Annotated in this window: 53 protein-coding genes and 1 pseudogene (1 of these 54 running past the window's edge); 29 read left to right on the forward strand and 25 right to left on the reverse strand. The window is 66.6% G+C overall.

What is annotated here, in order from left to right; translation table 11 throughout:
• Nucleotides 1-216: pseudogene (locus LT948_RS11750) on the reverse strand (glutamine synthetase); the annotation flags it as partial.
• Nucleotides 217-494: 278 nt separating this feature from the next.
• Between LT948_RS11750 and LT948_RS11755 the strand changes: the two are divergent.
• From LT948_RS11755 to LT948_RS11790, 8 genes are all read left to right on the forward strand, one after another.
• Nucleotides 495-1247, forward strand: a complete 753-nt coding sequence (locus LT948_RS11755; protein ID WP_003112938.1) for a gamma-glutamyl-gamma-aminobutyrate hydrolase family protein — start codon at nucleotides 495-497, stop codon at nucleotides 1245-1247.
• 40 nt (nucleotides 1248-1287) lie between these two features.
• Nucleotides 1288-2646: a glutamine synthetase family protein gene (locus tag LT948_RS11760; protein ID WP_003084290.1), complete on the forward strand. Its 1359-nt coding sequence runs from the start codon at nucleotides 1288-1290 to the stop codon at nucleotides 2644-2646.
• Nucleotides 2647-2711: 65 nt separating this feature from the next.
• The gene (gene spuC, locus LT948_RS11765) at nucleotides 2712-4082 is read left to right on the forward strand and encodes a putrescine--pyruvate aminotransferase (RefSeq protein ID WP_003084297.1); all 1371 of its coding nucleotides are present in this window, start codon (nucleotides 2712-2714) and stop codon (nucleotides 4080-4082) included.
• A 115-nt stretch (nucleotides 4083-4197) separates the two neighbouring features.
• Complete coding sequence (spuD, locus tag LT948_RS11770) at nucleotides 4198-5301, forward strand: putrescine-binding protein SpuD (RefSeq protein WP_003084299.1); 1104 nt, start codon at nucleotides 4198-4200, stop codon at nucleotides 5299-5301.
• A gap of 418 nt (nucleotides 5302-5719) precedes the next feature.
• On the forward strand, nucleotides 5720-6817 hold the full coding sequence (gene spuE, locus LT948_RS11775) for a spermidine-binding protein SpuE (protein ID WP_003084301.1): 1098 nt from the start codon (nucleotides 5720-5722) through the stop codon (nucleotides 6815-6817).
• 54 nt (nucleotides 6818-6871) lie between these two features.
• Nucleotides 6872-8026, forward strand: coding sequence for a polyamine ABC transporter ATP-binding protein (gene potA, locus LT948_RS11780; RefSeq protein WP_003084303.1), 1155 nt, complete (start codon nucleotides 6872-6874; stop codon nucleotides 8024-8026).
• Nucleotides 8027-8052: 26 nt separating this feature from the next.
• On the forward strand, nucleotides 8053-8934 hold the full coding sequence (locus tag LT948_RS11785) for an ABC transporter permease subunit (RefSeq protein ID WP_003121722.1): 882 nt from the start codon (nucleotides 8053-8055) through the stop codon (nucleotides 8932-8934).
• An 82-nt stretch (nucleotides 8935-9016) separates the two neighbouring features.
• Nucleotides 9017-9886 carry an ABC transporter permease subunit gene (locus tag LT948_RS11790; protein WP_003084307.1) on the forward strand — a complete coding sequence of 290 codons (870 nt, stop codon included), beginning with the start codon at nucleotides 9017-9019 and terminating at the stop codon, nucleotides 9884-9886.
• A 197-nt stretch (nucleotides 9887-10083) separates the two neighbouring features.
• On the opposite strand, the gene hacB is transcribed toward LT948_RS11790, so the two are convergent.
• Complete coding sequence (hacB, locus tag LT948_RS11795; RefSeq protein WP_033995110.1) at nucleotides 10084-12471, reverse strand: N-acylhomoserine lactone acylase HacB; 2388 nt, start codon at nucleotides 12469-12471, stop codon at nucleotides 10084-10086.
• A gap of 110 nt (nucleotides 12472-12581) precedes the next feature.
• Here hacB and LT948_RS11800 point away from each other — a divergent pair, with 110 nt between their 5' ends.
• On the forward strand, nucleotides 12582-13634 hold the full coding sequence (locus tag LT948_RS11800) for an AraC family transcriptional regulator (protein ID WP_003110711.1): 1053 nt from the start codon (nucleotides 12582-12584) through the stop codon (nucleotides 13632-13634).
• Here the strand turns inward: LT948_RS11800 and LT948_RS11805 are convergent.
• A complete protein-coding gene (locus tag LT948_RS11805; protein WP_003110710.1) occupies nucleotides 13613-14116 on the reverse strand; it encodes a transcriptional regulator in 504 nt (167 codons plus the stop codon). The genes LT948_RS11800 and LT948_RS11805 overlap by 22 nt on opposite strands.
• Before the next feature lie 104 nt (nucleotides 14117-14220).
• A complete protein-coding gene (locus LT948_RS11810; RefSeq protein ID WP_023108702.1) occupies nucleotides 14221-14832 on the reverse strand; it encodes a DUF6436 domain-containing protein in 612 nt (203 codons plus the stop codon).
• Between the two features lie 76 nt (nucleotides 14833-14908).
• Here LT948_RS11810 and LT948_RS11815 point away from each other — a divergent pair, with 76 nt between their 5' ends.
• Nucleotides 14909-15850, forward strand: a complete 942-nt coding sequence (locus LT948_RS11815; RefSeq protein ID WP_003110708.1) for an alpha/beta hydrolase — start codon at nucleotides 14909-14911, stop codon at nucleotides 15848-15850.
• A gap of 19 nt (nucleotides 15851-15869) precedes the next feature.
• Here LT948_RS11815 and LT948_RS11820 read toward each other — a convergent pair whose 3' ends face one another.
• The gene (locus tag LT948_RS11820) at nucleotides 15870-16622 is read right to left on the reverse strand and encodes a hypothetical protein (RefSeq protein WP_073657423.1); all 753 of its coding nucleotides are present in this window, start codon (nucleotides 16620-16622) and stop codon (nucleotides 15870-15872) included.
• A 48-nt stretch (nucleotides 16623-16670) separates the two neighbouring features.
• Here LT948_RS11820 and LT948_RS11825 point away from each other — a divergent pair, with 48 nt between their 5' ends.
• Nucleotides 16671-17369, forward strand: a complete 699-nt coding sequence (locus tag LT948_RS11825; RefSeq protein WP_023443543.1) for a 2OG-Fe(II) oxygenase — start codon at nucleotides 16671-16673, stop codon at nucleotides 17367-17369.
• Nucleotides 17370-17390: 21 nt separating this feature from the next.
• Here the strand turns inward: LT948_RS11825 and LT948_RS11830 are convergent, their stop codons facing one another.
• A complete protein-coding gene (locus LT948_RS11830; RefSeq protein WP_009315025.1) occupies nucleotides 17391-17945 on the reverse strand; it encodes a DUF6160 family protein in 555 nt (184 codons plus the stop codon).
• 265 nt (nucleotides 17946-18210) lie between these two features.
• Between LT948_RS11830 and LT948_RS11835 the strand changes: the two genes are divergently transcribed.
• Complete coding sequence (locus LT948_RS11835) at nucleotides 18211-18705, forward strand: DUF523 domain-containing protein (protein WP_003084333.1); 495 nt, start codon at nucleotides 18211-18213, stop codon at nucleotides 18703-18705.
• A gap of 4 nt (nucleotides 18706-18709) precedes the next feature.
• On the opposite strand, the gene LT948_RS11840 is transcribed toward LT948_RS11835, so the two are convergent.
• Complete coding sequence (locus LT948_RS11840) at nucleotides 18710-19402, reverse strand: amino acid ABC transporter permease (protein ID WP_003084339.1); 693 nt, start codon at nucleotides 19400-19402, stop codon at nucleotides 18710-18712.
• 71 nt (nucleotides 19403-19473) lie between these two features.
• Nucleotides 19474-20244, reverse strand: a complete 771-nt coding sequence (locus tag LT948_RS11845; protein WP_033995108.1) for a cystine ABC transporter substrate-binding protein — start codon at nucleotides 20242-20244, stop codon at nucleotides 19474-19476.
• Between the two features lie 292 nt (nucleotides 20245-20536).
• On the opposite strand from LT948_RS11845, the gene LT948_RS11850 reads away from it, so the two are divergent.
• The gene (locus tag LT948_RS11850) at nucleotides 20537-20974 is read left to right on the forward strand and encodes a DUF4399 domain-containing protein (protein WP_003084345.1); all 438 of its coding nucleotides are present in this window, start codon (nucleotides 20537-20539) and stop codon (nucleotides 20972-20974) included.
• Nucleotides 20975-21031: 57 nt separating this feature from the next.
• Here LT948_RS11850 and serA read toward each other — a convergent pair whose 3' ends face one another.
• The gene (gene serA / locus LT948_RS11855) at nucleotides 21032-22261 is read right to left on the reverse strand and encodes a phosphoglycerate dehydrogenase (RefSeq protein WP_003084348.1); all 1230 of its coding nucleotides are present in this window, start codon (nucleotides 22259-22261) and stop codon (nucleotides 21032-21034) included.
• 203 nt (nucleotides 22262-22464) lie between these two features.
• Between serA and LT948_RS11860 the strand changes: the two genes are divergently transcribed.
• From LT948_RS11860 to LT948_RS11875, 4 genes are all read left to right on the forward strand, one after another.
• Nucleotides 22465-23859 carry an FAD-binding oxidoreductase gene (locus LT948_RS11860; RefSeq protein ID WP_033995105.1) on the forward strand — a complete coding sequence of 465 codons (1395 nt, stop codon included), beginning with the start codon at nucleotides 22465-22467 and terminating at the stop codon, nucleotides 23857-23859.
• A gap of 91 nt (nucleotides 23860-23950) precedes the next feature.
• Nucleotides 23951-24616, forward strand: coding sequence for a fumarylacetoacetate hydrolase family protein (locus tag LT948_RS11865; RefSeq protein WP_003110705.1), 666 nt, complete (start codon nucleotides 23951-23953; stop codon nucleotides 24614-24616).
• Between the two features lie 98 nt (nucleotides 24617-24714).
• Nucleotides 24715-25704, forward strand: a complete 990-nt coding sequence (locus LT948_RS11870) for an SdiA-regulated domain-containing protein (RefSeq protein WP_003121726.1) — start codon at nucleotides 24715-24717, stop codon at nucleotides 25702-25704.
• 83 nt (nucleotides 25705-25787) lie between these two features.
• Entirely contained in the window at nucleotides 25788-26138 is a 351-nt protein-coding gene (locus LT948_RS11875; RefSeq protein ID WP_003084357.1) for a NirD/YgiW/YdeI family stress tolerance protein, read from the forward strand.
• Nucleotides 26139-26218: 80 nt separating this feature from the next.
• Here LT948_RS11875 and aphB read toward each other — a convergent pair whose 3' ends face one another.
• The 6 genes from aphB to LT948_RS11905 form a co-directional block, all read right to left on the reverse strand.
• Complete coding sequence (aphB, locus tag LT948_RS11880) at nucleotides 26219-27253, reverse strand: acetylpolyamine amidohydrolase AphB (RefSeq protein WP_023092293.1); 1035 nt, start codon at nucleotides 27251-27253, stop codon at nucleotides 26219-26221.
• Between the two features lie 15 nt (nucleotides 27254-27268).
• Nucleotides 27269-28663, reverse strand: coding sequence for an APC family permease (locus tag LT948_RS11885; protein WP_023092294.1), 1395 nt, complete (start codon nucleotides 28661-28663; stop codon nucleotides 27269-27271).
• 420 nt (nucleotides 28664-29083) lie between these two features.
• Entirely contained in the window at nucleotides 29084-30127 is a 1044-nt protein-coding gene (locus tag LT948_RS11890) for an ABC transporter substrate-binding protein (RefSeq protein WP_003084365.1), read from the reverse strand.
• Between the two features lie 47 nt (nucleotides 30128-30174).
• The gene (locus LT948_RS11895; protein WP_003084366.1) at nucleotides 30175-30963 is read right to left on the reverse strand and encodes an ABC transporter permease; all 789 of its coding nucleotides are present in this window, start codon (nucleotides 30961-30963) and stop codon (nucleotides 30175-30177) included.
• Complete coding sequence (locus tag LT948_RS11900; protein WP_003110577.1) at nucleotides 30960-31889, reverse strand: ABC transporter permease; 930 nt, start codon at nucleotides 31887-31889, stop codon at nucleotides 30960-30962. Before LT948_RS11900 ends, LT948_RS11895 begins: the two co-directional genes overlap by 4 nt.
• Nucleotides 31886-32935, reverse strand: coding sequence for an ABC transporter ATP-binding protein (locus LT948_RS11905; RefSeq protein ID WP_218816339.1), 1050 nt, complete (start codon nucleotides 32933-32935; stop codon nucleotides 31886-31888). The genes LT948_RS11900 and LT948_RS11905 overlap by 4 nt, the downstream gene beginning before the upstream one ends.
• Nucleotides 32936-33262: 327 nt before the next feature.
• Between LT948_RS11905 and LT948_RS11910 the strand changes: the two genes are divergently transcribed.
• Entirely contained in the window at nucleotides 33263-34228 is a 966-nt protein-coding gene (locus LT948_RS11910) for an SdiA-regulated domain-containing protein (protein ID WP_004364984.1), read from the forward strand.
• A 38-nt stretch (nucleotides 34229-34266) separates the two neighbouring features.
• Here the strand turns inward: LT948_RS11910 and LT948_RS11915 are convergent, their stop codons facing one another.
• From LT948_RS11915 to rpiA, 3 genes are all read right to left on the reverse strand, one after another.
• Nucleotides 34267-36210 (reverse strand): autotransporter outer membrane beta-barrel domain-containing protein, encoded by a 1944-nt coding sequence (locus tag LT948_RS11915; protein WP_004364986.1) that lies wholly within the window; start codon nucleotides 36208-36210, stop codon nucleotides 34267-34269.
• A 300-nt stretch (nucleotides 36211-36510) separates the two neighbouring features.
• The gene (locus LT948_RS11920) at nucleotides 36511-36843 is read right to left on the reverse strand and encodes a YegP family protein (RefSeq protein WP_003110581.1); all 333 of its coding nucleotides are present in this window, start codon (nucleotides 36841-36843) and stop codon (nucleotides 36511-36513) included.
• 122 nt (nucleotides 36844-36965) lie between these two features.
• Nucleotides 36966-37637 (reverse strand): ribose-5-phosphate isomerase RpiA, encoded by a 672-nt coding sequence (rpiA, locus tag LT948_RS11925; RefSeq protein WP_003084386.1) that lies wholly within the window; start codon nucleotides 37635-37637, stop codon nucleotides 36966-36968.
• 234 nt (nucleotides 37638-37871) lie between these two features.
• On the opposite strand from rpiA, the gene ilvA reads away from it, so the two are divergent.
• From ilvA to LT948_RS11945, 4 genes are all read left to right on the forward strand, one after another.
• Nucleotides 37872-39410, forward strand: a complete 1539-nt coding sequence (ilvA, locus tag LT948_RS11930) for a threonine ammonia-lyase, biosynthetic (protein ID WP_017001827.1) — start codon at nucleotides 37872-37874, stop codon at nucleotides 39408-39410.
• A 119-nt stretch (nucleotides 39411-39529) separates the two neighbouring features.
• Entirely contained in the window at nucleotides 39530-39997 is a 468-nt protein-coding gene (locus LT948_RS11935; protein WP_003084389.1) for a DUF2269 domain-containing protein, read from the forward strand.
• Nucleotides 39998-40047: 50 nt separating this feature from the next.
• Nucleotides 40048-41319, forward strand: coding sequence for an SDR family oxidoreductase (locus LT948_RS11940; protein ID WP_023092296.1), 1272 nt, complete (start codon nucleotides 40048-40050; stop codon nucleotides 41317-41319).
• Nucleotides 41316-41783 carry a DUF2269 family protein gene (locus LT948_RS11945; protein ID WP_003084393.1) on the forward strand — a complete coding sequence of 156 codons (468 nt, stop codon included), beginning with the start codon at nucleotides 41316-41318 and terminating at the stop codon, nucleotides 41781-41783. Before LT948_RS11940 ends, LT948_RS11945 begins: the two co-directional genes overlap by 4 nt.
• Here the strand turns inward: LT948_RS11945 and LT948_RS11950 are convergent.
• Both LT948_RS11950 and LT948_RS11955 read right to left on the reverse strand, forming a co-directional pair.
• Complete coding sequence (locus LT948_RS11950; protein WP_073657425.1) at nucleotides 41756-42997, reverse strand: MFS transporter; 1242 nt, start codon at nucleotides 42995-42997, stop codon at nucleotides 41756-41758. The two genes, LT948_RS11945 and LT948_RS11950, sit on opposite strands and share 28 nt — an antisense overlap.
• Before the next feature lie 49 nt (nucleotides 42998-43046).
• A complete protein-coding gene (locus tag LT948_RS11955; RefSeq protein WP_003084397.1) occupies nucleotides 43047-43700 on the reverse strand; it encodes an HAD family hydrolase in 654 nt (217 codons plus the stop codon).
• 203 nt (nucleotides 43701-43903) lie between these two features.
• Between LT948_RS11955 and LT948_RS11960 the strand changes: the two genes are divergently transcribed.
• From LT948_RS11960 to LT948_RS11970, 3 genes are all read left to right on the forward strand, one after another.
• Nucleotides 43904-44383 carry an RNA pyrophosphohydrolase gene (locus tag LT948_RS11960; protein ID WP_003084400.1) on the forward strand — a complete coding sequence of 160 codons (480 nt, stop codon included), beginning with the start codon at nucleotides 43904-43906 and terminating at the stop codon, nucleotides 44381-44383.
• Between the two features lie 22 nt (nucleotides 44384-44405).
• Nucleotides 44406-46685 (forward strand): phosphoenolpyruvate--protein phosphotransferase, encoded by a 2280-nt coding sequence (gene ptsP / locus LT948_RS11965; protein ID WP_003084404.1) that lies wholly within the window; start codon nucleotides 44406-44408, stop codon nucleotides 46683-46685.
• Nucleotides 46686-46803: 118 nt separating this feature from the next.
• A complete protein-coding gene (locus LT948_RS11970) occupies nucleotides 46804-47841 on the forward strand; it encodes a sensor domain-containing diguanylate cyclase (protein WP_003084406.1) in 1038 nt (345 codons plus the stop codon).
• A gap of 3 nt (nucleotides 47842-47844) precedes the next feature.
• Here LT948_RS11970 and LT948_RS11975 read toward each other — a convergent pair whose 3' ends face one another.
• Entirely contained in the window at nucleotides 47845-48600 is a 756-nt protein-coding gene (locus LT948_RS11975) for an NRDE family protein (protein WP_003084407.1), read from the reverse strand.
• Between the two features lie 121 nt (nucleotides 48601-48721).
• Here LT948_RS11975 and LT948_RS11980 point away from each other — a divergent pair, with 121 nt between their 5' ends.
• The 3 genes from LT948_RS11980 to LT948_RS11990 all read left to right on the forward strand — a co-directional run bounded on the left by LT948_RS11980 (nucleotide 48722) and on the right by LT948_RS11990 (nucleotide 51335).
• A complete protein-coding gene (locus LT948_RS11980) occupies nucleotides 48722-49525 on the forward strand; it encodes a sulfite exporter TauE/SafE family protein (RefSeq protein ID WP_003110587.1) in 804 nt (267 codons plus the stop codon).
• Between the two features lie 9 nt (nucleotides 49526-49534).
• Complete coding sequence (lgt, locus tag LT948_RS11985) at nucleotides 49535-50335, forward strand: prolipoprotein diacylglyceryl transferase (protein ID WP_003084409.1); 801 nt, start codon at nucleotides 49535-49537, stop codon at nucleotides 50333-50335.
• Between the two features lie 205 nt (nucleotides 50336-50540).
• Nucleotides 50541-51335: a thymidylate synthase gene (locus LT948_RS11990; RefSeq protein ID WP_003110588.1), complete on the forward strand. Its 795-nt coding sequence runs from the start codon at nucleotides 50541-50543 to the stop codon at nucleotides 51333-51335.
• Between the two features lie 26 nt (nucleotides 51336-51361).
• Here LT948_RS11990 and LT948_RS11995 read toward each other — a convergent pair whose 3' ends face one another.
• Genes LT948_RS11995 through LT948_RS12005 form a run of 3 tightly spaced genes read right to left on the reverse strand, consistent with a single transcriptional unit; the run spans nucleotide 51362 to nucleotide 54951 of the window.
• Nucleotides 51362-52159 carry an FkbM family methyltransferase gene (locus LT948_RS11995; protein WP_003112965.1) on the reverse strand — a complete coding sequence of 266 codons (798 nt, stop codon included), beginning with the start codon at nucleotides 52157-52159 and terminating at the stop codon, nucleotides 51362-51364.
• Between the two features lie 34 nt (nucleotides 52160-52193).
• Nucleotides 52194-53573: a GTPase/DUF3482 domain-containing protein gene (locus LT948_RS12000; protein ID WP_073657366.1), complete on the reverse strand. Its 1380-nt coding sequence runs from the start codon at nucleotides 53571-53573 to the stop codon at nucleotides 52194-52196.
• Nucleotides 53566-54951, reverse strand: a complete 1386-nt coding sequence (locus LT948_RS12005; RefSeq protein ID WP_031693600.1) for a DUF2868 domain-containing protein — start codon at nucleotides 54949-54951, stop codon at nucleotides 53566-53568. Before LT948_RS12005 ends, LT948_RS12000 begins: the two co-directional genes overlap by 8 nt.
• A gap of 191 nt (nucleotides 54952-55142) precedes the next feature.
• Here LT948_RS12005 and LT948_RS12010 point away from each other — a divergent pair, with 191 nt between their 5' ends.
• Entirely contained in the window at nucleotides 55143-55505 is a 363-nt protein-coding gene (locus LT948_RS12010; RefSeq protein WP_003084423.1) for a hypothetical protein, read from the forward strand.
• A gap of 36 nt (nucleotides 55506-55541) precedes the next feature.
• Here the strand turns inward: LT948_RS12010 and LT948_RS12015 are convergent, their stop codons facing one another.
• Nucleotides 55542-55565 carry the 3' end of a glycerophosphodiester phosphodiesterase gene (locus LT948_RS12015; RefSeq protein ID WP_003117884.1) on the reverse strand. The gene runs 1128 nt beyond the window's last position, so only the last 24 of its 1152 coding nucleotides appear in the window; its start codon lies off the right edge, out of view; its stop codon occupies nucleotides 55542-55544.

Consider the following 55565-nt stretch of genomic DNA (forward strand, 5'->3'; position numbering starts at 1 on the left):
CTCTACGGTGGAGCCGGTGATATCGAGGGCGAACAGGGAAGCGGGGAGATTGATACCTTTTTCGAAGACTTTGTTCAGACTGTTGCGTTCGATCCGCTTGCCGCGAACCACGCCATTCATGTCTGCAATAAGGAGGTCGACGAACTGGACCTCGGGATGTTCCTTGAGGAACTCGCTCGGTTCAGTGAGCTGAACGGCACGCTGGGGTACCGACATGATGCAACACCTTTTTTGTTAAAAATTTCAATCATGCGGGGGGTAGGCTATGAGTCAATCCGAAAGCCTGTGGGATGTCAATAGCCGCCAAAAACGCCCTCTTGTGGGGCGTTGAGGCCGTTTTCAGGGCATTTTCGCCGGACGAAAAGCCGAAAAAAACCTCGCGTCGAAGGGTGTTCAGGAGTGCGTGTTCAATTTTTTACAGGCCTATTGTGTAAAAAAATGAACAACGCTAAGCTCGGTCAAACCCCATAACATCTACAAACAACGGGTGTCTCATGTCTCGCCTGCCGTTAATCGGCGTCACCGCCTGCACCAAGCAGATCGGTCTTCATCCCTACCACATTGCCGGCGACAAATATCTGCGTGCCGTCGTCAACGGCGCTGGCGGTCTCCCGCTGATCATTCCTGCGCTGGGCGAGTCGATCGACCAGGCAGCCCTGCTGGACAGCGTCGACGGCTTGCTCTTCACTGGCTCGCCGTCGAACGTCGAGCCCCGTCATTATAGTGGACCGGCGAGCGAGCCCGGCACCCTCCACGACTCCGACCGCGACGCCACCACGCTGCCGCTGGTCCGCGCCGCCATCGACGCCGGCATTCCGGTCCTCGGCATCTGCCGCGGTTTCCAGGAAATGAACGTGGCTTTCGGCGGCAGCCTGCACCAGAAGGTGCACGAGGTCGGAACCTTCATGGACCACCGCGAGCCGGCCGACCAGCCGCTCGAGGTTCAGTACGCGCCGCGCCATGCCATGCATGTGCAGCCGGGCGGAGTGCTCGCCGGTATCGGCTTGCCGAGCGAGTTCCAGGTCAATTCCATCCATGGCCAGGGCGTTGATCGTCTGGCGCCGGGCCTTCGAGTAGAAGCACTGGCGCCTGACGGGTTGGTCGAAGCCATCTCCGTAGAAGGTGCAAAAGCCTTCGCTCTTGGTGTGCAATGGCACCCGGAGTGGCAGGTTCTGACGAACCCCAACTATCTCGCTATCTTCCAGGCTTTCGGTAAGGCCTGCAGCAAGAGGGCGGGGCAACGTTGAGTCCGGCTGTTGGGGCCGGACTCTCAACCCTGAGGTCTTTATGACTACCAAGTTAGACCAGCTGACCAGCTGGCTGAAGGAACGCAAGATCACCGAAGTGGAATGCCTGATTTCCGATCTGACAGGCATCGCCCGCGGCAAGATCTCGCCGACCAACAAATTCATCGCGGAAAAGGGCATGCGCCTGCCGGAGAGCGTTCTGCTGCAGACCGTCACCGGCGACTACGTGGAAGACGACATTTACTACGACCTGCTCGACCCGGCCGACATCGATATGGTCTGCCGCCCGGACGAGAATGCCGTGTTCCTCGTCCCCTGGGCCATCGAGCCCACCGCGATGGTGATCCACGACACCTTCGACAAGCTCGGCAATCCCATCGAGCTGTCGCCGCGCAACATCCTCAAGCGCGTGTTGAAGATGTATGCCGACAAGGGCTGGCGGCCGATCGTGGCGCCAGAGATGGAGTTCTACCTGACCAAGCGCAGCGACGACCCCGACTATCCGTTGCAGGCCCCGGTGGGCCGCTCCGGACGCCAGGAAACCGGGCGTCAGTCGTTCTCCATCGACGCCGCCAACGAGTTCGACCCGCTGTTCGAGGACATGTACGACTGGTGCGAGGCCCAGGGCCTTGACCTGGATACGCTGATCCACGAGGAAGGCACCGCGCAGATGGAGATCAACTTCCGTCATGGCGACGCCCTCGACCTGGCCGACCAGATCCTGGTGTTCAAGCGCACCATGCGCGAGGCCGCGCTCAAGCACAACGTCGCCGCGACCTTCATGGCCAAGCCGATGACCGGCGAGCCGGGCAGCGCGATGCACCTGCACCAGAGCATCGTCGACGTGAAGACCGGCAAGAACATCTTCTCCAATGCCGACGGCACCATGAGCGAGCTGTTCCTGCACCATATCGGCGGCCTGCAGAAGTTCATCCCGGAAGTGCTGCCGCTGTTCGCGCCCAACGTGAACTCGTTCCGCCGCTTCCTGCCCGATACCTCGGCGCCGGTGAACGTCGAGTGGGGCGAAGAGAACCGTACCGTCGGCCTGCGCGTGCCGGACTCCAGCCCGGAGAACCGCCGGGTCGAGAACCGTCTCGCCGGCGCCGACGCCAACCCTTACCTGGCGCTGGCTGCCAGCCTGCTGTGCGGCTACATCGGCATGGTCGAAGGCATCAAGCCGAGCGCCCAGGTCAAAGGTCGCGGCTATGAACGCCGCAACCTGCGCCTGCCGCTGACGATCGAAGCGGCGCTGGAGCGCATGGAGAACTGCAAGCCCCTCGAGCAGTATCTCGGCAGCAAGTTCATCAGCGGCTACGTCGCGGTGAAGCGTGCGGAGCACGAGAATTTCAAGCGGGTAATCAGCTCCTGGGAGCGGGAATTCCTCCTGCTTTCCGTTTGATCCTGACCGGGGGCGGCCGGCGTGGTCCGCCGCTCCCGGACAGTCTTGAATAGAAGAGGTGTGACATGAACAGCCAAATCACCAACGCCAAGACCCGTGAGTGGCAGGCGTTGAGCCGCGACCACCATCTGCCGCCGTTCACCGACTACAAGCAGTTGAACGAGAAGGGCGCGCGGATCATCACCAAGGCCGAAGGCGTCTATATCTGGGACAGCGAGGGCAACAAGATCCTCGATGCGATGGCCGGCCTCTGGTGCGTCAACGTCGGCTACGGCCGCGAGGAGCTGGTCCAGGCCGCCACCCGGCAGATGCGCGAGTTGCCGTTCTACAACCTGTTCTTCCAGACCGCCCACCCGCCGGTGGTCGAGCTGGCCAAGGCGATCGCCGACGTCGCTCCGGAAGGCATGAACCACGTGTTCTTCACCGGCTCCGGCTCCGAGGCCAACGACACCGTGCTGCGTATGGTCCGCCATTACTGGGCGACCAAGGGCCAGCCGCAGAAGAAAGTGGTGATCGGCCGCTGGAACGGCTACCACGGCTCCACCGTCGCCGGCGTCAGTCTGGGCGGCATGAAGGCGTTGCATGAGCAGGGCGATTTCCCCATCCCGGGCATCGTCCACATCGCCCAGCCCTACTGGTACGGCGAGGGCGGCGACATGTCGCCGGACGAGTTCGGCGTCTGGGCCGCCGAGCAGTTGGAGAAGAAGATTCTCGAAGTGGGCGAGGAAAACGTCGCCGCCTTCATCGCCGAGCCGATCCAGGGCGCCGGCGGCGTGATCGTCCCGCCGGACACCTACTGGCCGAAGATCCGCGAGATCCTCGCCAAGTACGACATCCTGTTCATCGCCGACGAAGTGATCTGCGGCTTCGGCCGTACCGGCGAGTGGTTCGGTAGCCAGTACTACGGCAACGCCCCGGACCTGATGCCGATCGCCAAGGGCCTCACCTCCGGCTACATCCCCATGGGCGGGGTGGTGGTGCGCGACGAGATCGTCGAAGTGCTCAACCAGGGCGGCGAGTTCTACCACGGCTTCACCTATTCCGGTCACCCGGTGGCGGCCGCCGTGGCCCTGGAGAACATCCGCATCCTGCGCGAAGAGAAGATCATCGAGAAGGTGAAGGCGGAAACGGCACCGTATTTGCAGAAACGCTGGCAGGAGCTGGCCGACCACCCGTTGGTGGGCGAAGCGCGCGGGGTCGGCATGGTCGCCGCCCTGGAGCTGGTCAAGAACAAGAAGACCCGCGAGCGTTTCACCGACAAGGGCGTCGGGATGCTGTGCCGGGAACATTGTTTCCGCAACGGTTTGATCATGCGCGCGGTGGGCGACACTATGATTATCTCGCCGCCGCTGGTGATCGATCCGTCGCAGATCGATGAGTTGATCACCCTGGCGCGCAAGTGCCTCGATCAGACCGCCGCCGCCGTCCTGGCTTGAGTCCCTGAGCGGACTTTTGCCAGACTGCGCCAGTGCGTTGGCCAGGCTCACCGGGTGGTGACGCGATCGGTTGCGCCACCGCCCGGATACTTCAACAAAAATGGAGCTACCCCGCATGATGAAACGTTTCGGTAAGACCCTGCTCGCCCTGACCTTGGCGGGCTCTGTGGCCGGTATGGCGCAGGCTGCGGACAACAAGGTACTGCACGTCTACAACTGGTCCGACTACATCGCGCCGGACACCCTGGAGAAGTTCACCAAGGAAACCGGGATCAAGGTCGTCTACGACGTCTACGACAGCAACGAAGTGCTGGAAGCCAAGTTGCTGGCGGGCAAGTCCGGGTACGACGTGGTGGTGCCGTCCAACTCCTTCCTCGCCAAGCAGATCAAGGCCGGGGTCTACCAGAAGCTCGACAAGTCCAAGCTGCCGAACTGGAAGAACCTGAACAAGGACCTGATGCACACCCTGGAAGTCAGCGACCCGGGCAACGAGCATGCGATTCCCTACATGTGGGGCACCATCGGCATCGGCTACAACCCGGACAAGGTCAAGGCGGCCTTCGGCGACAATGCGCCGGTGGATTCCTGGGACCTGGTATTCAAGCCGGAGAACATCCAGAAGCTGAAGCAGTGCGGCGTCAGCTTCCTCGACTCGCCGACCGAGATTCTCCCGGCGGCCCTGCACTATCTCGGCTACAAGCCGGACACCGACAATCCCAAGGAACTCAAGGCGGCCGAAGAGCTGTTCCTGAAGATCCGTCCCTACGTCACCTACTTCCACTCGTCGAAGTACATTTCCGACCTGGCCAACGGCAACATCTGCGTCGCCATCGGCTACTCCGGCGACATCTACCAGGCCAAGTCCCGCGCCGAAGAGGCGAAGAACAAGGTCACCGTCAAGTACAACATTCCCAAGGAAGGCGCCGGCAGCTTCTTCGACATGGTCGCCATTCCCAAGGACGCCGAGAACACCGAGGGCGCCCTGGCCTTCGTCAACTTCCTGATGAAGCCGGAAATCATGGCCGAGATCACCGACGTGGTTCAGTTCCCCAACGGCAACGCGGCGGCTACCCCGCTGGTGTCCGAGGCGATCCGCAACGACCCGGGCATCTACCCGAGCGAAGAGGTCATGAAGAAGCTGTATACCTTCCCCGACCTGCCGGCCAAGACCCAGCGGGCGATGACCCGCAGCTGGACCAAGATCAAGTCCGGCAAGTGATCCGCGAGGAGCCCGGCGGCGCCTGAAGCCGCCGGCGCTCCGGCACGAGAGAACCGGAACGCGGCCGGGTTTCCTCCGGCCACGCTCCCCTGCGAAGAGGTTCGACTCTTTTGCCCGTTCGTCCAGACGCTTCCTCCTGGGGGCCCGACGACCGGACGCAGTATCGACGACGAAGACGCTGCCATGGGCGCTGCGCCAATCTGCCGCGCCGGGGCCGGTCGTGTCGCTCGCACCGGGGCCGAGGGCCCGGAAAACCTGAAACCAACACGCCGGTAGGGAACCCAGCTCACTCATGTTTCCCGGCGGAATCGTCGGGTTGTCATGAAACCCGAGTGATCTGGGCTTACATCGGCACTTGAAGAACACGGGTCGAACAGGCAGGGTGCTGCCGTGAAAAGGCCCGGAACAGGAGTCGGACATGCAACATTCCATTGGCAAGACACTGCTGGTAGCCGCTCTGGCTACGGCGATCGCGGGCCCCGTGCAGGCGGAGAAGAAGAGCCTGCACATCTATAACTGGACCGATTACATCGCTCCCACCACCCTCAAGGACTTCACCAAGGAGAGCGGGATCGACGTCAGCTACGACGTCTTCGACTCCAACGAGACCCTCGAGGGCAAGCTGGTCTCCGGCCACTCCGGTTACGACATCGTGGTGCCGTCGAACAACTTCCTCGGCAAGCAGATCCAGGCCGGTGCCTTCCAGAAGCTGGACAAGAGCAAGCTGCCGAACTGGAAGAACCTCGATCCGGCGCTGCTCAAGCAGCTGGAGGTCAGCGACCCGGGCAACCAGTACGCGGTTCCCTACCTGTGGGGCACCAACGGCATCGGTTACAACGTGGCCAAGGTCAAGGAAGTCCTCGGTGACCAGCCGATCGACTCCTGGGCCATCCTCTTCGAGCCGGAGAACATGAAGAAGCTCGCCAAGTGCGGCGTAGCCTTCATGGACAGCGGCGACGAGATGCTGCCCGCCGCCCTCAACTACCTGGGGCTGGACCCCAACACCCACGACCCGAAGGACTACAAGAAGGCCGAGGAAGTCCTGACCAAGGTTCGCCCCTACGTCAGCTACTTCCACTCCTCCAAGTACATCTCCGACCTGGCCAACGGCAACATCTGCGTCGCCTTCGGCTATTCCGGGGACGTCTTCCAGGCCGCTGCCCGCGCCGAAGAGGCCGGCAAGGGCATCGACATCCAGTACGTGATTCCCAAGGAAGGCGCCAACCTGTGGTTCGACCTGATGGCGATTCCCGCCGATGCCAAGGCCGCCGATAACGCCTACGCGTTCATCGACTACCTGCTGCGTCCGGAGGTGATCGCCAAGGTCAGCGACTACGTCGGCTACGCCAACGCGATACCGGGGGCCCGCCCGCTGATGGACAAGAGCGTCAGCGACAGCGAGGAGGTGTATCCGCCGCAGGCCGTGCTCGACAAGCTCTACGTTTCCGCCGTGTTGCCGGCCAAGGTGCTGCGCCTGCAGACCCGTACCTGGACCCGGATCAAGACCGGCAAATAAGTTCAAATTCCGCCCGGTAGCGTGACCGGGCTCAACGACTTGGGAGTTGTGGTAATGGCGATAGCCTCCGGTGCCTACAAGAAAGCCCTAGAGGGCAACCAGCAGCCGAAAGAGGTGCTGGTAAAGATCGACCGGGTAACCAAGCAGTTCGACGAGACGCTGGCGGTGGACACCGTGTCCCTGACCATCAACAAGGGCGAGATCTTCGCCCTGCTCGGCGGCTCCGGCTCGGGTAAATCCACCCTGTTGCGCATGCTCGCCGGTTTCGAGCGGCCCACCGAGGGGCGGATCTTCCTCGATGGCCAGGACATCACCGACCTGCCGCCCTACGAGCGGCCGATCAACATGATGTTCCAGTCCTATGCGCTGTTCCCGCACATGAGCGTGGCGCAGAACATCGCCTTCGGCCTCAAGCAGGACGGCCTGCCCAAGGCCGAGATCGACGAGCGCGTGGCCGAGATGCTCAAGCTGGTGCACATGACCCAGTACGCCAAGCGCAAGCCGCACCAGCTCTCCGGCGGCCAGCGCCAGCGGGTGGCCCTGGCTCGTTCGCTGGCCAAGCGGCCGAAGCTGCTGCTGCTCGACGAGCCGATGGGCGCGCTGGACAAGAAGCTGCGCTCGCAGATGCAACTGGAACTGGTGGAGATCATCGAGCGCGTCGGCGTGACCTGCGTGATGGTGACCCACGACCAGGAAGAGGCCATGACCATGGCCCAGCGCATCGCCATCATGCACCTGGGCTGCATCGAGCAGATCGGCAGCCCGATGGACATCTACGAGACCCCGGCGAGCCGCCTGGTCTGCGAGTTCATCGGCAACGTCAACCTGTTCGACGGCGTGCTGGTGGAGGACGTGCAGGACCATGCGGTGATCGCCTGCCCGCAGCTGGAGAACCCGATCTACATCGGCCACGGCATCAGCACCCGCGCCGAGGACAAGCGCATCACCTACGCGCTGCGGCCGGAGAAAGTGATGATCAGCGCGCAGAAGCCGGACAACCTGGAACACGCCGGGCACAACTGGGCCCAGGGCACCGTCTACGACATCGCCTACCTTGGCGGCCACTCGGTGTACTACATCAAGCTGGCCTCCGGGATGATCGTCCAGGCCTTCATGGCCAACGCCGAGCGCCACGTCGCCCGGCCGACCTGGGACCAGTCGGTGTACATCAGCTGGTACGACGACAGCGGCGTGGTACTGCAGTCATGAAATTCGCCAACAGCCTGAAAAAGCGCATGCCCACCGGGCGGCATGCGGTCATCGGGGTGCCGTTCCTGTGGCTCTTCCTGTTCTTCCTGCTGCCCTTCGCCATCGTGCTGAAGATCAGCCTGGCGGAAGCGGACGTGGCCATCCCGCCCTACACCGAGATCTTCGCCTACGCGGACCAGCAGTTGCAGGTGCTCCTCAACCTCGGCAACTACCTGATGCTGACCGATGACCCGCTCTACATCGATGCCTACCTCGGCTCGCTGAAGATGGCCTTCATCAGTACCCTGATCTGCCTGCTGGTGGGCTACCCGATGGCCTACGCCATCGCCCGCTCCAGCCAGTCCTCGCAGACCGTCCTGCTGCTGCTGATCATGATGCCGACCTGGACGGCGATCCTGATCCGGGTCTACGCTTGGATGGGCATCCTTTCCAACAACGGCCTGCTCAACAGCGTACTGATGGGGCTGGGGCTCATCAGCGAGCCGCTGACCATCCTCAACACCAACATCGCGGTGTACATCGGCATCGTCTATTCCTACCTGCCGTTCATGATCCTGCCGCTCTACGCCAACCTGGTGAAGCACGACCCGAGCCTGCTGGAGGCCGCTTCCGACCTGGGCGCGCGTAACTTCACCAGCTTCTGGAAGATCACCGTGCCGCTGTCGAAGAACGGCATCATCGCCGGCTGTATGCTGGTGTTCATCCCGGCGGTGGGCGAGTTCGTCATCCCGGAACTGCTCGGCGGCCCCGAGACCCTGATGATCGGCAAGGTGCTCTGGCAGGAGTTCTTCAACAACCGCGACTGGCCGGTGGCGTCCGCCCTGGCGGTGGTAATGCTGGCGATCCTGATCATCCCGATCATCCTGTTCAACAAGAACCAGGCCAAAGAACTGGAGGGCAAGGTATGAGCCAGCACAGCGTATCCCGCTCCGTATCCCGTTCAACAGGCTCTCCATCCAGAAGCGTGGCCAAAGAACTGGAGGGCAAGGTATGAAGCGCTGGAATTTCTCCAACGTCATGCTGATCGTCGGCCTGCTCTTCATCTACCTGCCGATGCTGATCCTGGTGATCTATTCGTTCAACGCCTCCAAGCTGGTGACGGTGTGGGGCGGCTGGTCGGTGAAGTGGTACGTCGGCCTGCTGGACAACACCCAACTGGTCAGTTCGGTCGGACGCTCCCTGGAGATCGCCTTCTATACGGCGTTCTCCTCGGTGCTCCTCGGCACCCTGGCGGCCTTCGTCCTCACCCGCATCCCGCGCTTCCGCGGTCGTACGCTGTTCGGCGGCATGGTCACCGCGCCGTTGGTGATGCCGGAAGTGATCACCGGTCTGTCGCTGCTGCTGTTGTTCGTGGCCATGGCGCAACTGATCGGCTGGCCGCAGGAACGGGGTATCGTGACCATCTGGATCGCCCACACCAGCTTCTGCTCGTCCTACGTGGCGGTGGTGGTGTCGGCGCGCCTGCGTGAACTCGACCTGTCGATCGAGGAAGCGGCGATGGACCTGGGCGCCAAGCCCTGGAAGGTGTTCCTGCTGATCACCATCCCGATGATCGCGCCCTCGCTGGCGGCGGGCGGCATGATGTCCTTCGCCCTGTCGCTGGACGACCTGGTACTGGCCAGCTTCGTCTCCGGACCCGGCTCGACCACCTTGCCGATGGAAGTGTTCTCGGCGGTACGCCTGGGCGTGAAGCCGGAGATCAACGCGGTGGCCAGCCTGATCCTGCTGAGCGTTTCGCTGTTCACCTTCTTCGCCTGGTACTTCACCCGCCAGGCCGAGGAGCGGCGTCGCCGGGCGATCCAGCAGGCGATGGAAGAGACCGCGACCGACTGGCAGAAAGGCTCGCCGACCCCGGCCTGAGCCCTCCGCCGAAAAGAAAAGGCCACCTGCGGGTGGCCTTTTTCATTGGCGCGTCGGTGGCGGGAAATGCCTGGCTACGCTCCGTAGGACGAATAACGCCCGAGGCGTTATCCGCCGATACCCTGTTGTATCCGGCGGACAACCACCATCCGGTTACTCGCCCTACGCCACGCCGGGCGGATGCTCCGCCGGCCGGCTCAGCGCTTCGGTTCCAGCACCAGCACGCCCTTGCTGTTCGCCTTCACCTCGTTTTCCTCGTAGTGCTGCGGCAGGTAGTGGCCCTCGATGTAGGCCTCGGCCTGGTCGTCGTAGTGGCCGTCGAAGGGCACGCCGCTCTGCCCGACCGGGTTGATGCCGAGGCTGTGGGTCGGGTCGGCGAAGTCCACCAGGCGCCGGGTCGATGGACCGTAGGTGACCGCCCAGGGGGCCGGGCCGATCTTCGCCGACAGATTGTTCGGTACCTCGTGGGTGCCGGGGGCGGCGAACGGACCGACGTTGAGAAGGCGCTTGAGCAGCGCCTGCTGGCCCAGGGCGTGCTCGTGGGTCAGGGTATGCGCCTTGCCCCACAGCCAGCCGGACGGGTCGTTGCCGAGGGTGCCGCGCAGATGCGCGAGGGAGGCGTTCCAGGCGACCCTGACGATATCCGCGCGGGTTTCCCGGCGTTCTGTGCGGCGGTCGTCCCACCAGGGCGAGTCGGCGTCGCCAGCCAGCCGAGGCAGCGCGCTGTCGATGGCGCGGGTGGCGATCAGGCTGTCGAAGAAGGCATCGCCCAGTTCGTCGTGCAAGGCGCCCTCGGCAATCTGGAACAGCAACTGGTTGAACAGCGTGGCGGCGGTCGAGTCGACCGGGTAGTCGCCCTTCCAGGCCGCCAGTTGCTCGACCAGGCGCTTGCCTTCGGCGTCGTCGACCACCTCGCGCAGGACCGGCAGCAAGGGTGCGAGCAGGCGCGGCGCGTAGCCGGTGCGATTGCCGAGTTGCAGCGCGCGGCTGTTGTCCAGGTTCCATTTGGTGCCGCGGTCGGCCAGTTGGGTATCCAGCCACTGGCCGCGGTCCGCCAGGTTGTAGTAGCCGGGAATCGGCCGGCCATTGGCCGGGACCGGCTGGAAGTTGGCGGAGACGATGTAGCCGCGCGCCGGGTTTTCCTCCTGCGGGTTGTCGGCGAACGGATAGAAGCCGGACTTGTCCGCCTCGCCCTTGCTGCCGTCGAGGATGAAGCTCGGGTTCACTCCCTCCGGCCGCTTCGGCAGGGCCGCCGAGGCCCACCAGCCGATATCGCCGGCGGCATTGGCCCAGACCAGGTTGAGTCCTGGCGAATGGATCTTCGAGGCCGCCGCGCGGGCCTTGGCCAGGGTATCGGCGCGATTCAGCTGGTAGAAGGCGTCGAGCACCGGGTTCTCGGTCTCGAGGAAAGCCCACCACATGGCGATCGGGGTCTTGCCGGAGCTGGCGCCGAGCGCGTCGTTGACGATCGGACCGTGGGGCGAGCGGCGCAGGGTGAGCTTCACCGGCGCAGCGCCCTTGACCGCGATTTCCTGCTCCTCGCTCTGCAGGTCGACCCATTTGCCCTGGTACCAGACCTGGTTGGGGTTGTCCGGGTTGACCTTCTCGGCGATCAGGTCGAGGTCGTCGTTCTGGAACATCGTCAGGCTCCAGCCGAACGCACGGTTGTGGCCCAGCGAGGCGAAGGGGTTGAGCGCCTGGTGGTGGCCATAGAGTTCGAAACCGGGCGCGCTCAGCTGGGCCTCGTACCATACCGCCGGCGCGGCGAAGCGGATATGCGGGTCGCCGGCCAGCAGGGGCTTGCCGCTGGCGGTGCGGCTGCCGGCGACGACCCAGGCGTTGCTGCCCTCGAACTGCGGCAGGCCGGCGTCCTCCAGGGCCTGCTGGCTGAGACGGGCGAGGGCGCCAAGGTCCTTCCAGTCGCCGGCGCCCAGTGCGCCGGAGGGCGTCAGCACGCCCTGCGGATGCCAGTCGAGATCGAAGATGCGCAGGTAGTCGCTGCCCAGTTCGTCGCGGATGTAGGTCAGCACCGGCTCGGTGCGGAAGGCGGCGGCGAAGCTGTAGGCCATGTAGCCGGCGATGCTCAGGGTGTCTTCGGGGGTGAAGGGACGCCTGGGTATGCCCAGCAGGTCGAATTCGAGCGGCGCCGGGTTGTTTTCCTGGAACTGGTTGACCCCGTCCAGGTAGGCCTCCAGCACCTTCCAGGGCTGCGACTGCTTGTCCTGGCGGGCGCTGTATTCGGCGGCGTGGTCGCGGATGCGCAGGGTGCGGAACAGACGGTCGGTATCCACCAGCTTGGGTCCGAGCACTTCGGCCAGCTCGCCGCGCGCCAGGCGCCGCAGCATTTCCATCTGGAACAGGCGGTCCTGGGCGTGCACGTAGCCGAGGGCGCGGTAGAGGTCGGTCTGGTTCTGCGCGTACAGGTGCGGAACCCCGCGCTCGTCGTAGCGCACGTCGACCGGCGCCTGCAGGTGGGCCAGGGCGAGCGAGCCGTTGCGGAGCGGCTGCTTGGCATGGAGGTACCAGGCGCCGCCGGCAGCCGCGGCGGCGACCGCCACGGCGATCACGGTCAGGGTGCGTTTCATCGATCCTTTCTCCTTGTTGTAGTGCCGAGCATTCTGCGGATGCCGCCGGCCCGCGGCATTGACCGAATGCTCGGACCCTGGAAGTCTTTGGTCAATCGCGAGGAGCCGCCATGCAGGACGACCCGTCTACCAGCCCCCTGACCCATTCCGCCACGTTGCGGCGTCTGTTGTATGAAGCCCTGGACGCCCTCGGGCTCGACCCCACCCGCGTCTACCGCAGCGTCTACCGGCGTATCCCGCTGCCGCCGCCGACCCTGGGCGGCCGCCTGGTGCATGACAACGCCCCGTTGTTCTGGACCGAGCTGGCGGCGGTGACCGGCGATGCCGACATCGGCCTGCACCTGGGCGAGGCAATGAAGCCGCGCCTGCTCGATGTGGTCGGCTACCTGCTGCTGTCCGCGCGCGACCTGGAGGAGGCGCTGCGCAGCTTCGTGCGTTTCCAGCACATTCTCTCCGGCGGTTTCGCCGCGCGCCTCGAGGTCGAAGGGGAAACGGCAAGGCTGATCCTCGACATCAACTACCTGGGCTATGCCTCGCTGCGTCAGCAGATCGAATGCCTGATGCTGCTGTTCCTCAAGCTGCTGGCGCTGATCAGCGACGACGAGTTCGTCGCCGAGCGCATCGAGTTCCGCCACCGAGCCCCGCCACGGCTGGGCGAACACCGCCGGTTGTTCGGCAGGCTGCCGCTGTTCTCGCGGCCGCACGATGCCCTGGTGTTTTCCGCCGCCTTGCTGCGGCGTCCTTCGCGCAACGCCAATCCGGACATGCATGGCGTGCTGACCCGCCACGCGGAAGAACAGACCCGCGAACTCAGCGAGAACCGCTTGCTCAATCGCGTGCGCTACCTGATCGAGCTGCGCCTCGGGGAGGGCTATGGCTTGCGCCAGTGCGCGGCGGAGCTGGGCCTTGGCAGCGGTGCCTTGCAGCGTGCGCTGGCCGCTGGCGGAGCGAGTTTCCGGCAGGTTCGCGATGAGGTTCGCCGGCAGCGGGCGAGCGAGATGCTGTTGGCCGGTCGCGCCATCCGCGAGGTGGCCAAGGCTTGCGGGTTCGCCGAGCTGTCGCCGTTCTACCGGGCCTTTCGCCGCTGGCACGCCGCGCCCCCGGAGCAATACAGGGCGCGGCTGGCGAAGCGGGAAGAGGGTTACTCGACCAGCGGTACCTGACGGCCGATCTCCAGGGTGGCGATGGCGTCGAGCTGGATCTCGATCTGCAGGAAGCGCATGGCGCGCTTGGGCGAGACGTTCTTGGCGATGCGCTTGACGTACTTGTCGCGCAGTTCCAGACGGTCCTCCTGGAGGTCGTCGACACGCTCGATCAGCTTGCTCGCCTGGTCGTCGCTGACGTTGCCGCTGTTGTAGGCCTGGGCGTAGTCGAGCAGGAGCCTGAGGGTTTCCTTGCTGAGCTTGTCCGACTCGGTGCGGTAGGTGTTGTAGATTGGCCAGAACTTCTCGCCTTCCTGGTCGGTGAGGTTCATGTTGGCCTCGACGATGCGCTTGCGCTTGTAGTCGACGTCGGCCAGGTCGTTCTGGATCTGCGCCTGGTGCTCCTTCATCAGTTCCTTGCTGCTGGGCTGAGGGTCGTTCTGGGCGGCCATCAGCGGCAGGCTGACGAGGGCGAGCAGGGCGAGGGTGGGACGTAGGGACATGCAGCGACTCCTTGGTTCGGCAACGGCCCCTCGTGGGCCGACCCGGGCAGTGTAGCCGCTACGCCTTCCGGCGCCCCCTCCGGAAGGCCCGGTGTTGAGCCAGGTCAGCCTTTTTCCGGGGTCCAGGGGCAGTAGCAACCCACGGCGAGGGTATGGGTGGCATCCACCGGACGTCCCTGCAGCAGCGCTTCGAGGATCGGTTCGATGAAGCTGTTGCTGGAGGTGCATACCGCGCCCTCGCTATAGGGGCCGAAGTAGGCCAGGCGGCCGTCGCGGTTCCAGATCGCCACGGCCGGGCTGGCCGGCAACTGCTCGGAACCGGGCAGACCGGCGAGGGGGCGCAGGGCGGCCAGGTTGTCCGGCAGGCGGCCCTGGCTGCCAGGCTTCTGCAGGACATGGAACTCCACGCCCTTGCCGGCGAAGCGTTCGATCAGCTCGCCGAGGTGCTGCTGGTTGCCGACGTTGCAGGGGCAGGCCGGGTCCCAGAAATGCACCAGGCGGATCGGCCCCGGCCCGGCCAGCTCGGCCGGCAGGCGCAGGCTGTCGCCGGAGAACAGGGTGGTCTGCTCGCTGAACGGACGGATGTAGCGGATCTCGAACCACCAGTAGGCGGCGAGCAGGCCGCCGGCCCAGAGCAGGCCGACCAGGCTGACGAGGAGCGTCTTGCGGCGGGGAGTCATGGCATTCACACGGAAAACGGGTGCCAAGCTTGCCATGTGTTCGCGCGCAGCTGAATATCCCTGGGTTTCGCCCGTGGCCCGGCCACGAATCGATTGCAGCCCGGAACCGCCGATGTCAGAAGCCTTCAACCCCGATTACCTGCGCCAGCACCTGCGACCCTTGGCCGCGGCCGAGGCGGACGCCGCCGTCCTCGCCTACCAGGCCTACTACGGCCTGGACCTGCGCTCCCACCATCCGCGCCTGCAAGCGCGGCTCGGCAGCATGGCGGTCGATGGGCGCCGCCTGGCGGTGCAGGCCTGGCTGCTGCCGGAATCGCGCGGCAGCCTGTTGCTGATGCATGGCTATTACGACCACATGGGACTGTATCGGCACGTGGTCGACTGGGCGCTGGGCATGGGCTTCTCGGTGCTCGCCTGCGACCTGCCGGGGCATGGCCTGTCCGAAGGCGAGCGGGCCAGCATCCGCGACTTCGCCGAATACCAGGCGGTGTTCAAGGGCCTGCTGGGCCAGGCTGCCGAACTCGACCTGGCGGCGCCCTGGCACCTCTGCGGACAAAGCACTGGTGGGGCGATCCTGCTGGACTACCTGCTGCACGGCGGCGAACGTCCCGAGCTGGGCGAGACGATTCTCCTGGCGCCGCTGGTGCGCCCGCGCGCCTGGGGCTGGTCGAAGCTCAGCTACCGCCTGCTGAGCCCCTTCGTCGACTCGATCCCGCGGCGCTTCTCGGAGAACTCCAGCGATCCGCAGTTCCTCGACTTCCTCCGCGAGCACGATCCGTTGCAGCCACGCACCCTGCCGACCGCCTGGGTCGGCGCGCTGACCCGCTGGGTGCCGCGCATCGAGCGGGCGCCTCGGCGTGCCCTGAGCCCCCTGGTGGTGCAGGGCGAGTCCGACGAGACGGTGGACTGGCGCCATGGCCTGAAGGTGCTGCGGGAGAAGTTCGACGAGCCGCGGATACTGTTGCTGGAAGAGGCGCGCCATCACCTGGCGAACGAAAGCGAGGGGCTGCGGCGGCGCTATTTCGATTTCCTGAGCGACGCGCTGGGGGCCTGAGTTCCAGGCCCCGCGGCGATCAGTGGGCGACCACCTGGTCCACCGCCAGGCCGGCTTTCAGCGCCGCCAGGGCCGCTTGGTAGTAGCTGCGGCCGGCCGGCGACTCGGCGAAGTTCACGTACTGGGTGAGTTCCGTGTCGGAGAGATCGCGGTAGACATACAGCAGGGTGTTCTCCAGGTCCGCGCCGATCTGCTGCACCAGGCGCTGGCGCTGGCCTTCCAGCAACTGGCCGGTCTGTCCGCCGCCAAGCAGGCCGGGGAGGCCCGGAAGCATTTGGCTGAGGCTGTCGGCGGCGACCCCGGCCAGGGCCAGGCTGACTTCCGCACCGGCCTCTCGGGCCGGAAGGACCTGGGCCAGGCGCTTGACCAGGGCCCGGCGTGGCTCGCTGGCGGTCTGCCGCGGCAGGCCGTTGCTGTGCTGGAGCAACTGGTCGCGGCGGGTGGCGAGCACCTCGGCGGCGACCACCTTGCGTCCCAGCGGCGACTCGAAGAAATTCAGCGGGCTGGCGCTGTCCGGCAGGTTCTCGCGCAGGCCGTTGAGGGCGCGCTGGTCGACTTCGGCCGGGGCGAAGCGGCGATTGCTGTTGTCCACCAGGGTCTGGTAGAGCGCGGGTGGCAGCTTGTCCTGGTAGCGCTTCTGCGCCGCGTCCAGGGCATCGCTGAAATGCGCGCGCTGGTCGGGCCAGCCAGCGGCCTGGTACAGGCGTTGATAAGGGTCGGCCAGGGCGGGCAGACCAACCAGCAGTAAAGCGAAGGCGAGCAAAGCGCGCATTGATACTCCTTTGGCGGCGAAAGCCTCGTCGTTCGGGTGGTGCCGTCCATGGGGCGCTATTGTCGACATGCGGCGGACCGCTTGTCGAGACACCGGGACGGCACGCTACAATGGACAATGCACATCAACGTCAATCATCCACTCCTGCATCGCATCGTCGATGAACTGGTCGACCAGGGCTGGTCGCACCAGAGCATCTTCATGCCTGAGCGTCTGACCACCAGATTGGCCGAAGAGTGCCGCACCCGTGCGGTCGCGGGCGACCTGACCCCGGCGGCGATCGGCCGCGGCGACGGCCAGGTGATCCGCGAAGGCATCCGCGGCGACCTCACGCAATGGCTGGAGCCCGGAGAATCCGAGGCCTGCGACGAATACCTGGGGGTGATGGACAACTTGCGCCAGGCTCTCAACGCCTCGCTGTTCCTCGGCCTCGAGGATTTCGAGTGCCACTTCGCGCTGTACCCGCCGGGCGCCTATTACCAGAAGCATGTCGATCGTTTCCGCGACGACGACGCACGCACCGTCTCCGCGGTTCTCTACCTCAACGATGCCTGGTTGCCCGAGCATGGCGGCGCGCTGCGCCTGCACCTGCCGCAGCGGCAGGTGGACATCCAGCCGACGGGCGGTAGCCTGGTGGTGTTCATGTCCGCCGGCACCGAGCACGAAGTCCTGCCCGCCAGCCGCGACCGGCTGTCGCTGACCGGCTGGTTCCGCCGGCGCAACGAATCCCTCCTGCAACTTTCCTGAACCCTCGGCGGGGTCGCCGCCTCAGTGACCCCAGACCTTGATCGTGCCGCGCAGGTCGGTGATGTCGCGCAGTTCGATGCGGCCGATCGAGTTGTCACCGATGTACAGGTCGCTGGCCACCCGCAGGCGGATGCGCTGCGCCGGCAGGCCGCTGGCGATCAACTGGTCGTTGATGGTGGCGAGGTCCGGCAGGCTGATCGCCAGTTGCTGCCCGCCGCCGCTGCCGGTGGTCACGTCCAGTGCCAGGGTCGGCTGCTCGACGCCGAAGATCGGCAGGCTCAGGCCGAGCTGGGCGGCGCCCAGGGGGATGTTGCCGCCGCGCCCGTCCGGGCAGTCGCCGACCTTCACGCAGCCGTTGTCGATCACCAGGTTGCGCAGCGAGAGGCTGCCGCCGTCGTCCACCCAGGCGACCCTGGCCGCGCCGGCGCGCAGGTCCAGGCGCAGGCTGATGCCGGCCTGGCCGGTGACCTGGCTGAGACTGTCGTTGTCCAGGGCCTCCATGGCCGCCTGGCTGGCAGCGCTGGCGAGCAGCGCGGGGGCCAGGAAAAACGGTAGAAGCGAGCGGGTCGGGAGCATGACGGGCGGGTCCTTCGCGGTTGCGCGGGAAGCCAGTCTGCTCGGGGCGGCGGAGGTTCGCCATGGGCCGCCCGCAGTTCTATCCTAAGGATCGGCAAGAAATAGCCCTGGTCCCCGCCATACGGGCGCTGGAGCGCTACCGCGAGGCCTAACTCCGGTTGGGTCGAGGGCGGGTTTCCCCGGTGCTTCCCGGCTACTGTTACCGGGCGTGACCATCGGTGAGCGGCAGGCTACTCTGTGTGCCTGTCAAAGGGGTGGAGCATCCATGCAGAAGGTTCTGGTCAGCCGTTGCCTGCTGGGCCACCTGGTGCGCTACGACGGTGGCAGCCATGGCCCGTTCGACCTGCTCTCGCGCTGGCATGCGCAGGGGCGGATCGTCGCCCTTTGCCCGGAGGTCGCCGGCGGCCTGCCGACGCCCCGCCCGCCAGCGGAGATCCCCGGCGGCCAGGGCGGCGAAGTGCTGGACCGGCTGAACCGGGTCTTCACCGTCGACGGCGAGGATGTCAGCGAAGCATTCCTGCTGGGTGCGGAGGCGGCAGTGGAGCTGGTCCGCCGCCATGACATCCGGATGGCCGTGCTCAAGGCGCGCAGTCCTTCCTGCGGCAACCTGGAGAACTACGACGGGCGCTTCAACGGCAGCCGGGTCGCCGGCGAGGGCGTGACCGCCGCCGCCCTCAAGCGCATGGGCGTGCTGGTCTTCAACGAAGACGAGCTGGACCGCGCCGCGGTCTGCCTGGCCGGCCTCGACGCCGGCGGCTGAACGCTCAGCGCCGCAGCGGCGCGGTCAGGCGGTTCTCCAGGGCTTTCTGCACACGCTCGAAGAGCGCCGAAAGCAGCCAGTAGATCCCGGCGGCAGCGAGATAGAGCGGCAGCGGCTGGAAGGTCTCGGCGATGACCTCCTTGGTCGCCAGCATCAGCTCGGTCACGGTGATCACGGAGATCAGCGAAGTGTCCTTGATCAGGCTGATCAGGCTGTTCGACAGGCTCGGCACCGCCAGGCGCAGGGCCTGCGGAGTGATGATGTTCCACAGGGTCTGGCCCCAGGTCAGGCCGACCGAGAGCCCGGCTTCCCATTGTCCCTTGTCGATGCCGAGGATCGCCCCGCGCATGGACTCCGAGAGATAGGCCGCGACATTCAGGGTCAGCGCCAGGATGCCCGCGGTGACCGGGGTGAACTCGATGCCGACGCTCGGCAGCCCGTAGTACAGGACGAAGATCTGCACCAGCAGTGGCGTCCCGCGGAAGGCGCTGACGTAGACCGCGGCGATCTGCGAGACCACCGGCACCTTGGTCACCCGGACCACCGCGACGCTGAAGCCGAGGATCAGGCCCAGGACCATCGATACCGCGGCGAACAGCACGGTATACATCGCGCCCTGGAGCAGGAAGGGCCAGGCCATCCCGAGCAGCTCGACCAGGTTGGCGAGCCATTCGAGCAATTTCTGCAGCGAATTCATTCAACACTCCATCGACAAACACGACGGCCGCGTCCCTCGGACGCGGCCGCTTCCCCCGTTCGGGCGGGAACTCACTTCGGCGGCTGGCTGACGTCCAGGCCGAACCACTTTTCCGAGAGCTTGGCGAAGCGGCCGTCGGCCTTGATCTTCTCCAGCGCCGCGCTCAGCGCCTCGCCGAACTTCGGGTTGTTCTTCCGGTAGGGAATCGCCATGTTCGCCACCGGTCCCACCGCCGCGCCGGGCTTGACCGGGAGCTTGGCCTCGCGGATGGCGAAGGGGATCAGCAGGCGGTCGTTGAGCGCCGCGTCGATACGCTTGCTGGCCAGGTCCTGCAGGTATTCCGGGGCGCCCGGATAGGTGCGCACGTTGATCCCGGCCACCGACTTCGCCAGGTCGGCGTAGTTGGTGCCCTGGCCGACGCCGAGCTTGAGGCCCTTGAGGTCTTCCAGCGACCTGAACTGGCGGGTGTCGTCGGCGCGCACGATCAACTGGGCGCTGGAGATGGTGTACGGCTCGCTGAAGTCGAAGACCTTGCGCCGCTGCTCGTTCACCGAGACCTGGTTCAGCGCGATGTCGTACTTGCCGCTCTGCAGGCCGGCGAGGATGCCGCTCCATTCGGTGGTGACGAATTCCGGCTTGACCTCCAGCTCGGCGGCCAGCAGTTCGCCCAGTTCGGTCTCGAAGCCGGTGAGCTTGCCACCCTGCTTGAAGTTGAACGGCGGATAGGTGCCCTCCAGGGCGATGCGCAGGGCGCCGCGCTGGTGGACGTCGTCGAGCAGCTCGGCATGGGCCAGCGGGGCGGCCAGGGATACCAGCATCAGCAGGCGGGGCAGAAATCGCATGTAGTACTCCTCGGGTGGGAATGAACGTCGGTCGGGCCTATGCTGTTCGTTCAGCTTAGCCGGGCCCGCGTCCTGGACAATCGCGAACCTACTGGGTTGCATGCGGTCTTTCCAGGGGTTGCGGGCATTGACCCGGATTATGTGCGCGAGCGCCGCTCTACCACGGGCTTCGCAGTGAAAATCGCTGTGCCAGCGATGCCTTTCCCTGATTCGGAAGGCACGAAGAGTGCCGGGGAAATTCCGTCCAGTGGCGTTTCCCGGGTGCTAACGGAAGTGAAAACAGGAGACTCCCATGAGAGTGACATTGCCTTGCCTCGGTCTAGCCGCCCTGATGTTCGGCGCATCCGCCAGCCTGATGGCTGCCGACCTGCCTCGGACTAAGGCGCCCGAAGGGGCGAAAGTGTATTTCATCACGCCGGCCGATGGTGCAACCGTCGACAAGACCTTCACCGTGAAATTCGGCCTGAAAGGCATGGGCGTGGCGCCGGCCGGCGTCGACATGCCGGATACCGGCCACCATCACCTGCTGGTGGACCTGAAGGAGCAGCCGGCGATGAACCTGCCGCTGCCGATGACCGACAACATCCGCCACTTCGGCAAGGGCCAGACCGAAACCGAGATCACCCTGCCGCCGGGCAAGCACACCCTGCAACTGCTGGTGGGCGACAAGAACCACGTGCCGCTGGAGCCGACCGTGGAGTCGGAGAAGATCACCGTTACCGTCAAGTGACGGAAACGAAAAAAGGAGGCCGCTGGGCCTCCTTTTTCCTTTCCGCCGGACGCTGCCTTAGAACAGCACGCGGCTACGGATGGTGCCGTTGACCTGCTGGAGTTTCTCCAGGGCCAGGTCGGAGTACTCGGCGTCGACGTCGATCACCACGTAGCCGACCTTATCGTTGGTTTGCAGGTACTGGCCGGAAACGTTGATGCCGTTGTCGGCGAAGACCTTGTTGATCTCGCTCATCACGCCGGGGATGTTGGCGTGGATGTGCAGCAGGCGGTGCTTGCCCGGGTGCGACGGCAGGGCCACTTCGGGGAAGTTGACCGAGGACACCGAGGTGCCGTTGTCGCTGTACTTGACCAGCTTCTCCGCCACTTCCAGGCCGATGTTGGCCTGTGCCTCGGCGGTGGAGCCGCCGATGTGCGGGGTCAGGATCACCCGGTCCAGGCCACGCAGCGGGCTGGCGAATTCCTCGTCGTTGGATTTCGGCTCGACCGGGAACACGTCGATGGCGGCGCCGATCAGGTGCTCATCCTTGATCGCGGCGGCCAGGTGGTCCAGCTCGACCACGGTGCCGCGCGCGGCGTTGATCAGGATGCCGCCCTTCTTCATCGCGCGGATTTCCTTCTCGCCGATCATCCACTGGGTGGAGGGCAGTTCGGGAACGTGCAGCGAGACGATGTCGGACATGCCCAGCAGCTCGTGCAGGCTGCCGATCTGCACCGCGTTGCCCAGCGGCAGCTTGGTCACGGTGTCGTAGAAGAACACCTGCATGCCCAGGGCCTCGGCGAGTACCGAGAGCTGGGTGCCGATCGAACCGTAGCCGACGATGCCGAGCTTCTTGCCACGGATCTCGAAGGAGTTCGCCGCGCTCTTGATCCAGCCGCCGCGATGGCAGGAAGCGTTCTTTTCCGGGATGCCGCGCAGCAGCAGGATCGCCTCGGCCAGTACCAGCTCAGCCACAGAGCGGGTGTTCGAGTAGGGCGCGTTGAACACGGCGATACCGCGTTCGCGAGCGGCGTTGAGGTCGACCTGATTGGTGCCTATGCAGAAGCAGCCGACCGCGATCAGTTTCTTCGCGCAGTCGAAGACCTCTTCGGTCAGCTGGGTGCGGGAGCGAATGCCGATGAAGTGCGCATCGGCGATCCTTTCCTTCAGCTCATCGCCGGAAAGCGCGGTCTTGAGGTACTCGATGTTGGTGTAGCCGGCGGCCTTCAGCGTGTCCACGGCGTTCTGGTGGACACCTTCGAGAAGAAGGAACTTGATCTTGCTCTTGTCGAGAGAGGTCTTGCTCATCTGCGTAAACCTGTTGTCCCGGAGGAAGTGGCTGGAAAGCGAACTGCGCGAAGCGGGTCCGGCCGGCGCTGGCCGGCACCCGCAACTCGGCGCCCAGAGGCACTAAGCGCGGGGGGCGTATGCTAGCATGTTCTCCCTTTTCCTTGCCCGGTTGCGACCTGAGTTGTTCTCAGGGCGACCATGAATCATTTGAGAGTTCCCGAATGACCCGCGAAGCCCTGATCGAATCGCTCAAGCCCCTGGTCGAGCCTGGCAAGCTGCTCGACGACGCCGCCTCCCTGGACGCCTACGGCAAGGACTGGACCAAGCATTTCGCCCCTGCGCCGCTGGCCATCGTGTTCCCCAAGAGCGTCGAGCAGGTCCAGGCGATCGTCCGCTGGGCCAACCAGCACAAGGTCGGTCTGGTCCCGTCGGGCGGCCGTACCGGGCTCTCCGCCGCGGCCGTGGCGGCCAACGGCGAAGTCGTGGTGGCCTTCGACTACATGAACCGGATACTCGACTTCAATGCCTTCGACCGCACCGTGGTCTGCCAGCCCGGCGTGGTTACCAAGCAACTGCAGACCTTCGCCGAGGAAAACGGCCTGTACTACCCGGTTGATTTCGCTTCTTCCGGCTCCAGCCAGATCGGTGGCAATATCGGCACCAATGCCGGCGGAATCAAGGTCATTCGCTACGGCATGACCCGTAACTGGGTGGCCGGGATGAAGGTCGTCACCGGCAAGGGCGACCTGCTCGAGCTGAACAAGGACCTGATCAAGAACGCCACCGGCTACGACATGCGCCAGCTGTTCATCGGCGCCGAAGGCACCCTGGGCTTCGTGGTCGAGGCGACCATGCGCCTGGAGCGCACGCCGAAGAACCTCACCGCTATGGTCCTCGGCACGCCCGACTTCGACTCGATCATGCCGGTGCTGCATTCCTTCCAGAGCAAGCTCGACCTGACCGCCTTCGAATTCTTCTCCGACAAGGCCCTGGCCAAGGTCCTGGCCCGTGGCGATGTACCACGGGCGTTCGAAACCGACTGCCCGTTCTACGCCCTGCTGGAGTTCGAGGCGACCACCGAGGAAGTCGCCAACGAGGCGCTGGCCACCTTCGAGCACTGCGTCGAGCAGGGCTGGGTGCTGGACGGGGTGATGAGCCAGAGCGAGCAGCAGTTGCAGAACCTGTGGAAGCTGCGCGAGTACATCTCCGAGACCATCTCCCACTGGACGCCGTACAAGAACGACATCTCGGTCACGGTTTCCCGGGTGCCCGCCTTCCTCAAGGACATCGACGCCATCGTCGAGGCCAACTACCCGGACTTCGAGGTGGTGTGGTTCGGCCACATCGGCGACGGCAACCTGCACCTGAACATCCTCAAGCCGGAAAACCTCGGCAAGGACGAGTTCTTCGCCAGGTGCGCGACCGTCAACAAGTGGGTGTTCGAGACCGTCGAGAAGTACAACGGCTCGATTTCCGCCGAGCATGGCGTGGGCATGACCAAGCGCGACTACTTGACCTACACCCGCTCGGAAACCGAAATTGCCTATATGAAGGCACTGAAGGCGGTGTTCGACCCCAACGGGATCATGAATCCCGGCAAGATCTTCGCCGAGTAGCAGGTTTCGCAACGCAGAGGGCCGGTCATCCGGCCCTTCTCGTCTGTGGCGGGCGCCACGGATGCCTTTCCACCCGTTCAGGAGTCGGTGAATGAGTTACCAGCATCAATATATCGACGGCACCCCGATCCACTTCCCCCTGGGCAAGCTGGTCTGCGTCGGGCGCAACTACGCCGAACACGCCAAGGAACTGAACAACCCGGTTCCCACCGAGCCGCTGCTGTTCATCAAGCCCGGCTCCTGCGTGGTGCCGGTGAGCGGCGGGCTGAGCCTGCCGCAGGAGCGCGGCTCGGTACACTACGAGGCGGAAATCGCCGTGCTGATCGGCAAGCCGCTGTCGCGCAAGCCGAACCGCGAGGAGGTCCTCGACGCGATCTCCGGCTATGCGCCGGCGCTGGACCTGACCTTGCGCGAGGTCCAGGCGAAGCTGAAGGAAAAGGGCCTACCCTGGGAGCTGGCAAAGAGCTTCGATGGCGCCGGCGTGCTGTCGCCGTTCGTGAACGCCGACCAGTTTCCCGACCCGACCGACATCGGCATCCGCCTGACCATCAACGGCGAGGTGCGCCAGGACGGCAACAGCCGCGACATGCTCAATCCGATCGTGCCGCTGATCCAGCACATCGCCGGGCATTTCTCGCTACAGGCCGGCGATGTGGTGCTGACCGGCACGCCGTCCGGGGTCGGGCCGCTGAACAGCGGCGACGAGTTGCTGCTCGAATTGCCGGGCGCCAGCCGTTTCGAGACCCGCGTGCTCTGAACCGCTGCGGCCGCCGGGGGCGGCCGACTTCCCTAGCGCCGGCAGCGGAAGCGACTGTCGGTCGGCTGGCCGACGCTTCGATTGACAGGCCGGGGGCAATGCCCTTTCATGGCGACGCCCAAGAAAACACCTGGCCAAACAGTCGAGCCTCGCCCATGTCCCTTGCCTCCAAGCTTCCCCGTTTCCGCTGGCTGCTGCCGGCGTTCGTCGTGCTCGTCGGCGTGGTGCTGACCATCGTCATGCATTGGGACGATCGCGCCGGCCTTTGGTGGAAGGAAAGCCAGGCCAGCCAGCAGCAGCGCGACGAAAGCATCTGGCTGCCGGGCTATCGGGTGGTGATCGACGCCAAGCCGTTGCAGGGCCTGGAGGAGGAAGAAACCTCGGACCTGGCCTACAACCCGGCAACCAGGACCCTGTTCACCGTTACCGGCAAGCGGCCGCTGCTGGTGGAGCTGTCGCTCACCGGCGACGTGCTGCGCACCATCCCGCTGCTCGGCCTGAGCAATCCCGAAGGCGTGGCGGTGCTGGAGAACGGCAACGTCGCGGTGACCGACGAGCGCCGCAATACCCTGACCATCTTCCATGTCGACCCGCAGACCGCCGAGCTGAGCACCAAGAGCCTGGCCGAATTCCCGCTGGGCAATATCGGCAAGAAGAACAAGGGCTTCGAGGGCATCGCCTGGGATCCGCGCCAGCAGCGTCTGTTGCTGAGCAAGGAGCGCGATCCGATGACCCTGTTCAGTTGGAAGAGCGACGGCGGGCCGAGCCTGAGCGGGGCGATGACCGCGCTGCCGAGCGACGACCTTTACATGCGCAACGTCTCGGCGCTCAGCGTCGACCCGCGTACCGGCCATACCCTGGTGCTGTCGGCCGAATCGCATCTGCTGCTGGAGCTGGACGAGAAGGGCGAGCCGGTCAGCTTCATCAGCCTGCTCGGCGGCTTCAACGGCCTGGACAGCAAGATCCCGCGCGCCGAAGGGGTGGCCATCGACGACGAGGGCACCATCTACATGGTCAGCGAGCCGAACCTGTTCTACGTGTTCCGCAAGAAGAGCGGCGAGCGCCTGGCCACCAGCGATGCCGATTAAGCTTCGCTTAAGCGCCGATTAAGCCTGGTTTCAGCAAGGCTTCGTAGCCTGGACCCATCGAAACCAACTACGAGGCGTTACCCATGAAACTTCGTCACCTGCCCCTCATCGCTGCCATCGGCCTGTTCTCCACCGTCACCCTGGCCGCTGGCTATACCGGCCCGGGCGCTACCCCGACCACCACCACGGTGAAGGCCGCGCTGGAAGCTGCCGACGACACCCCGGTGGTCCTTCAGGGCACCATCGTCAAGCGCATCAAGGGCGACATCTACGAGTTCCGCGACGCCACCGGCAGCATGAAGGTCGAGATCGACGACGAAGACTTCCCGCCGATGGAAATCAACGACAAGACCCGGGTCAAGCTGACCGGCGAAGTCGACCGCGACCTGGTCGGCCGCGAGATCGACGTCGAGTTCGTCGAAGTGATCAAGTAAGGCCCTGAATCGAAACGGCCCGCCTCTCTTCCGGGAGGCGGGCCGTTTCGCGTTCCGACCGGGCGAAGTTGCGGGCGGGCTTACCGGTGAACCCCTTCGAAACCCTGTAGCACGTTCACCGCGTTGATCCCGATTTCCTCCACCGCGTAGCCTCCCTCCATCACGAACAGCGTGGCCAGGCCGAGCTTGCCGATGGCTTCGCCCATGCGCAGGTAGTCGGGGCTGTCCAGGCGGAACTGGGAAATCGGGTCCTCCTTGAAGGTATCCACCCCCAGGGAAACGATCAGGACGTCCGCCGCATAGGCCTGGATCTGCCGGATCGCCGCCTGCAGCGCCTGGCTCCAGGTCGCCCAGTCGCTGCCGGCCGTCAGTGGGTAGTTGAAGTTGTAGCCGGTGCCGACGCCGTTGCCCTTCTCGTCGGCGTAGCCGAGGAAATAGGGGTATTCGAAGCGCGGATCGCCGTGGATCGAGGTGAACAGCACATCGGCGCGGTCGTAGAAGATGTCCTGGGTGCCGTTGCCATGGTGGTAGTCGACGTCGAGGATCGCCACCCGCCCGGCGCCCCGGTCGAGGAAGGCCTGGGCGGCGATGGCGGCATTGTTGAAGAAGCAATAGCCGCCCATGTAGTCGGCCGCGGCGTGGTGGCCCGGCGGGCGACAGAGCGAAAATACCGAGCGCGCGCCGTTGGCGAGTTCGGACTGGCCGCTGAGGGCGACGTTGGCCGAACTGGTGATCGCCTGCCAGGTCCCGGCGGTGATCGGCGCGCCGGCGTCGAAGGAGTAGTAGCCGAGGCGACCGTCGATGTTGTCCGGCTCCGTCTGCCGCAGGCGCCGGGTCGGCCAGGCGATCGGCAGCATGTCGTGGCTGCGGCCGGTGGCCAGCCAGTCCTGCCAGGCGTTCTGCAGGAAACGCACGAAACCCTCGCTGTGCACCCGGCGGATCGGTTCCAGGCCGAAGTCGCGCGGTGCGCGGACTTCGCCGAGGCCGACGGCCTTCACGCGGTCGAGGACCATGTCGGCGCGGCTGGGTTTTTCGAAGCAGGGGGTGAACTGGCCGCCGATCAGTTCGTGCCGGCCGTGGTGCAGGCGATGGTCGTCGCTGTAGATGGTCAGCATGTCGGGCTCCCGGGCTCAGTTCTGTTCGGAGAAGGTCACGGTCGGCGCCTTGCGGCGGAAACCGCCGGTATGCAACGCCAGGTAGGCGAGGCCGGCGGCGAACCAGGTCAGGCCGATCACCAGGGTCAGCGCCGAGAGGCTGGTCCACAGCCACAGGGTCAGGCCCAGGCCGATGGCCGGCACCAGCCCGTAGCGCAGCAGGTCGCGCGGGGCGCGGCGGCCGTCGAGCAGCAGGTAGCTGCGGATCACCGCCAGGTTCACCGCGGAGAACGCCACCAGCGCGCCGAAGCTGATCATCGAGGCCAGGGTGGTGAGGTCGATGACCACCGCCAGCAGGGAAATCACCGAGACCACCAGGATCGCGATCACTGGCGTCTTGAAGCGCTCCGAGAGGCTGCCGAACACGCGCCGCGGCAGGATGCCGTCGCGGCCCATGCTGTAGAGGATGCGCGACACCGAGGCCTGCGAGGCCAGTGCCGAGCCGGCGGCGCCGGCGACGTAGGCGGCGGTGAAGAAGCTGGCGAGGTACTTGCCGCCGGCCGCCAGCATCACTTCGTTGGCCGCCGACTCGGCGTCCTGGAATACGCTGCCGGGGAACACCAGTTGGCTGAAGACCGCCAGCACGGTGAACAGCAGGCCGGCGCCGACCGTGGTGATGACGATGGCGCGCGGGATGTCGCGTTGCGGATCGCGGGTTTCCTCGGCCAGGGTCGAGACCGCGTCGAAGCCGAGGAACGACAGGCACAGCACCGCCGCGCCGGCCATCAACGGGGCGAAGCCCGGCTGGCTGCCGTCGCCGACGAAGGGCAGGCTCAGGTCCAGCGAGGGGATGCCGGCCAGGTGCTTGACCGCCATGGCGACGAACACCACGGCGAAGACGAACTGGGCGCCGACGATCACGTTGCTCATGCCGGCCACCGAGCTGATGCCGATCACGTTGAGCACGGTGACCAGGCCGATCGCCGCGAGCACGAAGACCCAGGCCGGCACCATCGGGAAGGCGATGTTGAGGAACAGGCCGATGAGCAGGTAGTTGATCATCGGCAGGAACAGGTAGTCGAGCAGCAGCGACCAGCCGGCGAGGAAGCCGACGCAGGGGCCGAAGCTGAGGCTGGTATAGGAATAGGCCGAGCCGGCGATGGGATATTTCTTCACCATGAAGCTGTAGGAAAAGGCGGTGAAGAGCATCGCCGCCAGGGTGATCAGGTAGGCGCTGGCGGTGCGACCGCCGGTGATCTCGGTGACTACCCCGTAGGTGGTGAACATGGTCAGCGGAACCATGTAGACCAGCCCGAAGAAGACCAGGGCGGGGAGCCCGAGGATGCGCCGCAGGCCGGTGCCCTGGGCGCTGTGGACGTACTCGGGGCGCTTGCCGCCGATGAGGATGCCGTTGTTGCGTTGGCTGGCCATGTTCCGCTCCTCGCGAAATGCCGTATCGATCCCGCAGGCGGCCGCGTGGGCGGACCTTTCCTGCGCCGGGTGAATGGACGGGCTAGTGGAAAACCGCTGGGGTTTCCGTCGGGTCGGTGGAAATGGCAGTGACGAGAGGGCACGCGGCGTGTGCGGGCACGGGCGTTGGGGCGTCGATAGTGTTCATGGCGTTCTCAGGAAGCGTTCTTGTTGGATTTCTAGCTCGCGGTCGCGAGGTTCCCTTGGGCTCTGCCGGCGCCGTTTCCGCGGCTCCGGGCGACCCCTCGAGGAGGGCGCGGTTCGACTCTAGCAATCCGGTTTCGCCGGGGAGAACCCTGTAGACGGTCAAAAAGGGATCGAGATGGCCAAACTGGCTGGCCGGCCAGCGCTGGCGCGAGCTGGCCGCCAGCGCCGCGTCGATCATTTCTTAAGCTTGGTCCAGACCTTGCTGCGCAACGCCAGGGCTTTCGGCGAGCAGAGCTTGAACGGCTTCAGGCGGTCGAGCTTGTCCTGCGGGGTGTTGATCGCCGGGTCGTCGAACAGCGCCTTCTCCATGAATTTCTCCGAGCCGACGATGGCGTTGTTGTACTTGGCGAAGTTGGAGGCGGCGGCGATGTTCTCCGGGCGCATCATCCAGTCGATGAAGACGTGGGCTTCCTTGACGTTGCTGGCGTCGCGCGGAATCGCGAAGTTGTCGATGAACAGCCGGATGCCTTCCTTCGGATAGACGTATTCGAGGCTGGCGCGTTGGGCGTGGGCGCGGTGGAAGGCGCCGTTCCACTGCTGGTGCATGGCGACCTCGCCGGCGGCCATGCGCTCGATGGTGCCGTCGCTGTTGTACATGGCCAGCGCCGGCTTTTGCCTGAGCAGCAGGTCGAGGACCTTCTGCGCTTCCCTGGCGTCCTCGGTGCATTCGTCGATGCCGAGGTAGTAGGTGGCGGGAATGAACAGTTCCTCGATGGAGTTCAGAGCCACCACCTTGCCTTTCAGCTCGGCTGGTGGTTCGAAGAACGGCTTCCAGCTTTCTTCCAGCCTGCCGCCCGGCACCTTCGCCGTATCGTAGCTGTAGCCGGTGGTGCCCCAGAGATAGGGAATGCTGTAGTCGTGGCCGGGATCGAAGCCAAGGGTCCGGAAGTTTTCCTTCAGATTGCCCAGGCTCGGCAACTGGCTCTTGTCGAGCTTTTGCAGCAGCCCCTCCTTGACGAATATTTCTATGAAACTGTCCGACGGCACCACCACGTCGTAGGCGCCGCCTCCGGCCTTGAGCTTGGCCAGCAGCGTCTCGTTGCTGTCGTAGGCGTCGAGGGTGGCCTTGATCCCGGTGTCCTTCTCGAACTTCTTCAGCAACTCCGGCGGGTAGTAGTCCGACCAGTTGGCGAAGTGCAGGGTGCCTTCGGCGCGAGCCTGGCCGCCCAGGGCTAGACCGGCGGCGAAGAGCAGGGTGAGCGGTGTGCGGTAGGTCATGGTGGACTCCTGGCGATCTTCTGTTTTTTCTTCGTGGAGGCAGGTTCTCAGCGGCGGCGTTGGCCGAGGTAGTACGACAGGGCGACGAAGGCGATGGAAATCATGAGGATGATCGATGAAATCGCATTGATCTTCGGGGATATGCCCATGCGGATGGAGCTGAAGATGTACACCGGCAGGGTGGTTGCGCCGGCGCCGGCGACGAAATAGGTGATGACGAAATCGTCCATCGAGATGATGAACGCGAGCATCGCCCCGGACAGCACGCCGGGCATCAGCAGCGGCAGGGTGATTTTCCAGAAGGCCTTCCACGGCGAGGCGTAGAGGTCGGCGGCGGCCTCCGCCAGGCGCGGGTCCAGGCCCTCCAGGCGGGCGCGGATCGGCAGGTAGGCGAAGGGGATGCAGAACACGATGTGGGCGATGAGGATGGTGAACAACGACAGCTTCAGGCCGATGAAGGAGAAGAACATCAGGGTCGCCACCGCGGTGACGATCTCCGGCACCAGCAGCGGCAGGCCGAGCACGCCGTTCATCAGGGTCTGTCCGCGGAAGGCGCGACCACGCATGCCCAGCGCGGCGAGGGTGGCCAGGACGGTCGAGGCCAGGGTGGCGAGGGTGGCGACGATCAGCGAGTTCTTCGCCGCGCGGAGGATTTCCGGATCGTTGGCCACCACCGCGTACCATTTCAGGCTGAAGCTTTCCCAGAGCGTCGCCGACTGGCCGCTGTTGAAGCTGAGCGCTACCAGCACCAGGATCGGGATGTAGAGGAAGGCGAAGAACAGCCAGGCGGCCTGGCGCACTCCGCTGAAGGTCCAGAGTGGATTGCGGCCGTTCATGGCTGGCCTCCGCCGGCGTTGGCCCGGAAGCGCAGGTTGTGGATCAGCATCGCCAGCAGGACGAAGGCCAGCAGGGCGAACGAAAGGGCGGCGCCGAAGGGCCAGTTGTGCGCGGTACCGAATTGCAGCTGGATCAGGTTGCCGATCATCAGCGCCTTACCGCCGCCGAGCAATTCCGGAATGATGTAGCTGCCCAGGGCCGGGATGAATACCAGGATGCAGCCGGCGACTATCCCCGGCATCGCCAGCGGCACGATCACCCGGCGCAGCGCTTTCCAGCGGTTGGCGCCGAGGTCGAATGCCGCCTCCACCAGGCGCCAGTCCATCTTTTCCAGGCTGGTGTAGATCGGCAGCACCATGAACGGCAGGTAGGTATAAAGGAGGCCGATGATCACCGCGTTGTCGGTATAGAGCAGCCCCAGCCCGGTGTCGGTCAGGCCGATGCCTTGCAGGCCGGCGTCCACCAGCCCGCCGTTGCGCAGCAGCAGGATCCAGGCGTAGACCCGCACCAGCAGGTTGGTCCAGAACGGCACGGTGACCAGGAACAGCAGCAGGTTGCGCCGGCGTTCCGGCTGCAACGCCAGGTACAGCGCGGTGGGGAAGCCGAGTGCCAGGCAGCCGAGGGTGGTCAGCAGCGACAGCCAGAACGAGCGCTGGAAGATGCCCAGGTAGTCGGCGTTGAACACCAGGCTGTCGTCCAGGTCGCGTTCCCAGAGGAAATTGAGGTAGGCCTCCAGGCTGTGCTGGCCCCATTTCACTCCGCCGTAGTCGCCGGATTGCTGGATCGACACGGCGAACATGATGCCCAGCGGGATCACCAGGAACAGCACCAGCATCAGCATCGCCGGGCTGCTCAGCAGCAGGCGCCGACGCAGCTGCCGGCGTTCGGCCGACTGTTGCGCGGTAGGTCGCCCGGCGGTGCTCATTCGGCGAGCACCCGGATGGCGGCGGCGGGAATCCGCACCCGCACCTTCGCCCCCGGACTGTGCGGGCAGCGTGCGCCGTCGCGGTTCTGCTGGCGCACGCGGAAGCCCGGCTGGCCGGCCACGTTCAGGTGGTAGACGGTATCGGTGCCGACATAGACGATGTTTTCCAGCACGCCTTCCAACTGGCCGTCGGCGGCCAGTTCGGTGCGCTCCGGGCGGATCGCCAGGGTCACCGCGCCGCTGCCCGGGGTCGTCGCGGCCAGCCGCTGGCCGTCCGCCAGGCGCACGCCGTCGGCGTCGGCCTGGCCCTCGAGGAAGTTGGTTTCGCCGATGAAGTCGGCGACCGCCCGGTTCAGCGGCGCCTCGTAGATGTCGCTGGGTGTGCCGACCTGCAGCACCTTGCCCTTGCTCATCACCGCGATGCGGTCGGACATGGTCAGCGCTTCCTCCTGGTCATGGGTGACGAAGATGAAGGTGATCCCGGTCTCGTGCTGCAGGCGCTTCAGCTCGATCTGCATTTCCTTGCGCAGCTTCAGGTCCAGCGCCGACAGCGACTCGTCGAGCAGCAGCACCTTGGGCCGGCTGGCCAGCGCGCGGGCCAGGGCGATGCGTTGCTGCTGGCCACCGGACAACTGGTCGGCGCGGCGCTTGCCGACCTCCGGCAGCTTCACCAGCTCGAGCATGCGGCTCACGGTGGCGCCGATCTCGCTGCGCGGGCGGCCCTGCATCTCCAGGCCGAAGCCGATGTTCTCGGCGACGCTCATGTGCGGGAACAGCGCATAGCTCTGGAACACCGTGTTGACCGGGCGGCGGAACGGCGGCAGGCCTTCCATGCGTTCGCCATAGAGGCGGATGCTGCCGGAACTGGGCTGTTCGAAGCCGGCGATGAGGCGGAGGAGGGTGGTCTTGCGGCAGCCGGAAGGGCCGAGGAGGGTGAAGAATTCGTTGGCGTGGATATCCAGGGACACATCGTCAAGGGCCTTCAGGCCTTGGCCGGGGGTACCGAATTCCATGCAGATCCGCTCGATGGCTATCGCGCTGGTCATGCTGAATTCCATGCAGTCAAGCAGTTGTTATTGTTGAGGTTTTGCGGTTTCTGGGGCCCGCTTCACCTGCTGCGGTTCGATAATGACCGGGGCGCCGCGGGCGCAGAACGATAGATGCGGCCAATAAGGGATCGAACAGGCCAATCTGGTGGCGCTGGAAGAAGACTGCGGATGCTCTCTTGTCGTCTCTTTCGGACAGGAAACTCGGACCTGTCCGAGTCGCCCGGGCGGCTGGCTGACTTTAAGCTTGGCTTCAGCCTGGAGCCGTAGCTTGCGTAGGAAAGGTCGGGCGCAGCCCGTTTCCATACAGCGTACAGGCTCTATGCTATGACTATCCACGCCCAAACTCCCGAGCCGTTTTCAATGTCCCGAGCTTTTACGCCTCGCCGTCTGCTGCTGGCCGTCCTGCTGGTCGCGCTGACCGCGCTGGTCCTTCTCGGCCAGAGCTTCCGCGTCTTCGACCGGGCCTGGTTCGCTGTCCAGGAGTGGCGTCACGCCGATGCCTGGAAAGAGCGCTCGATATGGCTGCCGGACTACCGCGTGCGGATCGAGGCGCAGCCCATCGAGGGGTTGAACGACGACGTTTCCGCGCTGACCTTCGATCCCGACCGGCGCACCCTGTTCACCGTGACCAACCAGCCGGCGCAGATCATCGAGCTGTCCTTGCAGGGCAAGGTACTGCGGACCATCCCGCTGACCGGCTTCGGCGACGCCGAGGCCATCGAGTACATCAGCCGCGGTGTCTACGTGATCACCGACGAGCGCCAGCAACGCCTGGTCAAGGTGCGCCTGGAGGACGATACGCGCTTCATCGACGCTGCCGATGCCCAGCAGCTTTCGCTGGGTATCGGCCTCAACGGCAACAAGGGTTTCGAGGGGCTGGCCTACGACGCCGAGGGCAAGCGCCTGTTCGTCGCCAAGGAGCGCGACCCGGTGCGCATCTACGAGATCCACGGTTTCCCCCACACCCAGGCGGACAAACCGTTCGCCGTGCACGTGGTGGACGACCCCGGGCGCGACAAGCGCCTGTTCGTCCGCGACCTGTCCAGCCTGCAGTTCGACGAGGGCACCGGGCACCTGCTGGCGTTGTCCGACGAGTCGCGTCTGGTAGTCGAGCTGGACACCGACGGCGAGCCGGTCAGCACCCTGTCGCTGCTGCGCGGCATGCACGGCCTGAAGCGCAGCGTGCCGCAGGCCGAGGGCGTGGCGATGGACGACCGTGGCGTGCTCTACCTGGTCAGCGAACCGAACCTGTTCTACGTGTTCAGCAAGGACGAGCCGGCGCAGCCCTGACGCGGATGCGGGGACGGCAGGAGCGTCCCCTGGCCCGCTCAGAACTGCCAGTTCACCCCGAGCGAATAGCCCGCCTGGTTGCCTTCGCTGTGGGCGAAGCGGCTGTTGGCTTCGGCGAAGACCCCGAGCTGCTCGGTGATCGCCAGTTGCGCGCCAAGCTGGGCGCGGCCGAAATCCTTGTCCACGCCGCCCATGTCGGCGACCCGGACACGCCCGTCGCCGCGGCTGGTCAGGTCCATGTCCTCCAGGCGTCCGTCCGCCAGCTCGCGGACCCAGCGCAGGCTGGCGTAGGGTTGCAGGCGCATTCTCGCGCCCAGCGCCAGCTCGCCGCGCAGGCGCCAGCCGAGACTCGCCTCCAGCGAGTCGTAGTCCTGCTTCTCGTAGCCGAGTGCGGTACGCAGGGCCTCGTCCTCGCGGAAGTCGTCGATGCGGTAGCGCATGTAGTCGAGACCGGCCAGCGGCCCGCTCCGCAGTTCGCCGAAGCTGAAGTCATAGCCGCCTTCCAGCCGGGCGCCCCAGGACCAGGCCGAGGTGTCGCCCGACAGACGCTGGTCGAGCAGCACCGGCCCGCCGGCGGCCTGGAGGTAGACCGAACGCTTGCTGTCGTAGCGGGTATGCCCGAGGTTCAGCTCGCCGGCCAGCCATTCCGGACCGCCGTCGTTGTACAGGCCGAACAGGCCGAGCTGCCAGGTGTCGCCCTCGATGCGCCCGCCATGGTCCAGCTTGTCGCGGCTGCGCTGGAAGGCCAGGCTGCCGCCGAGGGTCAGGGCCTCGCTGTAGCGGTAGTCGCCGAGCAGATGCACGCCGGCGCGCCTGGACTCCGGATCGCCAGGCATGTCGAAACCGCTGTCCGGCGAGACCTCGCCCTCCGCGCCCACCTCGCCGTCGAAGCTGCCTACCGGCCGGTTGCTGCCGAGCAGGGTCAGCCAGCGGCGGTCGTGCAGGCGGGTCAGTGCCTGGTGCTGGCGCTGCAACTGGTCTTCCATCTGCCGCGCCAGGGCGCCGCCGGAGGCGGTGGAGGCCAGCAGGTCGGCGTTGGTCAGCTCCAGCACCAGGCGCGTCAGCAGGCGGGAAAAGTCGCGCATGCGTTGCTCGATGCGCTCCTGGCCGAGGGCGTTGGTCAGTACTTCCTTGTTGTCCTCGGCCGGGTCGTGCCAGGTTGAGCCGCCGGGAATCGCCGGGTTGTCGGTCTGCTCGTAGCCGTCCAGGTCGCCCAGTTCCCAGTTGGTCGCCTCGATGAACAACACCGGGATGTCCATCCCGTTGAAGCTTTCGCCGTCGCTGCAGCAGCCGGTACCCGCCGGGTATTCGGCGTTCAGGCCGGGGTTGGTGAACAGCGGGATGTCCAGCTCGCGGGCGATGCGCAGGATCTGTTCGCGGTAGGCGCCGAGGGCCGGGTTGGACACGCTGTTGGAGCCGGCATGGGCGTACATCTTGTCGCCGGTGACCAGGCTGTCGAGGTTGATCATTCCCAGCAGGTTGGCGCGCTGGCTGGCGTCGAGGGACTCGACGTAGGCACGCGAACCGCGCAGGCCTTCCTCCTCGGCGCCGAAACCGACCACCTCGAGGCCGTTCTCCAGGGCGATGCCGCCGAGGTTGCGGGCGATCTCGGTGAGCACCGCCGCGCCCGAGGCGTTATCGTCCAGGCCCTGCAGGGTCGGGCGACCGTAGTAGGTGTCGTAGTGCGCGCCGAGTACCAGGAACTTCCCGCTGCTGCCGGGCGCCGAGGCGATGACGTTCTGCGAACTGCGGTTGCCGGCCCAGGTGAAGTCCTGGCGACTGGTCTGGTAGCCGAAGCCCAGGCGCGACTGCATCAGTTCGCTGGCGCCGGCGAAGCTGGCGGTGCCGCGATAGCGGCCCGGGTAGTCGGTGATCAGGCGCTCCAGGGTCTCCCCGGCGTATTCCCCGTATTGATAGGCGTTGGCACCCAACGACAGCGCAGCACATCCCAGGCCTACAGCGACAGCTAATGGTTTGAACACGGCACTTTCCTCTGTGTCGGTACGATGGTGCATCGAATGATGCTCGCGCCGCGGAAAGCAGGATGCGGACCGTTTCATGTCTCTGGAGCACGAATTGACGCCTGGGCGACCTGAGGTGTCGCTACGTTGTAACTGGCAGCGGCTTGGACGGCGAAGCAGAGAGAGGCAGCGGCCGGGAGTGTTACTTGCGAGCCTGAAAATGGGGCGCTGCGTTCAACTCCTGGGACGGGAAGTAACCGCGGAAGGGAATGCAGAGGTGGATGGGCGGCGCTTGTGCCTCGGCACAGGCGCCGCCAGGCCTCAGCTTTCGTCGCTGAGACCGGCTTCCGGCGCTGCGCGCTTCACCGACTGCACGCCGGCTTCGGCGTTGGCCTGGCTGGCATAGAGCTGGCTCTGGCCGACGACCTGGCCATTGGTGGCCTTGAGCACGAAGTGGAACTTGCCGTTGTTGGCCGGCTTGACCTCGAAGGCACCGTCGCGCTGGGAGTTCTTGCGCACCGACTCGATGCCGCCGAGCGCCGAGTCCTTGGCCTTGTACAGTTCGCTGGTGAGAATGATCTCGCCGTTGGCGGCATGCAGGTTGAAGTGGAACTGGCCGTCTTTCGCTTTCTTCAGATGGAATTTGGCTGCCATGTCTAGCTCCTTGTTCACGGGGTGCGGCGGATCGCAACGGACCAGCCGTCTGCTGAGACACAGCGTAGCCGCTTTTGTTGCAGTGTCGCCCCGCACCGGTCATCGGCCTGGGGCGAGCGGGCTCAGGCCTTGAGGGTCTTGACGCCGTCGGCGGTGCCGAGCAGCAGCAGGTCGGCCGGGCGGGCGGCGAACAGGCCGTTGGTGACCACGCCGACGATGGCGTTGATCTTCTCTTCCAGTTCCACCGGGCTGTCGATGCGCAGGTTATGCACGTCGAGGATGATATTGCCGTTGTCGGTCAGCACGCCTTCGCGGTAGACCGGATCGCCGCCGAGCTTCACCAGTTGGCGGGCGACGTGGCTGCGAGCCATCGGGATGACCTCCACCGGCAGCGGGAACTGGCCGAGGATGGGCACCAGCTTGCTGGCATCGGCGATGCAGATGAAGGTCTTGGCCACCGCGGCGACGATCTTCTCGCGGGTCAGCGCGGCACCGCCGCCCTTGATCAGCTCCAGGCGCTCGTTGCTTTCGTCGGCGCCGTCGACGTAGAACTCCAGCTCGCTGACCGTGTTCAGCTCGTAGACCGGGATGCCATGTTCCTTCAGGCGCTTGGCGGTGGCCTCCGAACTGGCCACTGCGCCGTCGAACTCGGCCTTGTGGCGGGCCAGGGCATCGATGAAGAAGTTGGCGGTGGAGCCTGTGCCGACGCCGACGATGCTCTTGCTGTCGAGGTGCGGAAGAATGTGGTCGACGGCGGCCTGTGCCACTGCCTGCTTGAGCTGATCCTGGTTCATCCCGGGTGCCTGTCTGGTTGCCTGGCCGGCCGTCCCGGCGGCGCAGGCGGAGGGTGCGCGCGGCCGGGGCGGCCCGGCGGGTTTCCGGCACGTCCTGTGCCGCTGCGATACGAAGGGACGAATTATAGCGGCCTGGCGTCCTCCGGTCTTGCCCCGGATGACCGGCAGTCGCGGTGTTTTCCTGCGGCACGCCGGTAGTCCGCCCGGCGGGCCTGGAGTAGACTCCGGGCTTCCGTGAAGTCCGCCGAACCGCCTCCGATGCTCGAACAATACGTCAAGAAGATCCTCACCTCGCGCGTCTATGACGTCGCGGTGGAAACGCCCCTGCAACCCGCCCGCCAGTTGTCCGAACGCCTCGGCAACCAGGTCCTGCTCAAGCGCGAGGACCTGCAGCCGGTGTTTTCCTTCAAGATCCGCGGCGCCTACAACAAGGTCGCGCAGCTCACCGAGGAGGAGAAGGCCCGCGGGGTGATCGCCGCCTCGGCCGGCAACCACGCCCAGGGCCTGGCCCTGGCGGCCAAGCGGCAGGGGATCAGGGCGGTCATCGTGATGCCCAAGACCACCCCCGAGATCAAGGTCCAGGCGGTGCGCGCCCACGGCGCCAAGGCGGTGCTGCACGGCGACGCCTTCCCCGAGGCGCTGGCCCACGCGCTGAAGCTGGTCGACGAGAAGGGCTACACCTTCGTCCATCCCTACGACGATCCGGACACCATCGCCGGCCAGGGCACCGTGGCCATGGAGATCCTCCGCCAGCAGCCCGGCCGCCTCGATGCGATCTTCGTCCCGGTGGGCGGTGGCGGATTGGTCGCCGGCATCGCCGCCTACGTCAAGTACCTGCGTCCGGAGATCAAGGTGATCGGCGTCGAGCCGGACGAGTCGAACTGCCTGCAGGCGGCCATGGCCGCCGGCGAGCGGGTGGTGCTGGGCCAGGTCGGGCTGTTCGCCGACGGCGTGGCGGTGGCACAGATCGGCCAGCACACCTTCGACATCTGCAAGGACCACGTCGACGAAGTGATCACCGTCAGCACCGACGAGATCTGTGCGGCGATCAAGGACATCTACGACGACACCCGCTCGATCACCGAGCCGGCCGGCGCGCTGGCGGTGGCCGGGATCAAGAAGTACGTCGAGCGCGAGCGCGCCGAGGGGCAGACCCTGGTGGCGATCGACTCCGGCGCCAACGTCAACTTCGATCGCCTGCGGCATGTCGCCGAACGCGCCGAACTGGGCGAGCGCCGCGAAGCGATCATCGCGGTGACCATTCCCGAGCGGCCGGGCAGCTTCAAGGCCTTCTGCGAGGCGGTCGGCAAGCGCCAGATCACCGAGTTCAACTATCGCTACCACAGCGGCAGCGAGGCGCACATCTTCGTCGGCGTGCAGACCCACCCGGAAAACGACCCGCGCGAGGCGCTGGTGGCCTATCTGCGCGAGAAGGGCTTCCCGGTCCTCGACCTGACCGACAACGAACTGGCCAAGCTGCACATCCGCCACATGGTCGGCGGTCATGCGGTGAAAGTCAGCGACGAGATGGTGTTCCGCTTCGAATTCCCCGAGCGGCCCGGTGCGCTGTTCAACTTCCTCACCAAGCTCGGCGGGCGCTGGAACATCTCGATGTTCCACTACCGTAACCATGGCGCGGCCGACGGCCGGGTGGTGGCCGGGTTGCAGGTGCCGGAAGACGAGCGCCACCTGATCCCGCAGACCCTGGAGGCGATCGGCTATCCGTACTGGGACGAGACCGCCAACCCGGCCTACCAGCTGTTCCTCGGCTGACCCGCGGCGGCTCGCCGACGCGGGCTGCTAAGCTTCACGGGCAGGTGATCTCCTTCCTCGGGAACTGAGCCCGCCCCCGGCCCCTCAAACGGGCCGGGAACACGGACAAGGATGCGCTGATGGAACATTTTCTCCAGATCAAGATTCTCCACGGAGTCGCCACCGTGCTGCTCTTCGGCGGCCTGCTCGGCCTGGCGTTCTACGCCTGGCGCAGCTGGCGGACGGGCGACGCGGCGCGGATCGCGCGCGGTTTCAAGCGGGTCCGCCTGATCGGCTGGCCGCTGCTGGGGCTCAGCCTGCTGGCCCTGCCGGTCAGCGGCTGGTGGCTGGTGCACCTGGCCGGCTGGCCGTTGGGCCAGAGCTGGCTGCTGTTCGGCGCCTGCCTCTATCTGCTCGGCTGCATCTTCTGGCTGGTCCTCGCCGGCCGCCTGGCGCGGGTCCAGCACCAGGCCGGCGCCGCCGAGACGGCGGGGGCCGCGCTGGGCGAGCAGACCCTGCGCGAGATCAAGGTGGGCCTGGTCATGGCCCTGCTCGGTGCGGCCAGCTTCATCGCGGTGGCGGTACTGATGGTCAGCAAGCCGCTCTGAAACGCCAACGAAATGGACTTCACCGGCCTTCGCCGGTTCTGTAGGAACGCATGCGTATTCTGCTGGTAGGCGCGGGAGGTTTCGTCGGGCGGCACCTGCTCCCGGCGCTGCTCGCCGCCGGACACGAACTGCTCCTCACCGCGCGCCGCCCGCCGGTCGATGCGCCTGCCGGCGTACGCTGGCTGGCGCTCGACCTGGAGCGGCTTGCGGAAAGGCCGGACAGCTTCGCCTGGCCCGCCGGGGTCGACCTGCTGATCAACGCCGCCGGCACCATGAGCCTCGACGAGGCGAGCATGGCTCGCGTCCAGGACAGCGGCGCGCGAGCACTCTTCGACCTCGCTGCGGCCCATGGGGCGAAGGTCCTGCAGATTTCCGCGCTGGGCGCCGGTGCGCACCCGGACGTGGCCTTCCTCGCCAGCAAGGCGGCGGCCGACCGCCACCTGCTGGAACTGGGCATCCCGGCGCTGGTGCTGCGCCCGTCCCTGCTGCTGGGGCCGGGCGGCGCCAGCAGCGCCTGGCTGGAACGCCTGTCGCCGCTACCGCTGATTCCCTTGCTGGACAATCGCGCGCGCCTGCAACCGCTGCATGTCGAGGACCTGGTCGGCGCGGTGCTGGCCTTGCTGCGCTGCTGGCCGGAGCGGGCGCAGGTGATTCCGCTGGTGGGTCCGCAGGCGCTGACCCAGGGCGAGCTGCTGGACGAGCTGCGCCGCGCCCAGGGTTGGCCGCGCGGCCGCTATGTGGTGCCGCCCGCGGCGCTTCTCGATGCGTTGGGCGGGTTTGGCCGGCGTGCTGGCTGGCGGACACTGAGTCCATCGATGCTGAAGCTGGTGCGCCACGACAACCTGGCCGACCCGGCACTCCTCGATGAGGCCTGCGGCTATCGTTGCGCGCCGCTGGCCAGTCGGCTGCTCGGCTGGCCGCAGGCGGCACGCAGCCTGGCGGCTCTGATGCGGCCGCTGATGCTGGCGGCCCTGGTGCTGATCTGGCTGGGTACCCTGGTCGCCTGCCTGGGGCCGGGTTACGGCTGGGGCCTGCGGATCCTCGGCGAGGCCGGCATCCACGGCTGGCCGGCGAGCCTGGCGGTGATCGCCGGGGCCTTGCTCGACGGCGCGCTCGGCGTCGGCCTGCTGCTCCGCCGCTGGCGTCGGCGCGCGCTGCTGGCGCAGTTCTGGCTGATGCTTGGCTACAGCCTGGCGATCAGCCTGATCCTGCCGCATTACTGGTACGACCCCTACATGGCGGTCGGCAAGAACATCGTGCTGATGGTGGCCACGCTCTGGCTGCTGGGCGACGAACCTAGAGCCAGGGAGGCCCGTGGATGAACCTTTACCTGCTGCTGAAGACCCTGCATATCCTTTCCTCGACCATTCTTTTCGGCACCGGCCTGGGGTCGGCCTACTACGCCCTGCGTGCCTGGCGCAGCGGGCAGTTGCCGGTGATCGCAGTGACCTTCCGCCACCTGGTCACCGCCGACTGGCTGTTCATCGCCACCACCGCGGTGTTCCAGCCGCTCAGCGGCCTGGCCATGGTGCATGTCGCCGGCTGGTCGCTGGCCCAGGGCTGGTTGCTGTGGAGCCTGGGCCTCTACGTGTTCGCCGGGCTCTGCTGGCTACCGGTGGTGTGGTTGCAGATCCGCGTACGCGACATGGCCGAGGCGGCCTTGCGCGAGGCGCGGCCCATCGAACCGCTGGCGTACCGCTACATGAACGCCTGGTTCATCCTCGGCTGGCCGGCCTTCATCGCCTTCATGGTCATCTTCTACCTGATGGTCAACAAGCCGGTCTGAGAGTCCGCTCGGCGCAACCAGAGCAACGCCAGGACCAGGAACGCCAGGGAGCCGCCCCAGTACAACCAGGCGAAGCCGCCGGGCCGCTCCAGCAGGAGGAAGGCCAGGGCCGGGCCCAGCGCGGCACCGAGGTCCTGGACGATGGAGTAGCGGGTCATGAAGCCGACCACGTCGCCGGCGCGGGCGACGTCGGCGGCGAGGGCGTCGGTCAGGGTGGTGAGGGCGGTGGCGACCAGCATCACCAGCAGGGCGATGGCCAGCCAGGCGAGAATGGGCAGCCTGCTGGAAAGCAGGCCGAAGCCCATTGCGCCGACCAGTAGCGCAGCCACGTAGAAGCGCCGACGCCCGCGCGGGCCATCCGACCAGGCACCGAAGCGCCCGGCCAGCCAGGGCTCCCAGGACCAGCGCAGGGCCTGGATGATCCCGGAGAGGCCGGCGGCGCTGAGCGCCAGGCCGAGCAGGCTGACCTCGGTGCCGAAGCTGCGGGCGATCAGCGCGCTCAGGGTGGCGGCGAGTACGCCCTGGATCAGGAGCGCGGTGGCGAAGCCGCTGAGGATCACCAGGCCGCGCGGCGGCGGGCGCCTGGCGACGCTGGTGGATGCCGTTGCGGCGGAGGTCCGCGCATGTCCGGCGGGACTCTCCGGCAGGTCGAAACCCTTCGCCAGCAGCGGCAGGCCGAGCGGTGCCAGGAACGCGAAGGACAGCGCCAGCGCCGGCAGGCCGAGGACCGGCACCAGCAGCCCACCGAGCAGCATGCCGACCAGGCTGCCCAGGCGGTAGAGGCCGTTGTACAGGCCCATGGCGCGGCCGCGCTGGTGGTCGGCGGCGCAGTAGACCACCGCCGAGAGCCCGCCGATGCGGAAGAACGACCAGCCGATCCCCCACAGTCCGCGCAGCAGCACCCAGGCCAGGAAACCGCTGGCCAGGCCGTAGCCGGCGGTGCTCAACACGCCGATGACGACCGCCAGGAGCAGGCCGGTCTTCAGTGCCAGGTGCTTGTACAGGCGGCCGATCAGCGGATTGAAGGGCAGGCGGATCAGGCGGTTGATCGACAGCAGCACGCCGACCTGCCAGAGCGCCTCCAGGCCGACCTCGTGCCAGTAGATCGGCAGGGCGATATAAAGCATCGAATCGCCGGCCAGGCATAGCGCGGTGACCAGGGCGACGATCACGACCGGCCGCAGCGAGCCGGGAGTGGGGGCGGTGTGGGGCATCCTGGGTCCGCCGTGGCGCCGCCCGTCGGACGGCGCACTTGTCAGTGGGTCAACGCAGGGAAATGATCGGCCAGCCGCGTTTTTCCGCCTCGGCGCGCAGGCGCGGATCGGGGTCGACGGCCACCGGCCGGCTGACCTTCTCCAGCAGCGGCAGGTCGTTCAGCGAGTCGCTATAGAAGCTGGCGCCTTCCAGGTTCAGGCCGTTCTCGTCGAGCCAGCGTTGCAGGCGAACCACCTTGCCGCCCTGGAAGCAGGGCACGTCGAAGGTCTGCCCGGTGTAGCGGCCGTCGCGCATCTCGCACTCGGTGGCAATCAGGGTCTCCACCCCGAGTCGTTCGGCGATCGGGCCGGTGACGAAGCGGTTGGTGGCGGTGATGATCACCAGCCGGTCGCCGGCGGCGCGGTGCTCGGCGAGCAGCGCCTCGCCCTTGGCCAGCACGATCGGCTCGATCACTTCCTGCATGAATTGGCGGTGCCAGGTTTCCAGCTGGGCCATCTCGGTGCGACCGAGGATCGCCTGGGTGAAGGCCTGGTAGGCAAGGACGTCGAGCTTGCCAGCCACGTAGTCGGCATAGAAGGCGTCGTTGCGCGCCTGGTATTCGGCGGCGTCGACCAGGCCGCGCTGGCACAGCCATTCGCCCCAGCTATGGTCGCTGTCGCCGGCGAGCAGGGTGTTGTCGAGATCGAAAAGGGCCAGACGCACGGGGTGACTCCATCGGTTGGCGGGTGGCGGGAGGGCCGCGAGAGCCTTTTGCGAAGGCTCCCACCGGGCCTTGGGAAAACCCCTAGCCTACCGGCTTTTGCCGGCCCTGTATCCTCCCCGCACGAGTCGCAAAGCCGCGCGTTGCCGCTATCACAAGCTTTATGGAACAATGCGGGCACATGCGATTTCGAGGATGTCCCAGCGTGATCGATTCCGATGGTTTTCGCCCGAATGTCGGCATCATTCTCGCCAACGAGGCGGGGCAGGTGCTGTGGGCGCGGCGTATCAATCAGGAAGCCTGGCAGTTCCCGCAGGGAGGCATCAATGATCGCGAAACGCCGGAAGAGGCGCTGTATCGCGAATTGAACGAAGAAGTCGGGCTGGAGGCCGGGGACGTGCGCATCCTGGCCTGCACCCGCGGCTGGCTGCGCTACCGTTTGCCGCAGCGCCTGGTGCGGACCCACAGCCAGCCGCTGTGCATCGGCCAGAAGCAGAAATGGTTCCTGCTGCGGCTGATGTCCGACGAGGCGCGCGTGCGCATGGATATCACCAGCAAGCCCGAGTTCGACGGCTGGCGCTGGGTGAGTTACTGGTACCCCCTGGGACAGGTGGTGACCTTCAAGCGCGAGGTCTACCGCCGCGCCCTGAAGGAACTGGCCCCGCGCCTTCTGGCGCGGGACTGAACACGGAGACAAGGCCCCGAGCATGCTCAACACGCTGCGCAAGATCGTCCAGGAAGTGAACTCCGCCAAGGATCTGAAGGCGGCGCTGGGCATCATCGTGCAGCGGGTCAAGGAAGCCATGGGTACCCAGGTCTGCTCGGTGTACCTGCTCGACACCGAGACCCAGCGTTTCGTCCTGATGGCCACCGAAGGCCTCAACAAGCGTTCCATCGGCAAGGTCAGCATGGCCCCCAGCGAAGGCCTGGTCGGCCTGGTCGGCACCCGCGAGGAGCCGCTCAACCTGGAGAACGCCGCCGCCCACCCGCGCTACCGCTATTTCGCCGAGACCGGCGAGGAGCGCTACGCGTCGTTCCTCGGCGCGCCGATCATCCACCATCGGCGGGTGATGGGGGTGCTGGTGGTGCAGCAGAAGGAGCGCCGCCAGTTCGACGAAGGCGAGGAGGCCTTCCTCGTCACCATGAGCGCTCAGCTCGCCGGGGTCATCGCGCATGCCGAGGCGACCGGTTCGATCCGCGGCCTGGGCAAGCTCGGCAAGGGCATCCAGGAAGCCAAGTTCGTCGGCGTGCCCGGCGCCCCCGGGGTCGGGGTGGGCAAGGCGGTGGTGGTGTTGCCGCCGGCCGACCTGGAAGTGGTGCCGGACAAGCAGGTCGACGACATCGACGCCGAGATTGCCCTGTTCAAGCAGGCCCTGGAGGGCGTTCGCGCCGACATGCGCGCGCTGTCGAGCAAGCTCGCCAGCCAGTTGCGCAAGGAAGAACGCGCGCTGTTCGACGTCTACCTGATGATGCTCGACGATGCCTCCATCGGCAACGAGGTCAAGCGCATCATCCGTACCGGCCAGTGGGCCCAGGGCGCCCTGCGCCAGGTGGTGATGGAGCACGTGCAGCGCTTCGAGCTGATGGACGACGCCTATCTCCGCGAGCGCGCCTCCGACGTCAAGGACATCGGTCGCCGCCTGCTCGCCTACCTCCAGGAAGAACGCAAGCAGAACCTGACTTACCCGGAGCAGACCATCATCGTCAGCGAGGAGCTGTCGCCGGCGATGCTCGGCGAGGTGCCGGAAGGGCGCCTGGTCGGCCTGGTCTCGGTGCTCGGCTCGGGCAACTCGCACGTGGCGATCCTCGCCCGTGCCATGGGCATCCCCACGGTGATGGGGGCGGTCGACCTGCCGTACTCCAAGGTCGACGGTATCGACCTGATCGTCGATGGCTACCACGGCGAGGTCTACACCAACCCCTCCGCCGAGCTGGTGCGCCAGTACAGCGACGTGGTCGCCGAGGAGCGCGAGCTGAGCAAGGGCCTGGCGGCCCTGCGCGAGCTGCCCTGCGAGACCCTCGACGGCCACCGCATGCCGCTCTGGGTCAACACCGGCCTGCTCGCCGATGTCGCCCGCGCCCAGGAGCGTGGCGCCGAGGGCGTGGGCCTGTACCGCACCGAAGTGCCGTTCATGATCAACGACCGCTTCCCCAGCGAGAAGGAACAGCTGGCGATCTACCGCGAGCAGCTCAGTGCCTTCCACCCGCTGCCGGTGACCATGCGCACCCTGGATATCGGCGGCGACAAGGCGCTGTCCTACTTCCCGATCAAGGAAGACAACCCGTTCCTCGGCTGGCGCGGCATCCGCGTCACCCTCGACCACCCGGAGATCTTCCTGGTCCAGACCCGCGCCATGCTCAAGGCCAGCGAAGGACTGGACAACCTGCGCATCCTGCTGCCGATGATCTCCGGCACCCACGAGCTGGAAGAGGCCCTGCACCTGATCCACCGCGCCTGGGGCGAGGTGCGCGACGAGGGCGTGGACATCGCCATGCCGCCTATCGGCATGATGGTCGAGATTCCCGCCGCCGTGTACCAGACCCGCGAGCTGGCCCGCCAGGTCGACTTCCTTTCGGTCGGTTCGAACGACCTGACCCAGTACCTGCTGGCGGTCGACCGCAACAATCCGCGGGTCGCCGACCTCTACGACTACCTGCATCCGGCCGTGCTGCATGCGTTGAAGAAGGTGGTCGACGATGCCCACCTGGAAGGCAAGCCGGTGAGCATCTGCGGCGAGATGGCCGGCGATCCCGCGGCTGCCGTGCTGCTGATGGCGATGGGCTTCGACAGCCTGTCGATGAACGCCACCAACCTGCCCAAGGTGAAGTGGCTGCTGCGCCAGATCACCCTGGACAAGGCCCGGGACCTGCTCGGCCAGTTGCTCACCTTCGACAACCCGCAGGTCATCCACAGCTCGCTGCACCTGGCGTTGCGCAACCTCGGCCTGGGTCGCGTGATCAACCCGGCGGCTACCGTCCAGCCCTGATTTCCCGCGCGCCGGACGCTTCGTCGTGCGGCGCTTACGCTTTCCCCGCAAGCGTATAGACTGCCTGCCATTCGGTAGAGGCCACTGGCCAGTCGAACGTGCGAGGGATTGCCGCAAAATGGACGAACGGGCGTCGAAGCCGCCAGGTCTTCTTCCGCTGTCACGCGAAGACCTTGAGAAAACCCTGCGATATGCCCTGGAGATCGTCAGCGACGGGATCTGGGACTGGAACATCGCGACCAACCAGGTCAGCCGCAGCGCCGGCTGGTACCTGATGCTCGGCTATCCGCCGCATAGCCTGCCGGAGAGCGTGGAGACCTGGAAGAACATCATCCATCCCGAGGACTATCCGCGGGTGATGGCCAGCTTCCAGGCCTACCTCGACGGCGAAAGCCCGGAATACTGCGAGGAATACCGCTGCCGCACCTACAGCGGGGATTACCTGTGGATCAGCGATCGCGGGCGTTTCGTCGAGTTCGACGAGCGCGGCGAGCCACGGCGGATGATCGGTGCGCACCACGAGATCCATCAGCGCAAGCTGGTCGAGCTGGAGTTGCAGCAGCGCAACGAGGAACTGTTCGACTGGAACCGGCGTCTCGAGGACTTGGTGGCCGAGCGCACCGAGGCGCTGCACCGGGTCAACCAGGCGCTGGCCTCGAAGATGGCCGAGGCCCAGCGCCTGAGCGAAATCGATCCGCTCACCGAGCTGTACAACCGGCGCAAGTTCGAGCAGTGCCTGCACCATGAATGGATGCGCCGGCAGCGCCATGGACGCGCGACGGCACTGGTGATGATCGATGTCGATCACTTCAAGCGGATCAACGACCTGTTCGGCCACTCCACCGGCGATCGCGTGCTGGTCGCCTTCGGCCGCCTGGTCGCCAGCGAGCTGCGCGAGGTCGACGTGCTGGCGCGCTGGGGCGGCGAGGAGTTCATCCTGCTGCTTCCGGAAACCGGCCTGGAGGCCGCGGCGGCCTTGGCCGAACGCCTGCGCCAGCGGGTTCGCTCGCAGTCCTTCGAGATGGGCGAGCGGTTGACCGCCAGCTTCGGCGTCGGCGTGCTGAACGATGGCGAGACCCTCGACCTGCTGCTGTGCCGGGTGGACGACGCCCTCTATCGGGCCAAGCAGCGTCGCGATTGCGTGGCCTGTTGCTGAAGGTCAGCCTGGCGGCAGCACCAGGCTGACCTCGCCGAGCCGGGCGCCGGACGGCCCGAAGCTGCGCTCGATCATCTCCCGCGTGCCGTCGGCGTGTACCCGTACGACGCTGCTGGCGCGAGTGCCGTAGCTCGGGCTGGCGATGAACACGCTGGAGAGCAGACGTTCCGTGGCCAGACCCACGCCGGTATCCGGCAACTGGCTGTCGGCGGCCGGCGCTGCGTCGGCCAGCAGCTCCAGCAGGGCCTGCGGATGCGGCTCGGCAAGCCGCTCGGCGAGGGCGGCGCGAGCCTTGAGCAGCTTCGGCCAGGGCGTATCGAGGGCCGCGTTGGACAGCCCGTAGACCCCCGCCGGCAGCAGGCGCGGTGGCCCTACGCGGGGGTTGTAGTGCCAGAGCTGATGGCGATCGCCAATGAGCAGGTTGAAGCCGGAATAGTCCGCAGCGCGCCCGGCGACCTGCGCCAGGTAGTCGGCCGGGTTGCCGCCGCCGCGCAGGAAGTCCGCCACCAGTTCGCCACGGGAGCGCTTGCCGAGAGCCTGCGACGGATCGCGGACGTTGGTCAGGGCGGCGAAACGGCCGGCCGGGCCGAGCCCCAGCCAGGTGCCGCCGGCCTCCAGGTCGCGTCCGGCGAATACCCCCTCGGCGTCCTCCCAGGCCGCCAGCGGCAGGCTCGGGCGGGCATAGAACTCGTCACGGTTGGCGGCGACCAGCAGCGGCAGGGCGTGCCCCGGTTGCCAGGCGAAGACGATCAGGCACATGCGCGATCCTTGGGATGGGCTGGCCGTCAGGCTAAAGGCATCCGCCATCGCCGTTCAAGCACGACGCCTGCCGCGCGGCGCGCAATTCCGTTACCATGCCGGCTTTCCAACGGGGGCGTGCATGGAGTTTCTCCTCTATATCGTGCTGGGCGCCTGTGCCGGCGTGCTGGCCGGACTGTTCGGCGTCGGTGGCGGCCTGATCATCGTCCCGGCGCTGGTCTTCAGCTTCACCGCGCACGGTTTCGGCGGCGACGTCCTGACCCAGATGGCGGTCGGCACCTCCCTGGCGACCATCGTCTTCACTTCGATCAATTCCATTCTCGAACACCATCGGCGCGGCGCGGTGCGCTGGCCGGTGTTCGCCTGGATGACCCTCGGCATCCTCATCGGCAGTGCCCTCGGCGCGCTGACCGCGGCGCAGATCAAGGGGCCGCTGTTGCAGAAGATAATCGGGGTGTTCGCCATCCTGGTCGCTTTGCAGATGGTTCTCGATCTCAAGCCAAAGGGTAGCCGCGAGGTGCCCGGCAAGGGCGGCCTGACCCTGGCCGGCGCGGTGATCGGCTGGGCCTCGGCGATCTTCGGCATCGGCGGCGGTTCGCTGACCGTGCCTTTCCTCAGTTGGCGCAGCGTGCCGATGCAGCAGGCGGTGGCGACTTCCTCGGCCTGCGGCCTTCCTATCGCCATTTCCGGCGCTCTGTCGTTCATCGCGGTCGGTTGGCACAACCCGCAGTTGCCGGAGTGGAGCCTGGGCTACGTCTATCTGCCGGCGTTGGTCGGCATCGCCGCCACCAGTATGCTGTTCGCCCGCTTCGGCGCGCGCCTGGCGCATCGTTTGTCGCCGCGCGTACTCAAGCGACTGTTCGCCCTGCTGCTGTTCAGCGTGGGCATAAGTTTCCTGACCCCCGATCTCGCTTTTCTGTCGTAGGAGTTATCGATGCTGACGTATCCCCAGATCGATCCGGTTGCGCTGGCCGTCGGCCCGCTGAAGATCCACTGGTACGGGCTGATGTACCTGATCGGGATCGGCGGCGCCTGGCTGCTGGCGTCGCGCCGGATGAAGCGCTTCGACCCGACCTGGACCAAGGAGCGCCTTTCCGACCTGGTCTTCTGGGTCGCCTGCGGCGTGATCCTCGGTGGCCGCCTGGGCTACGTGCTGTTCTACAACCTGGACGAGTACATCGCCAACCCGACGCTGATCTTCGAGGTCTGGAAAGGCGGCATGTCCTTCCATGGCGGTCTGCTCGGCGTGATGCTGGCGGTCTGGTGGTTCGGCAAGCGCCATGGCAAGAGCTTCTTCCAGCTGATGGACTTCATCGCCCCGCTGGTGCCCATCGGCCTGGGCGCCGGGCGCATCGGCAACTTCATCAACTCGGAACTGTGGGGCAAGGTCAGCGACGTGCCCTGGGCCATGGTCTTCCCCAACGGAGGCCCGCTGCCGCGGCATCCCTCGCAGCTGTACCAGTTCGCCCTGGAAGGCGTGGCGCTGTTCGTCATCCTCTGGCTGTTCACCCGCAAGCCACGGCCGACCGCCTCGGTCTCCGGCCTGTTCGTGCTGTGCTACGGGATCTTCCGCTTCGTCGTCGAGTTCGTCCGCGTGCCGGATGCCCAGCTCGGCTACCTCGCCTGGGGTTGGCTGACCATGGGCCAGGTGCTCTGCGTACCGATGGTGCTGGCCGGCATTGCCCTGATGGTCTGGGCCTACCGCCGCGACGCGGCGCAGCCGAAGGCGGCCTGAGCCGCTTTTCGTGCCCGGGGCGGATAACGTCGCAGGCGTCATCCGCTCCGGGCAGCCGGCTTTCCGCTCCAGGGCGTGCATGGCTTGCGCCGGTCGCGCCGAACTGGCGATGCCGGCCCCGTCGCCGTAGACTTGGCCATCCTTCTGTCATCCCTCGGTGGGAGCCGCCACGTCGGCGCCGCACCGATATCGATCCGAGCCTCCGATGAAACAGTACCTCGACCTGATGCGCCACGTGCGCGAGCACGGCACCTTCAAGAGCGACCGCACCGGCACCGGCACCTATAGCGTGTTCGGCCACCAGATGCGCTTCGACCTGGCCGCGGGCTTCCCCCTCGTGACCACCAAGAAGTGCCATCTCAAGTCGATCGTCCACGAGCTGCTGTGGTTCCTCAAGGGCTCCACCAATATCGCCTACCTCAAGGAGCACGGCGTCTCGATCTGGGACGAGTGGGCCGACGAGAACGGCGACCTCGGCCCGGTGTATGGCTACCAGTGGCGCTCCTGGCCGGCGCCGGACGGCCGCCACATCGACCAGATCGCCAACCTGATGGCGATGCTGAAGAAGAATCCGGACTCGCGCCGGCTGATCGTCTCCGCCTGGAACCCGGCGCTGATCGACGAGATGGCCCTGCCGCCCTGCCACGCGCTGTTCCAGTTCTACGTCGCCGACGGCAAACTCAGCTGCCAGCTCTACCAGCGTTCGGCGGACATCTTCCTCGGCGTACCCTTCAACATCGCTAGCTATGCCTTGCTGACCCTGATGGTGGCGCAGGTCGCCGGCCTGCAGCCGGGCGAGTTCATCTGGACCGGCGGCGATTGCCACCTGTACGCCAACCACCTGGAGCAGGCCGACCTGCAGTTGACCCGCGAGCCGCTGCCGTTGCCGAGCATGAAGCTGAATCCCGAGGTGAAGGATCTGTTCGACTTCCGCTTCGAGGACTTCGAGCTGGTCGGCTACGAGGCCCATCCGCACATCAAGGCACCGGTCGCGGTCTGACCCTTCGGCGGAGCCGTCGGCTCCGCTCAACCGAACAGGCGGCGGTACCAGGGAAGCGCGCGCCAGTCCCGCAAAGCCCGCTCCGCATCTTCTGCGCGTTGCAGCGCCTGCTCCAGGGCCTGCTCCAGCGGTGCGACCGGATGGCTCATGGCGTGGCCATGGCAGAGCTGGAAGTCGTCCAGCAGGTTCGGCGGTAGCGCGAAGGCGCCTTCCAGGCGGGCCTGTTCCTCCGCCAGGTAATAGCCGTTAAGGCCGTCGAAGTGGACGAAACGGTAGCCCGCGGCGAGCAGCGGCGCTTTCCATTCGGGGTCGTGGTCGAATGGGGTTTCCGCGAGGATCAGCCAGGGGCGCCAGCGGTTCAGGTCGAGGCCGCGGAGCACCGCGCCTTCCAGCCCTTCGACGTCGATCTTGAGGAAGTGGATCGGCCCTTCGACATGGGCCGCGCAGATCGCGTCCAGGGTGCTGACCTTCACTTCGCGCGGAGTGGCCGTGCAGCCCTCGGCCTGGCGCTGGCGGGCTAGCTCGGGGTCCAGGGTGGAGAGACCCGAGGCGGCCATCTCGTAGAGCGTGGCGCGGCCTTCGCGCTCGCCAATGGCGAGGTTCAGGTTGAGGTCTTCCGGCCGTTCCCGCTCCAGCTCGCGGTGCAGGTGGGGCAGCGGTTCGATGTTGATGCCGCGCCAGCCGCGCTCGTAGAACGCCAGGGTGACCGAGTCGATCCGCGGGTGGTTGGCGCCGACGTCGATGTAGAACCCCCTGGGGAAGAGTTTCAGGGCTCGCCAGAGTCGGACGTCTTCCAGGTTCTGCGCGTAGGAAACGAAGGGCATGGGCCTACCTCTTGGGCGATCGTCGCCCAGTCTGTCATTCCCCGCGTCCGCTCTCCAGCAATTCGGCCAGCGCGTCGATCTGTTCCTGGCGGTCGCTGCCGCCCACCCGCCTGCCGTTCAGCGACGACCACTCCGGATGCGCGCGCGCCTTGCGCAGTGCTTCCGGCAGCTTGCCTTCGCGCCACTGCTTGTCCTCCGGGGTCTCCAGGCGGATCGCCTCGATCGCCGCGTGGCCGCGCGTTTGCAGGGCTGCCAGGAGCTGCCGTTGGCGCAGCGCAAGCAAGCGCAGCACGGCGTCGTTGACGGTCAGCTCGCGGGCGCCCTTGAGCTTGCCGAGCAGGCGCGAACCGTAGTGCCCGACGGTCTGCCAGGCGCCGCCAGCGAGGGCGCCGAGGGCGGCGGCGGCGCCAAGGGTGACGCCGCCCACCAGCAGGTCGATGCCGGCGCCGGCCGCGGCACCGGCCGCAACCCCGCCGCCGAGGCGGATACCGAGTTGGCGCAGGGTCTCCGGATTGAACAGATCGTCGCCCCAGCGGCCGTCGAGCAGCGGCAGGTCGGCGGCGCGGGCGTCGTCCCTGGCGAAGGCGTAGAGCCGCAGCAGCGCTTCCACGCAGGCCTGCTCGCGCTTGCGCACCTGCTGGTGCAGGTCGCGGGTGGCTTCCTGCACGGCGCTTTCGCCGCCGGGCACCAGGCGCCGGCAGGCGGCGACGTCGACCAGCAATTCGGCGATCAGCCGTTGCCCGGCGCGCAGGCGCGCGGCGGCCTGGGTCTCATGGTCGGCGATCAGCCGGTCGAGTTGCGGCCGGGCGCGCTCCAGCAGCAGCGCCAGGCTCTCGTAGAGGCGCCGTTCGCCGTCCAGCGGCGGCGCCACGCTGTCGAAACGCACCAGGGCGTGCAGGCCCAGGCGAGCGAGGGCGGCGCGCCACTCCTCCTCGCGATGCTGCGGGCTGGCGACGAAGTTCAGCACCGGCAGCAGCGGCCGGCCGCAGCCGACGAGCACCGCCAGTTCGTCGCGATACTTGGCCAGCACCGGTTCGCGGGCGTCGATCACGTAGAGCCCGGCGTCGGAGGCGAGCAACTGGCGGACCACCTTGGCTTCCTGTTCGAAACGCCCGCGCGCTTCGTTGCTGTCCAGCAACCGCGCCATGCGTTCCGGGCCATCGAGACGCTCGCCGGGGCGCTCCAGGGCGTCCAGGTAGTCGAGCAGGGCGATGGCGTCTTCCAGGCCGGGCGTGTCGTAGAGTTCCAGCAGCGCTTCGCCGTCCACCGACAGCCTGGCGCCCTCGACGTGGCGGGTGGTGCTGGGGCGATGGGAGACTTCGCCGAATCCGCGGTCGCGGGTCAGGGTGCGCAGCAGCGAGGTCTTGCCGGTATTGGTGTGGCCGACCACGGCCAGGATCAGCGGCTCAGTCATGGCCGGTCTCCAGCCAGGCCAGCGGCGAGGTCTCGCCGTGCGGCAGTTGCAGGCGCTCCAGGGCGGTGTGCCAGTCGCCCAGGCGGTCGCTGTCGAGCGCTTCGCCGGGCGGAGCCTGGAGCAGCCAGATGCGGGTGCTGGCGGCGCAGCGGGCGAGTTCGCCGAGCAGCGCCAGGGTGCCGCGGTCCGGCGAGCGACGCGGGTCGCAGGCGATGGCCAGGCGCGCCGGCGGGTAGCGGGTCAGTTGTTCGAGCAGGCGACGGCGCTGCTGGCCGTCGTCGAGGATGCCGGCGTCGGCGACGCCTTCGGCGAGCTTCGGCGGCCAGGGCCGGCGATCGTCCAGCTCCACCGCCACCAGCACCGCTCCGGCGGCTTCCTGGCCGGACTGGCCGCCCTGCGGCTCCGGTAGCCAGTCCGGCGCCGCGTCGCTGACGCCGAGGCGTTCGCTGGCCGGCATCAAGCGTTCGCGCAGCAGGCTGTAGCCTGGGTCGTCGAGGTCCAGGTCGAGGTCGGCCAGGCCGCGTTTCCAGCGCCACAGGCAGAACAGACCGAGCAGCGCGCGCGGCAGGACCCCATAGACCAGCAGTACGCCTACCAGCCAGCCGGCCCAGGCGTGCCGCGCGGCTTCGCTGGCCAGGGCGGCGTCGCCGCTGGCGCGGATCAGTTCGGCGTCCGGCAACGGGAAGCCAAGCAACGCCGGCAGGGCGCCGAGCGCCTGGGTGAGGGCGATGAAGGTATCGCTGCCGAGAATGGTGGTTTCCCAGACGAAACCGTAGCGGCGGGTCGCCAGCAGGCCGAGGAGCATGGCCAGCGCGGTCAGCAGGCCGAGCAGCCAGAGCCCGTGGACCAGCGCGCCGAGGCCCCAGCGCGCCAGCCGGCGCCGGCCGAGCAGGACCAATAGCGCCGGCGCCAGGTGCGCGGCGCGGGCATCGCGCGCCAGCTTGCCGCTGAGCCACAGCCAGAGCCGGCCGAGCGCGCCCGCGGCCTCGCCGCCGGCGAGCAGGCCGAGGGCCCAGCCGAGCAGGGTCAGCAGGTGCAGGCCGAGGAGGCTGGCCAGCGCCCAGAACACGTTGACCGGGCGCTGGCCATCGCCGAGCGCGGCGAAGGCCAGTCCGGCGCCGCTGGCCAGGGCCAGCACCAGCAGCAGGGCCAGCGCCAGCCGCGAACCCTGGCGCCAGGTCCGCTGGGCGTCGAGCAGGCCCTCGCGGCGGCCCAGCCAGTGGGCGCGGGTGAGAATACGGCGCGGCAGGGAACCGCCCTGGGCCAGCGCCTGGCGAAGCGCCTCGCTGTCTTCCAGCGGACCGGCCTGTTCCTCGCGCAGGCGAACGGCCTCGGTCAGCCAGAGGGCGTCGAGGCCGGGATGCGTCGTGTGACTCAAGTCACCTCCTGTGTCGATTTCCCTGCCGAGCGTGAATCGTGCCCGGCCAACGGCGTCTGATCAGCGCCAAACATAGCAAAAAGCGCCCCGGCGGCTCATGCTGGCTTGCCAGCCGGCTGGCGGCGGGGTGTGGGATTTTGACTGGCGCCGTGGCGAAAGCGTTCGGCGCCGGTAGCGAGAGGAACACTGAGATGAAGGTAGTACGCCGATACCCCCTGGCGCTGTTGCTGGGGATGGCGGGCGCGCTGGCCGACGAGTTGCCCGATGGCTCCTTGCTGCAACGCTATGGCGTGCAGGCCGACCAGTTGCCGACCCTGGCGGCGGATCCGCCGTCGCGCAAGGAGGAGAAGGAAACGCCGTCGCGCTTCCGGGTGGAGCCGGAGCAGCCCTTGGTGACCTTTGGCGTCAAGGACCACAAGGGCGTGGAACCCACTGGCAACCCGTCGATCGACGCCATGCACGAGCGCGATCGGCGGATCTGCCGGAACATCAGGCGGCAGGCGCTGGAGAAGGGCAAGGCACAGCCCTTCGACGGCTACATCGAGTGTCCATGAGGCCGGCGCCCGCGTACGAGCGCCGGTCGGGCTGCGTCAGCGCTGCTCGCGCAGGCGCAC

The sequence above is a fragment of the Pseudomonas sp. CP-1 genome (genome assembly GCF_021213715.1).
GTDB lineage: Bacteria > Pseudomonadota > Gammaproteobacteria > Pseudomonadales > Pseudomonadaceae > Pseudomonas > Pseudomonas aeruginosa.

Bases quoted from the DNA above. Each gene is read 5' to 3' on its own strand.
- LT948_RS11890 (WP_003084365.1), bottom strand. From the start codon at position 30,127: ATGACCTACCGCACACCGCTCACCCTGCTCTTCGCCGCCGGTCTAGCC.
- LT948_RS11860 (WP_033995105.1), top strand. From the start codon at position 22,465: ATGACCCGCGAAGCCCTGATCGAATCGCTCAAGCCCCTGGTCGAGCCT.
- LT948_RS11830 (WP_009315025.1), bottom strand. From the start codon at position 17,945: ATGCTCCCGACCCGCTCGCTTCTACCGTTTTTCCTGGCCCCCGCGCTG.
- LT948_RS11980 (WP_003110587.1), top strand. From the start codon at position 48,722: ATGGAGTTTCTCCTCTATATCGTGCTGGGCGCCTGTGCCGGCGTGCTG.
- LT948_RS11990 (WP_003110588.1), top strand. From the start codon at position 50,541: ATGAAACAGTACCTCGACCTGATGCGCCACGTGCGCGAGCACGGCACC.
- LT948_RS11885 (WP_023092294.1), bottom strand. From the start codon at position 28,663: ATGGCCAGCCAACGCAACAACGGCATCCTCATCGGCGGCAAGCGCCCC.
- LT948_RS11810 (WP_023108702.1), bottom strand. From the start codon at position 14,832: ATGGCAAGCTTGGCACCCGTTTTCCGTGTGAATGCCATGACTCCCCGC.
- spuE (WP_003084301.1), top strand. From the start codon at position 5,720: ATGCAACATTCCATTGGCAAGACACTGCTGGTAGCCGCTCTGGCTACG.
- LT948_RS11920 (WP_003110581.1), bottom strand. From the start codon at position 36,843: ATGGCAGCCAAATTCCATCTGAAGAAAGCGAAAGACGGCCAGTTCCAC.
- LT948_RS11870 (WP_003121726.1), top strand. From the start codon at position 24,715: ATGCCCTTTCATGGCGACGCCCAAGAAAACACCTGGCCAAACAGTCGA.
- LT948_RS11995 (WP_003112965.1), bottom strand. From the start codon at position 52,159: ATGCCCTTCGTTTCCTACGCGCAGAACCTGGAAGACGTCCGACTCTGG.
- LT948_RS11820 (WP_073657423.1), bottom strand. From the start codon at position 16,622: ATGCGCGCTTTGCTCGCCTTCGCTTTACTGCTGGTTGGTCTGCCCGCC.
- LT948_RS11865 (WP_003110705.1), top strand. From the start codon at position 23,951: ATGAGTTACCAGCATCAATATATCGACGGCACCCCGATCCACTTCCCC.
- LT948_RS11790 (WP_003084307.1), top strand. From the start codon at position 9,017: ATGAAGCGCTGGAATTTCTCCAACGTCATGCTGATCGTCGGCCTGCTC.
- lgt (WP_003084409.1), top strand. From the start codon at position 49,535: ATGCTGACGTATCCCCAGATCGATCCGGTTGCGCTGGCCGTCGGCCCG.
- LT948_RS11760 (WP_003084290.1), top strand. From the start codon at position 1,288: ATGACTACCAAGTTAGACCAGCTGACCAGCTGGCTGAAGGAACGCAAG.
- LT948_RS11935 (WP_003084389.1), top strand. From the start codon at position 39,530: ATGGAACATTTTCTCCAGATCAAGATTCTCCACGGAGTCGCCACCGTG.
- ptsP (WP_003084404.1), top strand. From the start codon at position 44,406: ATGCTCAACACGCTGCGCAAGATCGTCCAGGAAGTGAACTCCGCCAAG.
- LT948_RS11975 (WP_003084407.1), bottom strand. From the start codon at position 48,600: ATGTGCCTGATCGTCTTCGCCTGGCAACCGGGGCACGCCCTGCCGCTG.
- LT948_RS11970 (WP_003084406.1), top strand. From the start codon at position 46,804: ATGGACGAACGGGCGTCGAAGCCGCCAGGTCTTCTTCCGCTGTCACGC.
- LT948_RS11805 (WP_003110710.1), bottom strand. From the start codon at position 14,116: ATGTCCCTACGTCCCACCCTCGCCCTGCTCGCCCTCGTCAGCCTGCCG.
- LT948_RS12010 (WP_003084423.1), top strand. From the start codon at position 55,143: ATGAAGGTAGTACGCCGATACCCCCTGGCGCTGTTGCTGGGGATGGCG.
- LT948_RS11840 (WP_003084339.1), bottom strand. From the start codon at position 19,402: ATGAATTCGCTGCAGAAATTGCTCGAATGGCTCGCCAACCTGGTCGAG.
- spuD (WP_003084299.1), top strand. From the start codon at position 4,198: ATGATGAAACGTTTCGGTAAGACCCTGCTCGCCCTGACCTTGGCGGGC.
- LT948_RS11895 (WP_003084366.1), bottom strand. From the start codon at position 30,963: ATGAACGGCCGCAATCCACTCTGGACCTTCAGCGGAGTGCGCCAGGCC.
- LT948_RS11785 (WP_003121722.1), top strand. From the start codon at position 8,053: ATGCCCACCGGGCGGCATGCGGTCATCGGGGTGCCGTTCCTGTGGCTC.
- LT948_RS11835 (WP_003084333.1), top strand. From the start codon at position 18,211: ATGCAGAAGGTTCTGGTCAGCCGTTGCCTGCTGGGCCACCTGGTGCGC.
- spuC (WP_003084297.1), top strand. From the start codon at position 2,712: ATGAACAGCCAAATCACCAACGCCAAGACCCGTGAGTGGCAGGCGTTG.
- LT948_RS11825 (WP_023443543.1), top strand. From the start codon at position 16,671: ATGGGGCGCTATTGTCGACATGCGGCGGACCGCTTGTCGAGACACCGG.
- aphB (WP_023092293.1), bottom strand. From the start codon at position 27,253: ATGCTGACCATCTACAGCGACGACCATCGCCTGCACCACGGCCGGCAC.
- LT948_RS11900 (WP_003110577.1), bottom strand. From the start codon at position 31,889: ATGAGCACCGCCGGGCGACCTACCGCGCAACAGTCGGCCGAACGCCGG.
- LT948_RS11905 (WP_218816339.1), bottom strand. From the start codon at position 32,935: ATGACCAGCGCGATAGCCATCGAGCGGATCTGCATGGAATTCGGTACC.
- LT948_RS11800 (WP_003110711.1), top strand. From the start codon at position 12,582: ATGCAGGACGACCCGTCTACCAGCCCCCTGACCCATTCCGCCACGTTG.
- LT948_RS11755 (WP_003112938.1), top strand. From the start codon at position 495: ATGTCTCGCCTGCCGTTAATCGGCGTCACCGCCTGCACCAAGCAGATC.
- rpiA (WP_003084386.1), bottom strand. From the start codon at position 37,637: ATGAACCAGGATCAGCTCAAGCAGGCAGTGGCACAGGCCGCCGTCGAC.
- serA (WP_003084348.1), bottom strand. From the start codon at position 22,261: ATGAGCAAGACCTCTCTCGACAAGAGCAAGATCAAGTTCCTTCTTCTC.
- LT948_RS11850 (WP_003084345.1), top strand. From the start codon at position 20,537: ATGAGAGTGACATTGCCTTGCCTCGGTCTAGCCGCCCTGATGTTCGGC.
- LT948_RS11945 (WP_003084393.1), top strand. From the start codon at position 41,316: ATGAACCTTTACCTGCTGCTGAAGACCCTGCATATCCTTTCCTCGACC.
- LT948_RS11845 (WP_033995108.1), bottom strand. From the start codon at position 20,244: ATGCGATTTCTGCCCCGCCTGCTGATGCTGGTATCCCTGGCCGCCCCG.
- hacB (WP_033995110.1), bottom strand. From the start codon at position 12,471: ATGAAACGCACCCTGACCGTGATCGCCGTGGCGGTCGCCGCCGCGGCT.
- LT948_RS11815 (WP_003110708.1), top strand. From the start codon at position 14,909: ATGTCAGAAGCCTTCAACCCCGATTACCTGCGCCAGCACCTGCGACCC.
- LT948_RS11940 (WP_023092296.1), top strand. From the start codon at position 40,048: ATGCGTATTCTGCTGGTAGGCGCGGGAGGTTTCGTCGGGCGGCACCTG.
- LT948_RS11910 (WP_004364984.1), top strand. From the start codon at position 33,263: ATGACTATCCACGCCCAAACTCCCGAGCCGTTTTCAATGTCCCGAGCT.
- potA (WP_003084303.1), top strand. From the start codon at position 6,872: ATGGCGATAGCCTCCGGTGCCTACAAGAAAGCCCTAGAGGGCAACCAG.
- LT948_RS11875 (WP_003084357.1), top strand. From the start codon at position 25,788: ATGAAACTTCGTCACCTGCCCCTCATCGCTGCCATCGGCCTGTTCTCC.
- LT948_RS11950 (WP_073657425.1), bottom strand. From the start codon at position 42,997: ATGCCCCACACCGCCCCCACTCCCGGCTCGCTGCGGCCGGTCGTGATC.
- LT948_RS12000 (WP_073657366.1), bottom strand. From the start codon at position 53,573: ATGACTGAGCCGCTGATCCTGGCCGTGGTCGGCCACACCAATACCGGC.